Origin of the sequence: Aurantiacibacter sp. MUD61, assembly GCF_027912455.1 — a bacterium.
GTDB lineage: Bacteria > Pseudomonadota > Alphaproteobacteria > Sphingomonadales > Sphingomonadaceae > Alteraurantiacibacter.
In genome coordinates, this window is record NZ_CP115446.1 from 1,305,220 (window position 1) to 1,359,300 (window position 54,081).

Annotated in this window: 62 protein-coding genes (2 of these 62 cut by a window edge); 31 read left to right on the forward strand and 31 right to left on the reverse strand. The window is 60.8% G+C overall.

The window, feature by feature from the left end; all coding sequences use genetic code 11:
* Nucleotides 1-610, reverse strand: the 5' portion of a protein-coding gene (locus O2N64_RS06250; RefSeq protein ID WP_271079418.1) for a class I mannose-6-phosphate isomerase. It extends 197 nt beyond the left edge of the window; the window shows 610 of its 807 coding nt (coding positions 1-610); it begins with the start codon at nt 608-610; its stop codon lies off the left edge, out of view.
* A gap of 149 nt (nt 611-759) precedes the next feature.
* Here O2N64_RS06250 and O2N64_RS06255 point away from each other — a divergent pair, with 149 nt between their 5' ends.
* Nucleotides 760-1,758, forward strand: coding sequence for a hypothetical protein (locus O2N64_RS06255; RefSeq protein ID WP_271079419.1), 999 nt, complete (start codon nt 760-762; stop codon nt 1,756-1,758).
* Here O2N64_RS06255 and O2N64_RS06260 read toward each other — a convergent pair.
* Genes O2N64_RS06260 through O2N64_RS06280 form a run of 5 tightly spaced genes read right to left on the reverse strand, consistent with a single transcriptional unit; the run spans nt 1,755 to nt 4,128 of the window.
* Entirely contained in the window at nt 1,755-2,681 is a 927-nt protein-coding gene (locus O2N64_RS06260; protein ID WP_271079420.1) for an alpha/beta fold hydrolase, read from the reverse strand. The two genes, O2N64_RS06255 and O2N64_RS06260, sit on opposite strands and share 4 nt — an antisense overlap.
* 25 nt (nt 2,682-2,706) lie before the next feature.
* On the reverse strand, nt 2,707-2,919 hold the full coding sequence (locus O2N64_RS06265) for a helix-turn-helix transcriptional regulator (RefSeq protein WP_197919776.1): 213 nt from the start codon (nt 2,917-2,919) through the stop codon (nt 2,707-2,709).
* Complete coding sequence (locus O2N64_RS06270) at nt 2,916-3,515, reverse strand: hypothetical protein (protein WP_271079421.1); 600 nt, start codon at nt 3,513-3,515, stop codon at nt 2,916-2,918. Before O2N64_RS06270 ends, O2N64_RS06265 begins: the two co-directional genes overlap by 4 nt.
* Entirely contained in the window at nt 3,512-3,937 is a 426-nt protein-coding gene (locus O2N64_RS06275; protein WP_271079422.1) for a hypothetical protein, read from the reverse strand. Before O2N64_RS06275 ends, O2N64_RS06270 begins: the two co-directional genes overlap by 4 nt.
* The gene (locus tag O2N64_RS06280) at nt 3,934-4,128 is read right to left on the reverse strand and encodes a hypothetical protein (protein ID WP_271079423.1); all 195 of its coding nucleotides are present in this window, start codon (nt 4,126-4,128) and stop codon (nt 3,934-3,936) included. The genes O2N64_RS06275 and O2N64_RS06280 overlap by 4 nt, the downstream gene beginning before the upstream one ends.
* A gap of 387 nt (nt 4,129-4,515) precedes the next feature.
* Between O2N64_RS06280 and ftsH the strand changes: the two genes are divergently transcribed.
* The 3 genes from ftsH to O2N64_RS06295 all read left to right on the forward strand — a co-directional run bounded on the left by ftsH (nt 4,516) and on the right by O2N64_RS06295 (nt 7,205).
* Entirely contained in the window at nt 4,516-6,462 is a 1,947-nt protein-coding gene (gene ftsH / locus O2N64_RS06285) for an ATP-dependent zinc metalloprotease FtsH (RefSeq protein ID WP_271079424.1), read from the forward strand.
* Nucleotides 6,463-6,599: 137 nt separating this feature from the next.
* Nucleotides 6,600-6,884 (forward strand): hypothetical protein, encoded by a 285-nt coding sequence (locus O2N64_RS06290; protein ID WP_271079425.1) that lies wholly within the window; start codon nt 6,600-6,602, stop codon nt 6,882-6,884.
* A gap of 87 nt (nt 6,885-6,971) precedes the next feature.
* Nucleotides 6,972-7,205, forward strand: coding sequence for a DUF3072 domain-containing protein (locus tag O2N64_RS06295; protein ID WP_271079426.1), 234 nt, complete (start codon nt 6,972-6,974; stop codon nt 7,203-7,205).
* A gap of 6 nt (nt 7,206-7,211) precedes the next feature.
* On the opposite strand, the gene O2N64_RS06300 is transcribed toward O2N64_RS06295, so the two are convergent.
* A complete protein-coding gene (locus O2N64_RS06300; protein WP_271079427.1) occupies nt 7,212-8,327 on the reverse strand; it encodes a DUF3667 domain-containing protein in 1,116 nt (371 codons plus the stop codon).
* A gap of 103 nt (nt 8,328-8,430) precedes the next feature.
* On the opposite strand from O2N64_RS06300, the gene O2N64_RS06305 reads away from it, so the two are divergent.
* Nucleotides 8,431-9,231, forward strand: coding sequence for a sterol desaturase family protein (locus O2N64_RS06305; protein WP_271079428.1), 801 nt, complete (start codon nt 8,431-8,433; stop codon nt 9,229-9,231).
* Nucleotides 9,232-9,292: 61 nt separating this feature from the next.
* Here the strand turns inward: O2N64_RS06305 and rpoZ are convergent, their stop codons facing one another.
* A complete protein-coding gene (gene rpoZ / locus O2N64_RS06310) occupies nt 9,293-9,637 on the reverse strand; it encodes a DNA-directed RNA polymerase subunit omega (protein ID WP_271079429.1) in 345 nt (114 codons plus the stop codon).
* Nucleotides 9,638-9,764: 127 nt separating this feature from the next.
* Between rpoZ and O2N64_RS06315 the strand changes: the two genes are divergently transcribed.
* The gene (locus O2N64_RS06315) at nt 9,765-10,931 is read left to right on the forward strand and encodes a phospholipase D-like domain-containing protein (protein WP_271079430.1); all 1,167 of its coding nucleotides are present in this window, start codon (nt 9,765-9,767) and stop codon (nt 10,929-10,931) included.
* Nucleotides 10,932-10,946: 15 nt separating this feature from the next.
* On the opposite strand, the gene O2N64_RS06320 is transcribed toward O2N64_RS06315, so the two are convergent.
* Together O2N64_RS06320 and O2N64_RS06325 are read right to left on the reverse strand one after the other, a co-directional pair.
* Nucleotides 10,947-11,765, reverse strand: coding sequence for a universal stress protein (locus O2N64_RS06320; RefSeq protein WP_271079431.1), 819 nt, complete (start codon nt 11,763-11,765; stop codon nt 10,947-10,949).
* 90 nt (nt 11,766-11,855) lie between these two features.
* Nucleotides 11,856-13,376 (reverse strand): replicative DNA helicase, encoded by a 1,521-nt coding sequence (locus tag O2N64_RS06325; protein ID WP_271079432.1) that lies wholly within the window; start codon nt 13,374-13,376, stop codon nt 11,856-11,858.
* A 152-nt stretch (nt 13,377-13,528) separates the two neighbouring features.
* Here O2N64_RS06325 and O2N64_RS06330 point away from each other — a divergent pair, with 152 nt between their 5' ends.
* Both O2N64_RS06330 and O2N64_RS06335 read left to right on the forward strand, forming a co-directional pair.
* Nucleotides 13,529-14,020, forward strand: a complete 492-nt coding sequence (locus O2N64_RS06330) for a UPF0262 family protein (protein ID WP_271079433.1) — start codon at nt 13,529-13,531, stop codon at nt 14,018-14,020.
* Between the two features lie 48 nt (nt 14,021-14,068).
* Nucleotides 14,069-14,767, forward strand: a complete 699-nt coding sequence (locus O2N64_RS06335) for a glycoside hydrolase family 25 protein (protein WP_271079434.1) — start codon at nt 14,069-14,071, stop codon at nt 14,765-14,767.
* A 6-nt stretch (nt 14,768-14,773) separates the two neighbouring features.
* Here the strand turns inward: O2N64_RS06335 and O2N64_RS06340 are convergent, their stop codons facing one another.
* Both O2N64_RS06340 and O2N64_RS06345 read right to left on the reverse strand, forming a co-directional pair.
* The gene (locus O2N64_RS06340; protein ID WP_271079435.1) at nt 14,774-15,919 is read right to left on the reverse strand and encodes a M14 family metallopeptidase; all 1,146 of its coding nucleotides are present in this window, start codon (nt 15,917-15,919) and stop codon (nt 14,774-14,776) included.
* Nucleotides 15,920-15,930: 11 nt separating this feature from the next.
* Nucleotides 15,931-16,533 (reverse strand): DUF4136 domain-containing protein, encoded by a 603-nt coding sequence (locus O2N64_RS06345; RefSeq protein WP_271079436.1) that lies wholly within the window; start codon nt 16,531-16,533, stop codon nt 15,931-15,933.
* Between the two features lie 109 nt (nt 16,534-16,642).
* On the opposite strand from O2N64_RS06345, the gene galE reads away from it, so the two are divergent.
* The 3 genes from galE to O2N64_RS06360 all read left to right on the forward strand — a co-directional run bounded on the left by galE (nt 16,643) and on the right by O2N64_RS06360 (nt 18,682).
* On the forward strand, nt 16,643-17,662 hold the full coding sequence (gene galE / locus O2N64_RS06350; RefSeq protein WP_271079437.1) for a UDP-glucose 4-epimerase GalE: 1,020 nt from the start codon (nt 16,643-16,645) through the stop codon (nt 17,660-17,662).
* A 201-nt stretch (nt 17,663-17,863) separates the two neighbouring features.
* Nucleotides 17,864-17,989, forward strand: coding sequence for a type B 50S ribosomal protein L36 (ykgO, locus tag O2N64_RS06355; protein ID WP_007165381.1), 126 nt, complete (start codon nt 17,864-17,866; stop codon nt 17,987-17,989).
* A gap of 72 nt (nt 17,990-18,061) precedes the next feature.
* Complete coding sequence (locus O2N64_RS06360) at nt 18,062-18,682, forward strand: HAD family hydrolase (RefSeq protein ID WP_271079438.1); 621 nt, start codon at nt 18,062-18,064, stop codon at nt 18,680-18,682.
* A 92-nt stretch (nt 18,683-18,774) separates the two neighbouring features.
* Here the strand turns inward: O2N64_RS06360 and O2N64_RS06365 are convergent, their stop codons facing one another.
* Nucleotides 18,775-19,089, reverse strand: coding sequence for a CC_3452 family protein (locus O2N64_RS06365; protein WP_271079439.1), 315 nt, complete (start codon nt 19,087-19,089; stop codon nt 18,775-18,777).
* A 154-nt stretch (nt 19,090-19,243) separates the two neighbouring features.
* On the opposite strand from O2N64_RS06365, the gene O2N64_RS06370 reads away from it, so the two are divergent.
* Together O2N64_RS06370 and O2N64_RS06375 are read left to right on the forward strand one after the other, a co-directional pair.
* Nucleotides 19,244-19,741 carry a winged helix-turn-helix transcriptional regulator gene (locus O2N64_RS06370; RefSeq protein WP_271079440.1) on the forward strand — a complete coding sequence of 166 codons (498 nt, stop codon included), beginning with the start codon at nt 19,244-19,246 and terminating at the stop codon, nt 19,739-19,741.
* Nucleotides 19,710-20,015, forward strand: a complete 306-nt coding sequence (locus O2N64_RS06375; RefSeq protein ID WP_271079441.1) for a hypothetical protein — start codon at nt 19,710-19,712, stop codon at nt 20,013-20,015. Before O2N64_RS06370 ends, O2N64_RS06375 begins: the two co-directional genes overlap by 32 nt.
* 33 nt (nt 20,016-20,048) lie before the next feature.
* Here the strand turns inward: O2N64_RS06375 and O2N64_RS06380 are convergent, their stop codons facing one another.
* Nucleotides 20,049-20,453 carry a hypothetical protein gene (locus tag O2N64_RS06380; protein WP_271079442.1) on the reverse strand — a complete coding sequence of 135 codons (405 nt, stop codon included), beginning with the start codon at nt 20,451-20,453 and terminating at the stop codon, nt 20,049-20,051.
* Nucleotides 20,454-20,489: 36 nt separating this feature from the next.
* Nucleotides 20,490-21,986, reverse strand: coding sequence for a YifB family Mg chelatase-like AAA ATPase (locus tag O2N64_RS06385; protein WP_271079443.1), 1,497 nt, complete (start codon nt 21,984-21,986; stop codon nt 20,490-20,492).
* A gap of 127 nt (nt 21,987-22,113) precedes the next feature.
* Here O2N64_RS06385 and O2N64_RS06390 point away from each other — a divergent pair, with 127 nt between their 5' ends.
* From O2N64_RS06390 to yihA, 6 genes are all read left to right on the forward strand, one after another.
* On the forward strand, nt 22,114-22,899 hold the full coding sequence (locus O2N64_RS06390; RefSeq protein WP_271079444.1) for an alpha/beta hydrolase: 786 nt from the start codon (nt 22,114-22,116) through the stop codon (nt 22,897-22,899).
* 69 nt (nt 22,900-22,968) lie between these two features.
* Nucleotides 22,969-23,103 carry a 50S ribosomal protein L34 gene (rpmH, locus tag O2N64_RS06395; RefSeq protein WP_160674864.1) on the forward strand — a complete coding sequence of 45 codons (135 nt, stop codon included), beginning with the start codon at nt 22,969-22,971 and terminating at the stop codon, nt 23,101-23,103.
* 335 nt (nt 23,104-23,438) lie between these two features.
* Nucleotides 23,439-23,819 carry a ribonuclease P protein component gene (gene rnpA / locus O2N64_RS06400; RefSeq protein WP_271079445.1) on the forward strand — a complete coding sequence of 127 codons (381 nt, stop codon included), beginning with the start codon at nt 23,439-23,441 and terminating at the stop codon, nt 23,817-23,819.
* A complete protein-coding gene (yidD, locus tag O2N64_RS06405) occupies nt 23,816-24,073 on the forward strand; it encodes a membrane protein insertion efficiency factor YidD (RefSeq protein ID WP_271079446.1) in 258 nt (85 codons plus the stop codon). Before rnpA ends, yidD begins: the two co-directional genes overlap by 4 nt.
* A gap of 6 nt (nt 24,074-24,079) precedes the next feature.
* Nucleotides 24,080-25,855 (forward strand): membrane protein insertase YidC, encoded by a 1,776-nt coding sequence (yidC, locus tag O2N64_RS06410; RefSeq protein ID WP_271079447.1) that lies wholly within the window; start codon nt 24,080-24,082, stop codon nt 25,853-25,855.
* Between the two features lie 27 nt (nt 25,856-25,882).
* Nucleotides 25,883-26,524 (forward strand): ribosome biogenesis GTP-binding protein YihA/YsxC, encoded by a 642-nt coding sequence (gene yihA, locus O2N64_RS06415; protein ID WP_271079448.1) that lies wholly within the window; start codon nt 25,883-25,885, stop codon nt 26,522-26,524.
* Between the two features lie 206 nt (nt 26,525-26,730).
* Here the strand turns inward: yihA and O2N64_RS06420 are convergent, their stop codons facing one another.
* Nucleotides 26,731-29,040, reverse strand: a complete 2,310-nt coding sequence (locus O2N64_RS06420; protein WP_271079449.1) for an EAL domain-containing protein — start codon at nt 29,038-29,040, stop codon at nt 26,731-26,733.
* 208 nt (nt 29,041-29,248) lie between these two features.
* Between O2N64_RS06420 and O2N64_RS06425 the strand changes: the two genes are divergently transcribed.
* The 4 genes from O2N64_RS06425 to O2N64_RS06440 are packed head-to-tail and all read left to right on the forward strand — an operon-like array spanning nt 29,249 to nt 32,807.
* Nucleotides 29,249-29,926: a glutathione S-transferase family protein gene (locus O2N64_RS06425; RefSeq protein ID WP_271079450.1), complete on the forward strand. Its 678-nt coding sequence runs from the start codon at nt 29,249-29,251 to the stop codon at nt 29,924-29,926.
* 32 nt (nt 29,927-29,958) lie between these two features.
* Entirely contained in the window at nt 29,959-31,065 is a 1,107-nt protein-coding gene (dapE, locus tag O2N64_RS06430; protein ID WP_271079609.1) for a succinyl-diaminopimelate desuccinylase, read from the forward strand.
* 16 nt (nt 31,066-31,081) lie between these two features.
* A complete protein-coding gene (locus O2N64_RS06435) occupies nt 31,082-32,338 on the forward strand; it encodes a dicarboxylate/amino acid:cation symporter (RefSeq protein WP_271079451.1) in 1,257 nt (418 codons plus the stop codon).
* 55 nt (nt 32,339-32,393) lie between these two features.
* Nucleotides 32,394-32,807: a YybH family protein gene (locus O2N64_RS06440; RefSeq protein WP_271079452.1), complete on the forward strand. Its 414-nt coding sequence runs from the start codon at nt 32,394-32,396 to the stop codon at nt 32,805-32,807.
* On the opposite strand, the gene nth is transcribed toward O2N64_RS06440, so the two are convergent.
* The 4 genes from nth to dapB are packed head-to-tail and all read right to left on the reverse strand — an operon-like array spanning nt 32,804 to nt 35,978.
* A complete protein-coding gene (nth, locus tag O2N64_RS06445) occupies nt 32,804-33,454 on the reverse strand; it encodes an endonuclease III (RefSeq protein ID WP_271079453.1) in 651 nt (216 codons plus the stop codon). The genes O2N64_RS06440 and nth overlap by 4 nt on opposite strands.
* Before the next feature lie 10 nt (nt 33,455-33,464).
* The gene (locus tag O2N64_RS06450) at nt 33,465-33,983 is read right to left on the reverse strand and encodes a hypothetical protein (RefSeq protein WP_271079454.1); all 519 of its coding nucleotides are present in this window, start codon (nt 33,981-33,983) and stop codon (nt 33,465-33,467) included.
* Between the two features lie 60 nt (nt 33,984-34,043).
* Nucleotides 34,044-35,222, reverse strand: a complete 1,179-nt coding sequence (locus tag O2N64_RS06455; protein WP_271079455.1) for a M48 family metallopeptidase — start codon at nt 35,220-35,222, stop codon at nt 34,044-34,046.
* Between the two features lie 27 nt (nt 35,223-35,249).
* Nucleotides 35,250-35,978, reverse strand: coding sequence for a 4-hydroxy-tetrahydrodipicolinate reductase (gene dapB, locus O2N64_RS06460; RefSeq protein ID WP_271079456.1), 729 nt, complete (start codon nt 35,976-35,978; stop codon nt 35,250-35,252).
* A gap of 35 nt (nt 35,979-36,013) precedes the next feature.
* Here dapB and O2N64_RS06465 point away from each other — a divergent pair, with 35 nt between their 5' ends.
* Nucleotides 36,014-36,724, forward strand: a complete 711-nt coding sequence (locus O2N64_RS06465) for an NAD-dependent deacylase (RefSeq protein WP_271079457.1) — start codon at nt 36,014-36,016, stop codon at nt 36,722-36,724.
* A 30-nt stretch (nt 36,725-36,754) separates the two neighbouring features.
* Here the strand turns inward: O2N64_RS06465 and O2N64_RS06470 are convergent, their stop codons facing one another.
* The 6 genes from O2N64_RS06470 to mutM all read right to left on the reverse strand — a co-directional run bounded on the left by O2N64_RS06470 (nt 36,755) and on the right by mutM (nt 41,856).
* Nucleotides 36,755-37,222, reverse strand: a complete 468-nt coding sequence (locus O2N64_RS06470; protein ID WP_271079458.1) for a hypothetical protein — start codon at nt 37,220-37,222, stop codon at nt 36,755-36,757.
* Nucleotides 37,223-37,342: 120 nt separating this feature from the next.
* A complete protein-coding gene (locus tag O2N64_RS06475) occupies nt 37,343-38,137 on the reverse strand; it encodes a HesA/MoeB/ThiF family protein (protein ID WP_271079459.1) in 795 nt (264 codons plus the stop codon).
* A gap of 118 nt (nt 38,138-38,255) precedes the next feature.
* Nucleotides 38,256-38,468: a hypothetical protein gene (locus O2N64_RS06480; RefSeq protein WP_271079460.1), complete on the reverse strand. Its 213-nt coding sequence runs from the start codon at nt 38,466-38,468 to the stop codon at nt 38,256-38,258.
* Nucleotides 38,469-38,725: 257 nt separating this feature from the next.
* On the reverse strand, nt 38,726-40,129 hold the full coding sequence (dnaA, locus tag O2N64_RS06485) for a chromosomal replication initiator protein DnaA (RefSeq protein WP_333781578.1): 1,404 nt from the start codon (nt 40,127-40,129) through the stop codon (nt 38,726-38,728).
* A gap of 521 nt (nt 40,130-40,650) precedes the next feature.
* Entirely contained in the window at nt 40,651-40,911 is a 261-nt protein-coding gene (rpsT, locus tag O2N64_RS06490; RefSeq protein ID WP_271079462.1) for a 30S ribosomal protein S20, read from the reverse strand.
* 129 nt (nt 40,912-41,040) lie between these two features.
* Nucleotides 41,041-41,856 carry a bifunctional DNA-formamidopyrimidine glycosylase/DNA-(apurinic or apyrimidinic site) lyase gene (gene mutM / locus O2N64_RS06495; RefSeq protein ID WP_271079463.1) on the reverse strand — a complete coding sequence of 272 codons (816 nt, stop codon included), beginning with the start codon at nt 41,854-41,856 and terminating at the stop codon, nt 41,041-41,043.
* Nucleotides 41,857-41,912: 56 nt separating this feature from the next.
* On the opposite strand from mutM, the gene O2N64_RS06500 reads away from it, so the two are divergent.
* The 6 genes from O2N64_RS06500 to dut are packed head-to-tail and all read left to right on the forward strand — an operon-like array spanning nt 41,913 to nt 48,696.
* A complete protein-coding gene (locus O2N64_RS06500; RefSeq protein ID WP_271079464.1) occupies nt 41,913-42,644 on the forward strand; it encodes a class I SAM-dependent methyltransferase in 732 nt (243 codons plus the stop codon).
* Between the two features lie 3 nt (nt 42,645-42,647).
* On the forward strand, nt 42,648-44,204 hold the full coding sequence (ubiB, locus tag O2N64_RS06505; protein WP_271079465.1) for a 2-polyprenylphenol 6-hydroxylase: 1,557 nt from the start codon (nt 42,648-42,650) through the stop codon (nt 44,202-44,204).
* A 53-nt stretch (nt 44,205-44,257) separates the two neighbouring features.
* The gene (locus O2N64_RS06510) at nt 44,258-45,322 is read left to right on the forward strand and encodes a hypothetical protein (protein WP_271079466.1); all 1,065 of its coding nucleotides are present in this window, start codon (nt 44,258-44,260) and stop codon (nt 45,320-45,322) included.
* A gap of 32 nt (nt 45,323-45,354) precedes the next feature.
* Nucleotides 45,355-46,467, forward strand: coding sequence for a hypothetical protein (locus O2N64_RS06515; RefSeq protein WP_271079467.1), 1,113 nt, complete (start codon nt 45,355-45,357; stop codon nt 46,465-46,467).
* Nucleotides 46,468-46,514: 47 nt separating this feature from the next.
* Nucleotides 46,515-48,245 (forward strand): bifunctional phosphopantothenoylcysteine decarboxylase/phosphopantothenate synthase, encoded by a 1,731-nt coding sequence (locus tag O2N64_RS06520; protein WP_271079468.1) that lies wholly within the window; start codon nt 46,515-46,517, stop codon nt 48,243-48,245.
* Nucleotides 48,238-48,696 (forward strand): dUTP diphosphatase, encoded by a 459-nt coding sequence (gene dut / locus O2N64_RS06525; RefSeq protein WP_271079469.1) that lies wholly within the window; start codon nt 48,238-48,240, stop codon nt 48,694-48,696. Before O2N64_RS06520 ends, dut begins: the two co-directional genes overlap by 8 nt.
* Here the strand turns inward: dut and O2N64_RS06530 are convergent.
* Nucleotides 48,693-49,250, reverse strand: a complete 558-nt coding sequence (locus O2N64_RS06530; protein WP_271079470.1) for a hypothetical protein — start codon at nt 49,248-49,250, stop codon at nt 48,693-48,695. The two genes, dut and O2N64_RS06530, sit on opposite strands and share 4 nt — an antisense overlap.
* Before the next feature lie 104 nt (nt 49,251-49,354).
* Here O2N64_RS06530 and O2N64_RS06535 point away from each other — a divergent pair, with 104 nt between their 5' ends.
* Entirely contained in the window at nt 49,355-50,401 is a 1,047-nt protein-coding gene (locus O2N64_RS06535; RefSeq protein ID WP_271079471.1) for a winged helix-turn-helix domain-containing protein, read from the forward strand.
* Between the two features lie 50 nt (nt 50,402-50,451).
* On the opposite strand, the gene O2N64_RS06540 is transcribed toward O2N64_RS06535, so the two are convergent.
* The 4 genes from O2N64_RS06540 to secB form a co-directional block, all read right to left on the reverse strand.
* On the reverse strand, nt 50,452-51,156 hold the full coding sequence (locus O2N64_RS06540; protein WP_271079472.1) for a DUF4136 domain-containing protein: 705 nt from the start codon (nt 51,154-51,156) through the stop codon (nt 50,452-50,454).
* A gap of 157 nt (nt 51,157-51,313) precedes the next feature.
* Nucleotides 51,314-52,333 carry a tryptophan--tRNA ligase gene (gene trpS, locus O2N64_RS06545; protein WP_271079473.1) on the reverse strand — a complete coding sequence of 340 codons (1,020 nt, stop codon included), beginning with the start codon at nt 52,331-52,333 and terminating at the stop codon, nt 51,314-51,316.
* A complete protein-coding gene (gene murJ, locus O2N64_RS06550) occupies nt 52,330-53,913 on the reverse strand; it encodes a murein biosynthesis integral membrane protein MurJ (RefSeq protein WP_271079474.1) in 1,584 nt (527 codons plus the stop codon). Before murJ ends, trpS begins: the two co-directional genes overlap by 4 nt.
* 30 nt (nt 53,914-53,943) lie before the next feature.
* A protein-coding gene (gene secB / locus O2N64_RS06555; protein ID WP_271079475.1) for a protein-export chaperone SecB crosses the window boundary here: on the reverse strand, nt 53,944-54,081 show its final stretch. 402 nt of this gene lie beyond the right edge of the window; only the last 138 of its 540 coding nucleotides appear in the window; its start codon lies off the right edge, out of view — the gene reads right to left on this strand; the stop codon is at nt 53,944-53,946.

The following is a 54,081-nucleotide window of genomic DNA, read 5'->3' on the forward strand; positions in this document are numbered from 1 at the left end:
CGAGCGTGAAGGCCGGGCCGGATACGAGATTGGCGTGGCCGGAGGCGGGCAGGGACTTGCGCAATTCGGCAGGGTAGGGCGAGCCTTCGGCCACGGCGACGCCGCGCTCCAGATGCAATTCCCGGTCGCGCCCGTAGTCATACAGGCGATAGGTAATATCGCTGGTTTGCTGCACTTCGATGATCGAGCAGCCCGGGCCGATGGCATGAACCGTATTGGCAGGGATGTAGAAGAAATCACCCGGCTGCACATCGTGCCAGACCATCAGGTCCTCGATACTGCCATCGCGCGCGGCGGCGCGCATTTCTTCGGCTGTCAGCTCGCGCTCGAAACCGATGCCCAGCGTTGCGCCGGGTTCGGCAGCGACAACCAGCCAGCATTCTTCCTTACCCGTGCGGCCAAGCCCTGCCGCCTCAGCCTGATCGGCATCCGGATGGCACTGGACCGAAAGCTTCTCGCTCGTGAAAAGATATTTCACCAGCAGCTCGGGCAGGTCGGCAGGCGGCTCAAACCAGATCTCGCCGATACGCTTGCCTTCGGGCGAGACGAACGGCGCGGGGAGTTCGTCCCGGCCCCATACTTTCTCAACCGTGCGCGTAGGCAGAACCATGGGTGACCTTGTGAATGAGTGAGCAGCGTCCATGCAAGGATCGCTTAACCATGAAATGTTGCCGTTTGCATAACGCTGCACACAATTCCAGTACGATAGTGGGCACAAGGCGTTTTGAATTCGTGCGATACCTGCCGTAAGCCACGCTCATGACCGATTTCACCGTCATTCAGGCCGATCCGCACTGGCTTCCCCATAGGCTCGATCTCGCCGGACAGCGCATGCTGTTTTTGCGGATAGAGAGGGACGCGCTGACGGAGAGTGGCTTTCTCGCCGATCTCCAGTCTGAGCGCGACGAAGATGCGCAGTGGCTGCCGCTCAATTCCGTGCGCAGCATGCAAGTGGAAACCGGCCCGCTGCATTTCATATTTCACACCGCTTTCTGCCGCTCGACCCTGCTGGCGCGGGCGATGAACATACCGGGCGTCAGCGTGGGCATGGCAGAGCCGGGCATACTCGCACAGCTGGCGGGTGCAGGCGACGCAGCGAAGGATCTGGTGAAGCCCGTGTGCGACCTGCTTTCCCGCCCGTGGGTTGCCGAGGGAGGAGAGCGTGAGGCGGTTTTCGTCAAGCCCACCAATCACGCCAACATGCTGATCCCCGCTCTGCTTGAAGCACGACCGGATGCGAAAGCCGTCTTGATGACCAACCCGCTGTCCACCTTCCTGCATTCAGTCGACAAGCGTGCGCTGATGGGCAGGCGCTGGGGGCGGCAGCTCTATCTCGAAGTCATGGGATATGCGGGCATGGACCTCGGCATGGATGCGCGCGAGCAGTTTTCGATGACCGATCTGCAGGCGGCAGGGCTCGCGTGGTTCCTGTCACAGCGGATGTACGCGATGCTGCAGGCAAGCTCGCAGGGTGAAAGACTGCGTGTGCTCGATGGAGATCGTTTCGCGCTCGACCGCGCCGATACGGTCGAGGCGGTGCTGGAACTGGCGGGCCTCTCCTACGATCCGCGAGAGATAGAGACCGTGGTCGATGGCCCTGTATTCCGCAAACACGCCAAATTGGGTGGTGAGTTCGACGAGAAGGCTCCGCCTGCATCGCCAGTCCTCAAGCAGGAAATCGGCCAGGTCCAGCAATGGCTCGGCATGATCGCAGAGCAGGCAGGTGTGCCAATTCCCGCCCGCCAAACGCTGTTCTAGTCGGCGAGGAAGTTGAGAACCGCTGCCTCGAATGCAGCAGGCTGGTCCACCATCACGAAATGGGCAGCAGGCGAGATCACTTCGAACTCCACCTCTGGCAACGCATCATACTGCTGAGTGTAGAAGGCGATTGTCGCCTCTTCAGTGCGAAATGCCGGATTGTGCGGGACGACGACGGTCGCGGGAGCGGTAATGGCGGCGATGTTCTGACGCATGTCGCTCACCATTAATTCGTACGCAAGCTGCGCTGTAACGCGCAGATCCGCACCGCTGGTAAGCTCCCGCAACCGCGGCAAATTGGACTGATCGATCGTGTAGCCTGAAAGCAGCGCGTCATTGGCACCTTCGGGCATGTCGCGCCCGTGCATGGAGAGCATCATGGCCCGCATTCCCACGGCCTGCGCTTCCACCTGCGCCATGTCTGGCTCTGTTCCCGGCGGCACCATGATGGCGGCGAACCACGGCAAGCTGTCGACGATCATGATGCGACCCGGCAGGCCGGGATGTTCCGCAGCGAGCGACATGGCGATGAATCCGCCCATCGAATGTCCAATAATGGCCGGGTTCTCGATCCCGCCCGCTCCGATATAACGCGCTAGTTCGGCGATCAGGCCTTCGAGGATCGGACCTTCCCCATTTACGCCAGCATCCTCACCAAAGCCGCGCACTTGCAGCAGATGAACGCGATGACCCTCCAGCGCGCCGAGATGTGGTCGCCAAACTTCGCGCGTGGTCGAGAGGCCGGGGATGAGGATCACATCCGGCCCCTCTCCGACGACCTCGACGCTGAAGCGCGTCGGCTCAAATGCCTCCTGCGCCTTGGCGGGCAGCGCCAGGAGAGCGCCGAAACCGAGCAAAATGATGCTCAGCGAGAAGGCAAGAAGATGGCGTGCTCGCAGAGGCGAGATTCCAAAAAACATCATTCAATTTACCCTTTGTCTCGAGCGCTTATTCCGCCGCCTGTTCGCCCACATCGCGAAGGAAAATCTCCTCGATCGCCAGCTGGAAAACGTCGGCGATCTTGAAGGCGAGGGGGAGCGAGGGATCGTATTTGCCTGTCTCGATCGCATTCACGCTCTGGCGGCTGACTTCGAGCCGGTCGGCAAGGTCCTGCTGGCTCCATTGCCGCTCTGCCCGCAGGACGCGGAGGCGATTGTTCACGAGGCGTCTCCGCCACCGATTGGCTGGGCAATCATGCCGATGCCAAGACCGATCGCCCAAGTCGGGAAAACCCACCACGCCCACACATGCGGCACGAGGCCAAAGGTTTCGAGAAAGCCCCATCCGGTGCCGAGCACCAGCACCAGGCCGAGCCCGACCAGTGACGCATTCACCGCGCGCAATCTGAGGTACTCGTCCGTCTCTTCCTGAAGGTAGCGGAACATCGTCCAGATCATGCCGAACACGGGAAACATCGGCAGTATGGCGAGAACCCACATTCCGGGCGATCCGTCTGCCAACTCGCCAGCAATCGTGCCTGAAACAAGCATGACAACCATATAGGCCAGAGAAAAGCCGAGGAAGCGCTGGTTATAGCTGCGCATGGCTTTGGACACGGCACCTTTCTGTTCCTGCGCTTTCGACGCTGCACGGACCATGGGGATCAGCAGGATCATATTGAGGCCAATCAGGATTGCCGGGGTCGGATGCTCCAAGGCTCCGGTGCCTGCAAGCACGGCGATCAACGCCATGTTTACCGCAAACAATCCGCCCCACAGACCGGGCTTCGGGTTCTTTTGAACAGCATCGGTCATCATGCACACTCTCCATAGGTGCCCATGGTGATCTTGTTGTAGATCGCCCCCACGCCGAGGCCGAAGCACCAGATGGTCGGCCACCAGAAGGCGCGAACATGCGGCACGGGCATATAGGTTTCGAGGAAGCCCCAGACCGCTGCGGCTGTCAGCGCAAGGCCGGTCGCGACAAGCACCTGGCGGATGTAGAGCATGCGGAAAAACTCATCACGCTCTTCCACGATCAGGCGCACGAAGATCCAGAAGACGGCAGCGAAGGAAAGGCCGGGCAGGGCAGCCAGCACATAGGCCCGCCACCCTGACATGCCCTGATCCTCGATCAGGATTTCTGCTGCAAACAGCGAACCGAGATAGATCACCATCGCGACTGCGATACGGATCAGATAGCGAAGTTTTTCAGGCTTTCCGAGGCGAGAGAGACTCATGGTTTTTCTCCCGTTCTGGAGATCGGGCAGGGCAGGCAGCTACGCCGCTGGCCGATGGTTGCCCATGCGAGCACGGGCAGCATGAAGAACATGGACTTGAACGTCTCGTTCTCTACCGGGCCGAAGGCACCGATCAGCGCAAATGCGATGATGGCAGCGCCCCACAAAAGCGATTTCTGAATGTAGCTCATGTCAAGCTCCCTTGAATTGATGTAAAGGACCCTAGACATCGAGTCGACTTTTGTCAAGCGACCTTGTCAAAAGGATTGGGGTGCTTGACGTGTTGATGTGATTTGCCGGATGGCGAGGGCGATTTTGGCTTTCCTACAGTGGTGCTCTTTTCGCAGGTGGGTGGCATGCCAGTGCGCCCGTTCCAAATTGCCTCGAAACCCCGCTTTTCTGCCGCTTTGCCCCATCAGGAGATTTTGTCTCTTGAACACTGTCACACCTGTCACACCCCTCGCGAGAGCGATCCCGCTCACAGTGATCGGAAATCCCGCCCCAAAAGCGGTATCGCCGTTATCTTGTCATTCACTGCGGCAAGCCTACATTGTCAGGACGAAAGGATGCCAACGAGCATGGATGAGAATCGCGAACCCGAGAACCAGCCTAACCCCTGGATGAAGAGCCTCTTCGTATGGGGCGGTATCTTTCTGGCCCTGCTGCTGACCGTTTCGATGTTCAGCGGAGACCGCGAAGCACCGGGCACGCAGATCCCCTATTCGGACTTCAAGGAACGCGTTGCGGAAGGCAGCGTCACCGAAGTGCGCATCTCGCCTGACCTGATTGCCGGTACCCTGGGCAATGAGCAGAACTTCACCACCGTTCCGGTGGCGAACGATCCGCGCCTGATGGAGCAGCTGGAAGCAGCTGACGTGCAAGTCACCGCAGCTCCGGCAGAGCAGATGAGCCTGTTCTGGGTCGTGCTGATCAACTCGCTGCCATTCCTCCTCATCCTCGGCATCGCCTTCTTCGCGCTGCGCCAGGTGCAGAAGGGCGGCGGCGCAGGCGGCGCAATGGGCTTCGGCAAGTCCAAGGCCAAGCTGCTCACCGAAAAGCAGGGCCGCGTGACGTTTGAAGACGTCGCCGGCATCGATGAAGCGCGCGAAGAGCTGCAGGAAATCGTCGAGTTCCTGAAGGACCCGCAGCGCTTCTCCAAGCTCGGCGGACAGATCCCTAAGGGCGCATTGCTGGTCGGCTCGCCCGGTACTGGTAAGACGCTGCTCGCCCGCGCCATTGCAGGCGAAGCGCGTGTGCCGTTCTTCACCATTTCGGGCTCCGACTTCGTCGAGATGTTCGTGGGTGTGGGCGCAAGCCGCGTACGCGACATGTTCGAACAGGCGAAGAAGAATGCGCCCTGTATCGTCTTCATCGACGAAATCGACGCCGTGGGTCGCCACCGCGGTAATGGCATCGGCAACTCGAATGATGAGCGCGAGCAGACTCTTAACCAGCTGCTGGTCGAGATGGATGGCTTCGAAGCCAATGAAGGCATCATCATCATCGCCGCCACCAACCGTCCCGACGTGCTCGACCCCGCGCTGCTGCGCCCGGGCCGTTTCGATCGCCAGGTCGTGGTGCCGGTTCCCGATATCGATGGCCGCGAGAAGATCCTCGCCGTGCACATGAAGAAGGTGCCGCTGGCGCCCGATGTGAACCCGCGCACCATTGCACGCGGTACGCCGGGCTTCTCGGGTGCTGACCTCGCAAACCTCGTCAACGAGGCTGCCTTGCTCGCGGCGCGTCGTAATAAGCGCCTCGTCGCCATGCAGGAGTTCGAGGACGCCAAGGACAAGGTGATGATGGGCACCGAGCGCAAGTCCATGGTGATGACCGAGGACGAGAAGAAGATGACCGCCTATCACGAGGCTGGCCACGCGCTCGTCTCTCTGAACGAGCCGGCGTCCGATCCGATCCACAAGGCGACCATCATCCCGCGCGGCCGCGCGCTGGGCATGGTCATGCGCCTGCCGGAGCGGGACAACTACTCCTATCACCGTGACAAGATGCACGCGAACCTGGCGGTCGCCATGGGTGGCCGTGTCGCCGAAGAGATCATCTTCGGCCATGACAAGGTCTCGAGCGGTGCATCGGGCGACATCCAGTATGCCACCGATCTGGCCAAGAACATGGTCACCAAATGGGGCATGTCCGACAAGCTCGGCCCGCTGATGTACGAGCAGAGCCAGGAAGGCTATCTCGGCATGGGGCAGTCGAGCCGCACGATGGCTGGTGCAGACACCAACAAGCTGATCGATGCGGAGATCAAGGAGCTGGTCGAAAGCGGTCTCAAGCGCGCCACCGACGTGCTGACCGAACAGGAGGACAAGCTCCACCTGCTCGCCCAGGCGCTGCTCGAATACGAAACGCTGACGGGTGACGAGATCACCCAGCTGATGGAAAACGGCAAGATCGACCGGCCCGATGCGCCGAGCGGCCCTGTCATCCAGCAGCCGACGCACGGCTCGTCCATCCCCAAGGCGGGCAAGCGCTTTGGCGGCGGCGAGGCGCCCGAAGGCGCGTAAAGCGCTTTCCTACAGCTTTTGAACACGCGAAGGGCGGTGCAGCGATGCGCCGCCCTTCTCGCATGGGCGATCGGTCTCGGAACCGCTCACGGCCCTCGCCGGTTTACATGGCAAAGACACTTTCCGGAGTACCACCAATGAAAACCGCAATCGTAACGACCCTCCTTACCGCATCAGTCGCCAGTTTCGGGCTCGCCGCATGTTCCGAACAGACCGAGGCAGACGCGGAGCGCACAGCGGAAATGGCAGCCGAAGATACGGCCGCCAATGCCGAGGTTGCCGGCGAAGTCATCGAAGAGGGCGCGATCGACGCTTCCGAAGCTGTTGCTGAAGGCGCGTCCGATCTCGCCGAGAACTTGCGTGAAGGCGATGAGGAAGAACCCGGTCCGGCACCGATTACCGGCGACGATCTCAACGAGTAATCGCCAACTGCCAGCAGAAGTGCCTGCGGGCGGCCCTTGGTTGGAACAAACGGTGAACTGAGGGGTTACTGGGGAAAGGAGTAAGACATGACTGCACCAACCCCCAATGAAACGCCCAAGAGCGATCCTGTATCGAATGCCGAAAAGGCACCCGAAAACTGGACGACGGGCGATGAGCGCATGACCGGCGCACAGGCGAGCTATCTGAAGACGCTGAGCGAAGAAGCAGGAACCCCGGAAGCGTATGACACTGAATTGACCAAGGCCGAAGCTTCAAAGCGGATCGACGAATTGCAGGATGCGACCGGGCGCGGCAGCTGAGCGCGCTTAATAGGCCCCGATCATCAGCAGCAATTGCACGAACAGCGCGATCACAATCCAGATAAAGCCACTCAGCACAATCAGTCGCCAGAACGCGCTGAACCGGCTGAGCTCATAGGTATAGCGGAGCTGTTTGTAGAGGTGGAACGGCGGGATGAAGATCATCGGCAGCAGCCAGACCGCCGGATTGAAACCCGCCACACCGAGCATCGAGACGACGACGAACAGCAGCGTAACGAAGCTGAGCGAATAGGTGATGAAAATCGCGTGATCGTAGGCTTTGAAACGCCGCTTCCAGAAAAACAGCAACCAGACGAAGGGTATCGAGATCGGAATCAGCAGCCAGCTGAACTTGTAGGCATTGGCCTGCAATTTGTAGAGCATGAGTCCCGGGTTCTCTCGCCATTTGTCACCAAGCGATTCCAGGAATCCGTCATGCGTTTCCACCGTAGGAGCTGTCGTCTCGGCATCTTGGGCGTTTCGCGTCGTACCCGCCTCGCGATAGCCTCGCTCGAAGCTTTCGATCAGGCTCTCTTCACCGTCATCGGTTTCGGGCTCGGTCTGGCCCATGAAGGTACGTAGCAGCGCCAGCTCGGATTCGATCCGATCGCGCTCGGACTGGTCCAGCGTTTCATCGGCGAGCTGCTCTTCCAGCTGAGTGATTTCAGCGGCTGTGGATTCGCGCACCCGTTCTTCGACCACATCGCCCGCCGGCACGTCCGTAGGGGTCGAAATGCCGGTCAGCTGAAACACTGCGAACATAAGGAAGACGGTGAACAGGAACAGCGCCATCGGCGAGACGAAGCGGGCTCGTTGTCCCTCGATATAGCGCCGCGTCAGCTGGCCCGGTTTGAAAATGAGAAGCGGCAGGGTCCGCCAGAATTTGCCTTCGAAATGCAGCGCGCCGTGCACCAGCTCATGCAGAAACGCGCCGATCGTGCGGTGGACGTGTCCGCGCTGTCCGCAAGCATGGCAATAGGCACCGGTAAGCGCGGTGCCGCAATTCTTGCATTCTTCAGGCTGTTCGGGGTGCGGCGGCTTGGCTCCGGAATCCGGCTCGAGCGCGCGCGAGAACAGGCCGCCTTCGACCGCGCTGCCGATACCGCCCAGAATGTCGCTCATGCCGCAAGCCCCCGTCCTTGGTCATCGCTTACTATAGGCGGCGCGTAGCAAGACACAATCGGGCTACCTTGTGAAACCTATCGCGACAAACCAAATAGCACCCATGCCCGATACGGACAGCATTTCGCCCACTATCGGCCTCGCCATCATGGCAGGCGCTTTCGCCGTATTCGCGCTGATCGAGTGGCTGCTGCCGGTGCGAGAGGCCAGGCAATCGCAGCCGCGCCGCTGGTTTACCAATATTGCGCTCTTCGCTCTCGATACGCTGGCGATCCGGCTGATCTTCCCGCTCGCCATGGTTGGCGGCGCGCTATGGGCGGCAAAAGCGGGCTGGGGCCTCTTCAACCTTTTCGCGGCGCCATACTGGCTCGCCTTTGTGGTGACGCTGCTGGTGCTCGACCTCGCGCTATACCTGCAACATTGGGCAACGCACCGCGTACCGCTGCTCTGGCGACTGCACCGCGTGCATCACAGCGACCGCGATTTCGATGTGACCACGGCTGCGCGCTTTCATCCGGTCGAGATCGTGCTGTCCATGCTTTGGAAACTGGGAGTCGTTATTGCCCTCGGCGCACCGGCACTGGCGGTATTCGTGTTCGAGGTCGGCTTTGCCGTCGCCACGCTGTTCACCCACGCCAATTTCGCGCTGCCCGGACGCTGGGATAGCAGAACCCGTACACTGCTGGTCACACCGAGCATGCATCGCATCCACCATTCGGACCGCGAAAAGGAAACAAACAGCAATTACGGTACCGTCCTCACGCTGTGGGACAGGCTGTTCGGCACCTACGTTTCCAGCGCGGCGAAGGGACAGCGCGATATGACCATCGGGCTGAAGGAATGGGAAGGTGAGCAGACCGCCCGCCTCGGTTTCAGCCTCTGGCTACCCTTTACACGCCGCTAAAAACAAAAAAGGCCGCAACCCGAAGGTGCGGCCCTTTTGCAGTTCGTATGATCTGGAAAGATCAGCCGTCGTAATCGGCACCGATCGACGTCGAACGGGTCGGGGCTGCGGCGGAGAGGCGCATGGCCTCTGCCGACTGGCTCAGCGAACCGACATCATCGGCTTCGTCTTCATCATCCGGCAGGATTTGCTGCAGCGACTGCACCAGCGATTCTTGCAGATGCTTGGGCTTCACAGTCTGCTCGGCGATTTCGCGCAGAGCCACAACCGGGTTCTTGTCACGGTCGCGATCGAGAGTGATTTCCGCACCGCCCGAAATCTCGCGCGCACGCTGTGCGGCCAGCAGGACGAGGTCAAAACGATTAGGAACTTTGTCGACGCAATCTTCGACTGTAACGCGCGCCATGGGCACTCCGATATTCTGGTGTTGTCGGAAAGGGCTTCAGATAGGCGGTGAGGGAACAAGGGTCAAGGTCTTTGCGTAGAGGCAACGGTGGCCCAGTCCCCGCCACGAGCCCTTCAAGGACCACCGCATGTATACAGAGCCCGATGCCAGCGCCCACGACTTCCCCGAACCCTTCACGGTAGAGGCGCAGGGCCACAGCTTCACTTTCATGCCCGATGGCGTGCATCGATACGCAGCGCTGCTCGCCTGCATCAACGATGCGAAAAACAAGCTCGAAGTGTTCTATTACATGTTTCAGGATGATCCAGCAGGCCGCCCGGTGCGCGATGCGCTGGTTGCGGCGGCAGAGCGCGGGGTGGATGTCAAGCTGGTGGTTGATCGTTTTGGCACCGATGCGGACGAGGAGTTCTTCCAGCCTATCGTCGATGCCGGTGGCAGCTTCTGTTTCTTCAATCCCAAGACCACGCGCCGCTATCTGATCCGCAATCATCAAAAGATGTGCATCGCCGATGAAGAGATGGCGATCGTCGGCGGTTTCAACATTTCGGAGAATTACTTCAAGCCGCCCGAGGAAAACGGCTGGACCGATCTCGGCGTGATTATGCGCGGCCCCTGCGTCGAAAAGCTGCGCGAATGGTACAAACTCGTGCGCGACTGGGCGAAGAACGACAAGGCGCAGTACCGCGCGGTGCGCGACATGGTGCGCGAGTGGGAGCCTGGCGACGGCAAAGTCCGGCTGCTGGTCGGCGGGCCGACGCGCGTTCCCAGCAACTGGGAATATTTCATCAAGCGCGATTTCAACGATGGCAAGAAATTGCACATGGTGATGGCTTATTTCTCGCCGCCGCGTAGCTATCGCCGCTTGCTACGCAAATTTGCCCAGCGCGGTGATGTCAATCTGGTCATGGCGGCAAAATCGGACAATTCGGCCACAATTGCGGCCGCCCGCGCAACTTATTCCAAATTGCTGAAGGCAGGGGCAAAGATTTACGAATTCCAGCCCAGCAAGCTGCATATGAAGCTATTGGTGGTAGATGATGTGACCTATTTCGGTAGCTCCAATTTCGATCACCGCTCGATCCGGCTGAACCTTGAAATGATGTTCCGGGTGGAAGATCAGGAACTGGCTGACCGGATGCGCGAATTCATCGGCTCAATGCAGGACGCATCGGAACACATTACGCCCGAGCTTCACCGCGAGCGATCCAATCCGTGGGAGCGCTTCAAACGCTGGATCGGCTGGAGCCTCGTTTCGATTGTCGATTACACGGTCACCCGCCGGCTCAACCCTTGATCGACCGTGCCCGCGCTAACTTGTCACGCGCGGGCCGATAATCACGGTGTCGGCATGGCTGGAGGTCAGCAGGCTGTTGGCCTGACTGCCAATAGTGGCATGGCGGAAGCCGGTTTCTCCGTGCGAGCCGAGTACGACCAAGTCCACGCCCTCACGCACAATCAACGTATTCATCGCGCTGCCAAGCATGCCGTTTTCGACATGTGTCGTGATGCGGCCCTGCAATTCTTCGGGCAGCGCTTTCACAAACTCGGCCATTTTTTCGCGCGCATAATTGCCGATTTCGTCGGTGACATAGGCGGCATTGTTCCAGGCGGCGAAGGGGACATGGAAAGCATGAAGCAAATGCAATTTTGCCTGCGGGAACGTGTCTGCCGCCCAGCGTGCAGCCCTTTGGGCGAATTCGGAGAAATCGGTGGCGATGGCGATCGTTTGGTAGGGCTGCTGCGGCCGCTTCTTCACCACCAATACCGGCAGATCCGTGCGGCGGATGGTGCTGTCGACCGCGGTGCCAAGGAAATAATCGCCGATTGAATTGTGCCTTGCGACGCCCAGCACGATGAGGCCTGCGTTCTTCTCATCGGCGAAATCGGCGATAGCCTGCGGCGGGTTTCCGCCTTTGTAGGCCAGCTGCACGTTCTTGGCACCGCGCGGCAAGACCTCACGCAATTGCGCGTCGAGATCGTGATTGTCCTCTGTGGGATATGGCGGCAGGTCGCGCGCATGAAAGACGATAACCTCGTGGCCAAGCTGCTCTCCCAGCGCAATGGCGCGGTCGATCGCGCGGTCTGCGCGTGGTCCGAAATCGGTTCCAGCGATGATGGGGCCTGACATGACAAATCTCCTCCTGTGATGAGTCGACTATGCCCTGCCGAGGCTATCAGCGATTTGATCTGGCGCAAAATCGCGCGCTTTTCACATCGATCATTCGAACCCGTAGTCCGAATAATCTTTCATATTGGGCGAGGTGAACTTGGTGAACTCGGCCTGGAAATGTAGCGGGACATTGCCGGTGGAGCCGTGGCGCTGCTTGGCGACGATCAGCGTGGCGCGATTGGCGAGCTCTTCCATGCGGCTGGCCCAGACCGAGTATTTCTCCTTGTCCGCTTCCGAACTGGTTTCGGTCGGCACATCGGGGCGCAGCGCCTCGTGGTAATATTCGGCGCGGAAAATGAACCACACCATATCGGCGTCCTGCTCGATCGAGCCCGATTCGCGCAGGTCGGACAGCATCGGTCGCTTGTCCTCGCGCTGCTCCACCGCACGGCTGAGCTGGGAAAGTGCGATCACCGGAACCTGCAATTCCTTGGCGAGGGTCTTGAGGCCGCGGCTGATTTCGGAAATCTCGTTCACGCGGTTGTCATTCGCGCGGCCGGAGCCTTGGAGCAACTGAAGATAGTCGATCACGATCAAGCCGATGTCGTGCTTGCGCTTCAGACGCCGAGCCCGGGCGCGAAGGCCTGAAATAGTTAGCGCAGGCGTGTCATCGATATAGAGTGGCAGCTCGGCAAGGCGCTGCGCGGCAAAGGAAAGCTGCTGAAATTCATCGCGCGACAGCTTACCCATGCGCAGCGCTTCGGAAGAAATCTCCGCCTGCTCGGCGAGGATACGCGTCGCGAGCTGGTCTGCGCTCATTTCGAGGCTGAAAAAAGCTGTCGGGGCTCCGTAATTGTGCGGCCCGCCATCGCGCATCCAGTTGAGATGTTCCTCGGCGCAATTAAACGCGATATTGGTGGCGAGCGAGGTCTTGCCCATGCCGGGACGCCCGGCAAGGATCACGAGGTCCGAATTGTGCAGACCGGCGGTCTTGCTGTCCAAGGATGCGAGGCCGCTGGTCTTGCCGGACAGGCCGCCGCCCGAGCTCATGGCGGCTTCGACCATGCGGATCGCTTCCATCGAAGCAGCGCGGAAATTGGTTTCGGCCTTTTCGCTCGTTGCGCCTTCGGCCACCTGGAACAGGCGTGCCTCAGCGCCCTCGATCTGCTTCATCGGCTCAACCTCTTGCGAGGTATCGAGCGCGCTTTCGACCAGATCGCGGCCGACGCTCACCAGTTCCCTGAGCAGCGCCAGATCGTAAATCTGCTGCGCCATTTCGCGCGGGGCGAGCAGGCCCTGCCCGTCCGCAGTCAGCTGCGCCAGGTATGCGGTGCCGCCAAGTTCGGCGAGGCCTTCGTCATCCTGGAAATAGGGTTTGAGCGTCACCGGAGTGACGACCATCTGCTTTTCAACGCCGATCAGGATGCGATCGAAGATTCGCTGGTGGATCGGCGCGAAGAAGTGCTTGGGCTGAATTTCAACCGGCAGCTCTTCCAGCACCCGGTTATCGATCAGGACAGCGCCGATAAACGCAGCCTCTGCCTCGAGATTGGCGGGAAGCGTGCGGCCCTTGGGCTCGCCATCTGCTGGTTTCGCATCGGCTTTGATGAGGAGATCTTGGTCTGACATTATGGGAGCCTTCATGCGGTGCGCGCGCCGTGCAGGCAAGCCATGGTGCCCTGCAAATGTGCACCACCCCCTGTGGAAAGCGGGGACGATTGTGCACCGCATCCTTTTCGCAATTGCAATGTAGGGCGCGGGTGGGCCAAGAGAACGCTGTTATGGCGCAGGACGAAGACGACCGGATTGATCGCATCACGCTTGATGAAGCGACTGTCATCGCGCGCAATGACGATATCGAAAAAGAGCGCGAAGTGGCGCTGCGCGATCTGGTGGAGGACAATCTCTTCCGCCCGCTGCGCGCCAAGGAGGCCGGCCATTCCGGACCGTGGCTGGTGCATCTTGCAATTATAGATGGGATGCTGGCGCTGCATTTGTCGGACCGCGCAGGCGAATCTGCGGGCACGATCGGTCTTGGCCTTGCGCGCCTTCGCCGTGTGGTTCGTGATTACTTCGCGATTTGCGACAGCTATTACAAAGCGCTGCGCCGCGCCTCTGCGCAGGAAATCGAGACTATCGATATGGCGCGCCGTGCCATACATGATCGCGGCACGCGGCAATTGCTCGATTCGCTGGAAAGCAAAGTCGAAACCGACTTCGAGACTGCGCGCCGCCTTTTTACATTAATTTGCGTGCTGCATATCAAAGCCTGAGGCTAGGGTGCACGAGCGCATCAGGCACGAAACGAGCAGGGTCGCCCCATGGGCAAGAAAAAGAAATCCGCAGTGCGCTTCTGGATTGAAGCCCTGCTGTTCATCGTGCTCGTCGCGGTGGGCGCGGGGCTGTGGTGGTACAGCAAAAACTGGGCGCCGCCTCGTGCTGAATTCCCCATACAAGGCGTGGTCATGGGCGAGGCGGAAGGCATCGTCGACATCTCCGCCCTGCGCACCGCGCGCGCCGATTTCGTTTATCTCGAGGCCAGCAGCGGCGCAGAAGGTCGCGACCAGAATTTCGGCCGCAATCTTGCGGCGCTCAGCGAGACGGAGATTCCACACGGCGCGGTCCACACTTACGATCCGTGCATTCCGGCAGAGCAGCAAGCCGCCAATTTCGTGACTATCGTGCCGCGCGATGCATCACTGATGCCGCCTGCCATTTATCTCGACAAACAGCCGAGCGAATGCGGCGATCCGGTGCTGGAGGCCGCGCTCGAAAGCGAGCTGACGACTTTCATCAACCAGGTCGAAGGGCATGCCGGACAGCCGGTGGTGCTGAAGATCAGCGAGGATTTCGCCCGCCAGTATCAGATCGCCACCCGCATTGAGCGGAACCTCTGGCTTGATCGCGACTGGCTGCAGCCTGACTATGCAGGCAGGCCTTGGACGCTGTGGACTTCCAATTCTGCGCTTACCAATCCAGCGAACGGCGAGCCGATGCGCTGGGTGGTGGTGCAGAACTGATCGGGCTCAGCCTTCCTCGCCGTCAAACCATTCGACCATCGCCGCAAGGCAATCGCGCGCCAGCAGCTTGCAGCGCTCGGGGCTCCAGCCCTGGGCTTGGTCGGGCCAGTCGTCATTGTCCTTGAACGGCATTTCCAATGTCATTGCAGTCGCATTGTAGCGTTCTGCCACCTGGTTGGTGCTGACGGTCATATTGGCGGTGCCGGGCTTTGACTTCGGATAGCCTTTCGCAGTCTGGAAATCGGGGCAGCGGCGATCGAGGATTCGCTGGTAGCGATAGAATCGCTCACAGAAATCGTCGGTCCAGCTGGGTATGCCTTCATAGCCTGCAAGGAAGACTGCGGCGATGGCTTCATCGCCGTGCACGTCCATTGCGAAATCAACACCGCTTTCATCCATAGCATTGCGGATGGCGAGCACTTCCGGGGAGCGATCGGTCGAGGGTTCGGCCCACTCACGATTGAGGTTCACGCCTTCTGCATTGGTGCGCAGATGGCCGCGTGCGCTGCCATCGGGATTGCAGTTGGGTACCACGTGGATGCGGCATTTGGCGCGCAGGGCCCGGCCAACGACGTCGGCGGGATCGGTGAGCACTTCGAGCGCACCTTCCATCCACCATTCGGCCTGCGTTTCGCCGGGATGCTGGCGACCGTAGATCCAGAGCTGCTTGTCGCCATCACCCATTTCGAGGCAGTCGATCGAGCGCCCGTCAAAGGTCTCACCCAGACGGCGATAGGTCACGCCTTCCGCGCTCGCCGCCTCGGCGACGAGATCGTGGTGACGCTCCATCGAATAGGGTGCGAAATAGGCGAAATAGGCCATGTCCGATGCGGGCGTATAGCGCACCGTCATCGTGCCATTGCCGCTATTTGCGTCGTATTCGGTATCCGCGCGGCCCCAGAAGTCGCGGTCTTCCGACACGCAGGCGCGGTATCCGGGCCAGCCTTCGGGATAGGCAGTATTCTTCAGGTCCTCGAAAACCAGCGTCAGTTCGCGGCCCGCGGCGCCCGAAACGCGGAAGTGGAACCACTGCGCGAACTCGCTCTTGCGGTCTTGCGGAATGCGCAGGCGTGCGGTGGCGCCATCAATGGAAACGATCTCGACATTGCCGCTGTCGAAAGCGGCATCGATGGCAATATCAGTATCTGACATGAATTCTCTTTTTACTCGATTTCGATGGTTTCGCCGGAATTGCCGGGGAAACCTGCAAAAAGCGCGTCCGCCATTCGGGCAGCGGCTGCTGCATCTTCGGCATAATCACTATTGCTGGTTGCGACCATAGTTGCGCGGCCTTCCCACAGATTCGTAGTCATTTCGTTACCCTGCAGCGCAACAAAAATCTCACGCTCGATCCGTTCCGGCGGCGGGCCGGACAGGCTGCCGAGGTTGATGCCCACACCGACGCCGACGCCGCTGCCATATGTGCCGGTCGATCCGCCGGCACCCACGCTGACCGGAGACCTGCGGCCTTCCTCTGCGCCGACAAAGATTTCGACCGAAAGCATCGCCGTCTGATTGCCGTCATCCATGACTACGCGGTAGCCAAGCTCTTCGAGCTCCTGCCGGATGGCCTCGGCATAGATTTCATATTCTAGTGATGCGGTATCGGTGCCGGGCGCAGCGACCACTTCCACTGTTCCCTGCCCGAGGAAGGCTGGTGTATCTCCGACAAATCGCGTCACTTGCACGGGCGAAACATAGGCTGGCGCAGCACATCCGGTGGCTAGCGCGCATGCGGCGAGAAGGAAGAGGGGGGCTTTCATCATACGGGTTATAATGCACCAGAACGGGAAAGTGCACCAGAACGCGGTTCTGGCCCATGATCGGTGCCCCAGTCATTATCCGTTAGGCCATTTCTGTTAAGGCGCTGATCCCATGACGACGACAAAAATTCCCGTTCTGGTGACCGGCGGTGCCGGCTATATCGGCAGCCATGCCGTGCTGGCTTTGCGTGATCGTGGCTGGCCGGTTGCAGTGATCGACAATCTCACCACCGGCTTTCGCTTCGCCGTGCCCGATGATGTGCCTTTCTATGAGGGCGATATCGCCGACGCCGATCTGCTTGCGCGGATTTTCGAGGAGCAGGGCACGCGCGCGATCATGCATTTTGCGGGCTCCATCGTGGTGCCGGAAAGCGTATCAGACCCGCTCAAATATTATCGCAACAATACGGTGAACAGCCGGGCCTTGCTGGAGGCTGCCGTCGGGGCAGGCGTGCCGCATTTCATCTTCTCCAGCACGGCGGCAACATATGGCATCCCCGATGTCTCACCGGTGACCGAAAATACGCCGACCGTGCCGATCAATCCCTATGGCTGGTCCAAGCTGATGACGGAGCAGATGCTCGCCGATACGGCTTTCGCGCATGACATGAACTATTGTGCGCTGCGCTATTTCAATGTGGCCGGTGCCGATCCGCAGGCGCGCAGCGGGCAGTCGACAGCGGGTGCAACGCATCTCATCAAAGTGGCGGTTGAGGCGGCGCTCGGCCAGCGTGAGAGCGTTGCGGTGTTCGGCACCGATTATGACACTCCCGACGGAACCGGCGTGCGCGACTATATCCATGTCAGCGATCTCGCTGCTGCCCACGTTTTGGCGCTGGAAGAATTGATGGCGAAGCCGGATACTTCGCTGACGATGAATTGCGGTTATGGCCGCGGCTTCTCCGTGCTCGAAGTGCTGGACGCGGTGGACCGGGTGACCAACCTCAAGATCGAGCGCGTGATGCAGCCGCGGCGCGCAGGCGATTCCGACTCGCTCGTTTCCGACCCAAGCCGCATCAAGAGGACGCTCCCGTGGGAGCCGCAGCATGACGATCTCGATGAAATCATCGGCCACGCCCTCGCATGGGAGCGAAAGCTCGGCGATATCAGGGGAAATTCGGGCGGCGACTAGCCGACCGCAAGGGCAAACGCCCGCCCGCAGGTGCCGCGCAGCGAAGCGGAGCGAGTGGCACCGAGGAGCTCCGGCGGATGCTGGAGCGTGAAACAAGCAGGCTGCAAGCTTGACTCAGTAAGTTCCTCCCCTTATCGGCGCGGCTTGAATTTCCGGCATCGGGGACTATCTCCGGTGCCGTAATATTTTCGGGAAAAGACCATGAAGATCCGTAACAGCCTCAAGTCGCTGAAGAACCGTCACCGTGACTGCCGCGTGATTCGTCGTCGCGGTCGCACCTATGTGATCAACAAGACCAACCGTCGTTTCAAGGCCCGCCAGGGCTAACCGGCGCCGTGCCGCCAGCTTTGCGCGGCACAGGTCTTTTGCAAAGCCTCCGCCATTGCGGGGGCTTTTTGCATGTCTGAGATCCGTCTGCCTTCTGCCGTCGTCTGGGACGTTGGACGTGTGCTGATCCAGTGGGATCTGCGCTGCCTGTTCGCGAAGATGATCGACGATCCCGTAGAGGTTGAGTGGTTCGTCTCCAATGTTGTGACCGAGCGCTGGCATCACCAGCAGGATGAGGGCCGCCCTCTATCCGAGATGGTGCCCGAAAGAATCGCGCAATATCCGCAATATGCAGAACACATTCGCGCCTATGCGACGCGTTTCAACGAGACGATCCCAGGTCCTGTTCCCGGCACGCATGATCTGGTCGCGCAGTTGGATGCGCAGGGCGTTCGGCAATTCGGGCTGACCAATTTCGGTGACGACTTCTGGCCGCTCTTCCGCCCGACGCAGACCGTGTTCGACGTGTTTGAAGATGTGGTGGTCTCCGGCACGGAGAAAGTCGCCAAGCCCGATCCGGCGATCTACGCGCTCGCAGAAGAGCGTTTCGGCCTGCCTCCGTCAGCTCTTTTCTTCATCGATGACAAGGCGGAAAATATCGCCGCTGCCAAAGCGCGCGGATGGCATGGGCATGTGTTCGAGGACGCTGCAAGGCTCGAAGCGGACCTTACCGCTCACGGCCTGCTCGGCTGATCTGTCCCAAAAAAGTGCCCCGACAGCCGCGAAGGCGCCGGGGCAATGGAGTGCCGCCCAGATGGAGAGGGGGCGGCGGGACCGGTGGCGGCTCAGCCGTTGCAGCGAGCGAGCAATTCATCCGAAATCAGTTCACCGCGAACTTTGAAGCTGGCGATCTGGCCAACTTCGCGCCGCAGCTGCGTGCACACGCGCAGCGGCCGGTGCCCGCTGCGGGGGCCGGTGCAGCTTTCGCCATCGCATCGGAACACGACGCCGCCGGCAATCGGGGTGGTCTCGTCAGTAGGTTCGGTCAGCGTCGCTTCGAAATAGTGTCCCGTGCTGCTCGTCGCCTGAGTGGCGGCGGGCGCGGCGAGAGCAGCGAGTGGGAGAAGTGTTGAGAGTGCGATCGTGGCGAAGCGGTTCATGGGAGGCTCCTTTGACAGGCAGTTCAGTTGCAACTAACAACCAGTTGCGACTCGCTACCTATCTAGGTAAGTTTCGATTAGCAACCCTTATTTGCGAAAGTTTTTGGCATTCTCGCAATTCCCTGTAGGAGGGTCACGGGACTGAGATGATTATATGGGCATAAGAGAACCACTGAGCGAACTGGGCTGCGGCCTCTCGCATGCACTTGAAGTGATGGGAGAACGCTGGTCGTTCCTCATCCTGCGCGCCGCGTTCAACGGCCTGTATCACTTCGAAGAATTTTCGCAGGAACTGGGCATTGCCCGCAACATCCTGTCCAATCGCCTCGTCAAAATGGTCGAACACGGTGTGCTCGAACGCACGCCGTGTGAAAGCGATCGCCGCAAGGTGGAATACCGCCTGACGGAAAAGGGTCTCGCCCTGCTCCCCGCCATGCTCGCGCTCCGCCAGTGGGGTGAGAAATACGCAGATATCTGCAACCCGAACCTGGTACTGGTCGATTGCCGCGACGGGCAGCCGGTGCAAACCATCGGCATCCATGCGCATGACGGCCGCGCACTGGGGTGGCACGAACTCGGCTGGCAGACCCCCGACAAAATCGGCACTCCGGTGGAGCGGCATGAGGGATACTACACCAAGGAAGACGCCTGACGGGCGCTACATCATCGTCGATGGACGTTTGTGGCGCGCGAGCAATCCTGCCCTGTCCGAAGAACGCCGCCAACACCTGGTCAACGAGCTGATGGACGCCCGCCGCGCCGTGCGCGATGCGAAAGGCGATCCGGACAAAGTCAAAGCCGCCCGCGCCAAAGTGCACGAGGCCAAAGTGGCCTTGGGCGAACGCGGCCCCGTGTGGTGGGACGACGGCGCGCCCGACTACAATCGCAAGCTGGTGAAGAACACGCCTTATGGGGACGGATATTAGCGGCATATTAGATGACCCTGTTGAGCTAGCTAATCAGAGATGCCGCTCACGATTCTGTGCTGCGGGATCGAAGGTCCACATTCGATAGCCGAGAAATATCAGTGCCGCGATTAAACCGGCGACTGCCGCGTAAGCGATTGCAGCTGGCGGTTGCATCTCAGCTTTCAGCAGCCAGAGGAATACTACAGACGCAATCGCCACCAAGAGGCTCGGTAGACTCATTCCTGCGAACCACCGGAGTTTCCCGGCTTTCTCGGCAATGCAAATCAAGACATTTGGAACAAGCGTCAAGACAATCCAAGGACTGCTAAATTCGCTTACGCCCATCCCACCCAGCAGAAACCAAGCAGCTGCATTGATCAGAAAAAGCGCACCCACCTTGGGGCTATTTTCAATTTCTAGATTGAGATGATGATGGGCCCGTTCGAAGATTTTCATACCTCTATTCGCTTTCCGCTAATATGAAACAAACCGCTAAGCCCGCGGCGGCTGTCTGCGATAACTCAGCGCCTCAGCGATATGCACGCGGCCCACGCGTTCGGCGCCGGCCAGATCGGCGATCGTGCGGGCGACGCGGAGCATTCTTGTGTAGCCGCGGGCGGAAAGGCGCATCGCTTCGGCGGCCTGCATCAGCAAAGTGCGGCCTGCGTCATCCGGTCCGGCGTATTGCTCCAGCGCGTCGCCTTCCAATTCGGCGTTGCTGCGTACGCCGCGCGCGGTTTGCACCCGGCGCGCTGCCGCCACGCGGCTGGCCACTTCGGCGCTGCCTTCTGCAGCCGGGGGCAGGGCAAGGTCCGCAGCGGAGACAGGATCTACCTCGACATGCATATCGATCCGGTCGAGCATCGGGCCGGAGACTTTGCTCTGGTAATCGGCGGCGCAGCGCGGGGCGCGTGAGCAGGCGAGCGCGGGATCGCCAAGATGGCCGCAGCGGCAGGGGTTCATCGCCGCGATCAACTGCACCCGCGCCGGAAAAGACACATGCGCATTGGCGCGCGCCACATCGACCTTGCCCGTCTCCAAGGGCTGGCGCAGCGAATCGAGCACCGCACGCTGGAATTCGGGAAGCTCGTCGAGGAACAGCACACCCAGATGCGCGAGGCTGACTTCGCCCGGCTTCACTTTCAGCCCGCCGCCGGTCAACGCAGCCATGCTTGCTGAATGATGCGGAGCGCGGAATGGCCGCTCCCGGCTGATGCGCCCGCCCTCCAGCGTGCCCGCGACCGAGGCGACCATGCTCACTTCCAGCGCCTCTGTCGGGGAAAGCGGCGGCAGGATGCCGGGCAGGCATGACGCGAGCAGCGATTTGCCCGCACCCGGAGGTCCATTCATCAAAAGATTATGTCCGCCAGCAGCCGCGATCTCGAGAGCGCGCTTGGCGGTTTCCTGCCCTTTAACCTGTTTCAGATCCGGCCCCGGTGCGGCTTCCTCCACTTCTCCCGGCTGCGGTTCGGCGAGCTGGGCCGTTCCGCGCAAATGATTGAGCAGGCTGGTGAGATCGGGCGCGGCGCATACGCGAATATCGCTCGCCCAGCGCGCCTCGGGTCCTTGGTCCGCGGGGCAGATCAGCCCCGACTCCTGCTCGCTTGCATGGAGCGCTGCGAGCAACACGCCGGGCGAAGCTGCGATGCGGCCATCGAGCGCGAGCTCTCCTACGGCGAGCCACTCGCTCATCGCTTCTGCGTCCACCACGCCCATGGCCGCTAGCAGCGCGAGCGCGATGGGCAGATCGTAATGCGAGCCTTCCTTGGGGAGGTCCGCAGGTGACAAGTTTACCGTGATCCGTTTGGGCGGCAGCGAGAGACCCATGGCAGAGAGCGCGGCGCGCACCCGCTCCTTGCTTTCACCAACTGCCTTGTCGGCCAGCCCGACGATATTGAACTTCGGCATGCCCGGCGCGAGCGAGCACTGTACTTCCACGCTGCGCGCCTCGAGCCCCAGATAGGCAACCGTGCTGACCATTGAAACCAATGTATTTTTCCCCCTTGTTCTATGGTGATAGCGGAGAACGCCGCGCTGTCGAGGGGAGGTGTCGTTAATTTAATAGCAACCCCGTCTCTTTGGGATTGCGCAGCATCGGCCTGCCACTTTGGCTGGCATGTTCCGGCATTTGTCCATCCTTGCAGCACTTATCGCTCCGCTATGCGCTGTGCCTGCAGCCGCGCAGCAGGGCGAGGTCGTGGTGGTTATCGAGGAATGGGTCGAGGTGCGCGGTGCCTCCCGTTACGTGTCGCCCGAGCACGAGGCGGCGGATCGCGATGCGCTGGCCGCCTTCGGACCCTTCCGCGTCATCGATGATCGCACGGCCGCGCTGGTCGATATCACCGACGGCCGCTCGCCTTCCCAATTTGCCGCCATGTTGTCGGCATTTCCGCAGATCGCGGTGCTCGAATTTATCGAAGCTCCGGGTACGCATAACGATCTCGCCAATCTGCGCGTCGGGCGCATGATACGCGAGCATGGCATTGTGACCCGTGCGCCAGAGGGCGGCTCCGTACGCTCGGGCGCGGTCGAACTGTTTCTTGCCGGTGTCTCCCGCGAAATCGCCGCCGGTTCGAGCTTTGCCGTCCACGGATGGCTCGACGATTACGGGATGGGTGCCGAAGATTATCCAGCTGGTGCTCCCGAGCATCGCCGCTATCTCGATTACTATTCCGAAATGGGCATGGATGAGGCGTCTGCGCGGGCATTTTACGCCATGACCAATTCAGTGCCCTTCGAGGATGCGCTGTGGCTGACCGGCGCGGAAATGCAAAACTGGATGAGCGAATCGCCAGAAGCTGCTAAGCAAGCCGCAGATGGTGCGCAGGACATGCCAATCATCGAGGCGGAAGAGGTAATTCCTCGGCTCGCCTATCTTGACTTGGACCCCGTCCTCCAGTAAGCGCGCCACCAATGTTTGCGGCCGCCCCCGTTTGGCGGCCCTTTTTGTTCATATTTGAAGGTATTTGCCATGAAGCGCACTTTCCAGCCGAGCAACCTTGTGCGCGCTCGTCGCCACGGTTTCTTCGCCCGCAAGGCCACCCCGGGTGGCCGCAAGGTCCTGCGCGCGCGCCGTCGTCGCGGTCGCAAGAACCTCTGCGCGTAATTTTCTTTGCGAACCCGCATCCGCGGGTTGGTCCTCGCTAGGCGCGCAGGCAAGCTGCGCCCGCGACGTTTACCCTGAGCGACTGCCGCAGGCAGGCAGTCGAAGGGGGCGGCCAATTCGGCCTTGCGGGCTCCTCTCGGAGCCCGTTTTTGCGTTTATAGAATAGGGTTTAGTTCGGGCGCGAAGCGACCGACCGAGCGCACGCCGCGACCCGCAGGTGCCGCGCAGCGGGAACGAAGTCCCCGCGGAGCGAATAGCACTGAGGACGAAGCCGCGGATGCGGCTTCGCAATAAAAGACTCCCCCAAACGTGCTGCACTACCTAGATAACACACCATGACCCCGACGGTCCTCACCAAACGCGCGGATTTTCTCGCGGCGAATCGCGGGCTGCGCGTTGCGCGGCCGGGTTTCGTGCTGCTTGCTCGACCTAATGGCGGCGAGGGTGTGCGCTACGGAATTACCGTCACGAAGAAGATAGGCAATGCGGTGGTGCGCAATCGCATGAAGCGGCGCTTTCGTGAATTGCTGCGTGCCGCACTGCCGGAGCATGGTCTGCCCGATCACGATCACGTGCTGATTGGCCGAGATGGTGGGGTGGAGTGCGATTTTGCGCAGCTTGGCGTGGAGCTGGAAGCCGCTCTCACCCGCGCTCGCGAAGGCAAAGGGGACCCGCCACGCCGCCCACGCAAGGGCAGCAGGAGGCCGCGCCGGTGAAGCGCGTTTTGATCCTCATCGCGCGCTTCTGGCAAGTGGGGCCAAGCCGCATTCTGCCGCCCACCTGCCGCTTCCAGCCCAGTTGCAGCGCCTATGCGATCGAGGCTCTCGAAAAACATGGTGCAATCAGGGGTGGATGGATGGCGCTCAAGCGTATAATGCGCTGCCATCCCTGGGGAGGGCATGGTCACGATCCGGTCCCACCGGCGCGCGCCGCCGCCACGCTCCCCGACACAGATAATCGCGACGGATAATTCATCTTGGACAATCAGCGTAATCTCATTCTCGCCGTAGTGCTGAGCGCGGTCCTGCTTTTTGGCTGGGACTTCGTCATGCGGACCTATTATCCGGAGCCGGAAGAAACGCCCGCCAATATGGCCGGGCGCGAAGACACGCAGATTGGCCGCGCCGATGGCAGTGTCGATGTGGCCGGGTCTGGCGAGGATGTCAGCGCCGAACAAGAAGTCGATCTCGACACCGCGCTCGCCAGCACGGAACGCGTCGTTATCGACGCGCCGGAGATTCACGGATCGATCAATCCGGTAGGTGCGCGGGTCGATGACATCGATCTCAAGACGCACCGTGAAACGGTGGATGCGGATAGTGACAATGTGCGCATGTTCTCGCCTGCCGGCACCAGCGCGCAGCATTATGCCGCGTTTCGCTGGGATGGAGATGGCGTTTCATTGCCTGGGCCTGAGACCGTCTGGAGCGTGGCCGACGGCGATCAGCTGACGCAGGAGACGCCTGTCACCCTGTCATGGGACAATGGTGCGGGCCTCACTTTCCTGCTGCGCTATGAAATCGACGAGCACTACATGCTTACCGTCACGCAGGCCGTGCGCAATGCGGGTGAATCCTCTGTCGCCTTGCGCCCCTTCGCCACCGTGACGCGCACAAGTGAGACCGCCAGCGCCAGCACTTGGAACGTCCATTCCGGTCCCATCGCGGCCACCGGAGAGGGCGTCGATTTCGATTGGGACTACGATGAAGTCCTTGAGGAAGGGCCGATCAATTTCGGCGGCGATACCGACTGGGTCGGCTTTACCGATATCTACTGGCTCTCGGCGCTTATCGCGCAGGAAGGCGAAGCGACCAGCGGCTATGTCCGCTCGCTCGGCAACAACCTTTATCGCTCCGAACTTCTGTATGATGCGGTGAACGTGCCCGCCGGCGAAACCGTATCGCGCACCACACGCCTTTTCGCGGGCGCCAAGGAAAGCGGAGTGCTCGATGAGTATGAGGCGCAGGGTGTTGAGCGCTTCGGCCTCGCTATCGACTGGGGCTGGTTCCGCTGGATCGCCTGGCCGATGTGGCAGGTGCTGATCTTCCTGTTCGGCCTCGTTGGCAATTTCGGCATAGCAATTATCTGCCTGACGCTGATCATCCGCATGATCCTTTTCCCGATCGCGCAGAAGCAGTTCCATTCCATGGCGCAGATGCGCGCGGTACAGCCGAAGATGAAAGCGCTGCAGGAACGCTACAAGGACGACAAGGCAGAGCTGCAGCAGCAGATGGCGAAGCTCTACAAGGATGAGAAGGTCAATCCGCTCGCGGGCTGCCTGCCGATTTTCATCCAGATCCCGATCTTTTTCGCACTGTACAAGGTGCTGCTGCTGGCGATCGAGATGCGCCATCAGCCTTTCACCTATATCGAAGACCTTTCGGCGCGCGATCCGGCAACGATCCTGAACATGTTCGGCCTGCTCGATTTTACCCCGCCGGGCTTCCTGGCGATCGGCGTGCTGGCGGTGTTGCTGGGCTTCACCATGTGGCTGCAGTTCAAGCTGAACCCGGCGGCAATGGACCCGATGCAGCAGCAGATCTTCATGATCATGCCGTGGGTGCTGATGTTCGTGATGGCGCCATTTGCAGCGGGCCTGCTGCTTTACTGGATCAGCAACAACATCCTGACGCTCGCCCAGCAGAAATATCTCTATTCGCGCAATCCGCAGCTAAAGGCGCAGATGGAGAAGGAACGCGAAGAAAAGGCCCGTGAGGCCGAGCGCAAAAAGGCGGAACAGGCGGAGGGGTAATCCCTTCGCCGGTTCGGAGACATCGCAATGACCGAGGAAGAAGAGCAGTTGGCAGAGGAAGCGCGGCGCCTGTTTTCAGGCCGTGTTGAATTCCTGCTGTCTGCACCGCAGCTTAAATTCCTGCCTGAGCCGGATTATCCGGAGATCGCCTTTTGCGGCCGGTCCAATGTCGGCAAAAGCTCGCTCATCAATGCGCTGACCGGGCGCAAGGCCATCGCGCGCGCATCGGTAACACCGGGACGCACGCAGGAGCTCAATTTCTTCGAAGTGGGAGAGCCAACGCAGTTCCGCCTCGTCGACATGCCGGGCTATGGCTTTGCCAAGGCACCGGTGAAAGTCGTCGCGAAATGGAAGAACCTCGTCAAAACCTTCCTGCGCGGCCGGGTGCCGCTGAAGCGGACGATGGTACTGGTGGACAGTCGCCATGGCTTGAAGGATTCAGACCGCGAGATGATGAAAATGCTCGATGAGGCCGCGGTCGGATATCGCGTCGTGCTGACCAAGGCGGACAAGATCAAGGCCAGCGCATTGGAAGCGGTGACCGCGAAGACCGAAGCTGAAGCGCGCAAGCACGTGGCGGCTTTCCCGCAAATTCATGTCACTAGTGCGGAAAAGGGCATGGGCCTCGATGAACTGCGCGCTGCGCTGCTGCGTGATGTGCGGCTTTAAGGGCCGAATTTGTTCGCGAGATTGCTTCTAAAGCGAACACAAAAAAGGGCGCCAGCGGCGCCCTTATTCGTATCTATAAAATCTCTTGGCTGAGGTTAGCCGCGCTGACCGCCACGACCAAAGAGCCAATCCCAAATGCTTCTACCCATGGGTTTTCTCCTGTTTGAACAGGATGAAACTGCATTAACCAAAGGTATTTGTAAAGTTTAAACTATGTTTTCCAGAAGCGTTTTTGGGTTATCCTTTTGAAATTTAATGATTTTATCGAAATCGACGGGCCGGGAAATGCCAAATCCCTGCGCCACGAGGCACCCGGAATCACGCAAAAGGGTTAACGTTCCGCTGTCTTCAACCCCTTCAGCAACAACGATGATTCGCAAATCCTTGCCCATCTGAAGGATGGAGCGAACGATGCCTTCGGCCTTGGCGCTGGTGGTCATTTGCGAGACAAAAAGCCGGTCGATTTTCAGCTCTGAAAACGGCAAGCGCAGCAGCGCTTCGAGGCTGGCCGCACCCACACCAAAGTCGTCCATCGAAATCTTTGGCCCGAGCTTGTGCAAGCTGTTCAGCACCTCGGCCGCGCGATCGATATTCGAAATACGATAGGTTTCGGTGATCTCCAGCGTCAGGCGACGCGGATCGAAACCTGTCTTGTCCAACACGTTGGATACCATGGTGACGATTTGGTTTTCGTGCACCAGCGTGGCCGAAATGTTGACTGCAATCGGCAGGTTGAGGCCTTTGTCTTCAAACGCATTGCCAGCCTTGCAGGCCTCCTCAAGGACAAAGCGCGTGAGCTGGGTCATCCGTCCTGCAGTCTCGCACTGGCGGATGAAATTGTCTGGCGGGATGTGGCCTTTTACCGGGTCTTTCCAGCGCACGAGTGCCTCGACGCCGATAATTTCGCCGGTCTGCACCATCACCTTGGGTTGGAAGGCGAGATAGATTTCGCCGTTTGAGAGCGCAGCATCGATGCGGGCTTGTAGCGAGATATTCCAGATCAGATCATCGTCCGATGCGGTATCGGCGATCGCTATCGGCTCATAAGTCTCATTGGTTTTTTCGGCGACTTCGACCGCTGATGCCAGTCGCCGTGCGACATTGGGGCTGGGTGAAATATCGACGCCGAAGGAAATTCCGACATCGACTTGCTGGTCTGACACAAGCAATGGAGCAGAGAAAAGGGCGCGCAAGCCTTCCAAATGCTCACGCAACAGGGCCGGATCCTTCTCATGCATGACCCATGCGATCAGGTGTCCCTGGCCAAGATAGATCGTAGCATCCTGCGTTGCCGCCTTCAGCCGGTTGGTAATGCGCAGCATATATTCGGCGTGCAGGTCTTTTGGCAGTGATCGGCGCACCTGCTCAAACCGGTGAATCTTGGCGACAATGATAGCGGGTACGGTCTCCGATACGTCTTTGTCGGTTTCCAGCGCCGCAAAGCTCGGCAGATTGGTTTCGAGATCGACCAGAGCGAAGGATTCTTTCCAGACGGTCCGCAGTCGGAAAATCGCGAAAATTGCCGCGAAAGCGAGAGCATCGGCAAATCCCATCCGCCAGCCGAGCACGGCAGCAAACGCGATGAAACCAAAGAGCGTAACAAGCAGCGATGCATACAAGGCCCGCCGGACCGTTCTTTCTGTTACCAAGCCGGCTATCAACACCAATAGCGCAAGAACGCCCGCGGCATAAATGCCAGGGACGAACCTTGTAACGCCTGCCTTCAGCGATTCTGCGGCAAACACATGGGTCAGAACGGATGGAATATCCCTCACGCCCGGAATGCTGAAGCCTTCGACCTGCGAAGCTTCAATGATGACTACCGTCCCGGCGAAGCGCGAAAGGTCGGCATCGGCTGGGCGAGCCTCTCTAAAGCTCATTGAAGGGATTGTGCTCAAGTCGAAGGAATAGTTGATTGGGAAATGGTTTGTTTCCTGTGGCTCAACACCGGCGGCCTTCATCGCGATTGAAGGACGCGGGCCTTCCGGTGTATCGACAAGTAATTCACCCTCCCAGTCAAACCCGAGAAAATTGAAGAATTTGTCGGAGGCCACTTCGGGAACGCCCTCTGCGATTTGGGCGACCGATTGCTTGGTTTCGAGTTGCAAAGAAACCGATTCAAAAACGCGCTGCGCAAGGTATGCTTCGCCGCTGAAATTGCGAAGCGAATTGTTCAGCGCTAAGTCCGCTTCGTTGGAAGTTGCTTGGGAGAACACCCCATCTACGTAGATTTCTGTCGCACCGGCTTCGTCGAGGCGATTGATCAAATCTGCCAATTGTATGCGGCGTTCTGGGAAATTGGGATCGGTGAGGTCGCTTTCCGTCCAGATGTAAGCAACCTCTCCAGAAGCTTCCTCGGAAATCGATAGATGCTGCGCGACCCAAATCGTCTGATCGACGGGGCTAAACAGTCCCATTACAGCGCACAGGCACGCAATCAGCCCTGCCCAAAGAGCATGCTTAAGGCGTTCAATACGCCGGGCTTTCGCCCTTCCTGTCGGTTTTGTGCCGACCACTCATACCCCTCATTTGAACGGGACTTGCCCGAAGGTCAGTGGCTGTCATGGCAGAGGATGGTTAACAAACCGGGAAGGCATTTTACATTTTGTGCGATAACCACGTCGGCCAAACCGGTTGAAACCGTGTTTTGGGCGGGCTTTCGTTCAGCCTCGACAGCGCCAATCTTAACCGTTAGGCCTCGCTGAAACGGGGAAAGAGCACTGCATGAAGCTGATTATCGGCAATAAGAACTATTCCAGCTGGTCGCTGCGCGGCTGGCTGGCGGCCAAGCAAAGCGGCCTCAATTTTGAAGAACTGATCGTGCACATCGCCGGGGAGGAATGGGAGGCGACAAAGTCGCAGCAAGGCGAATTCCAGCCCTCCAACGGCAAGGTGCCAGTGCTGTGGGATGGCGATGTCGTCGTTTGGGACAGCCTCGCCATCATGGAATATCTTGGCGACAAGGTCGGGCGCGATCGCTTCTGGCCCAAGGACGACGAAGCGCGCGGCATGGCGCGGGCGATGGTGGCGGAAATGCATTCCTCCTATCAATCGCTGCGCCGCAATTGCCCGATGAACATCCGCGCGAAAGTCGCGGTTGAGCTCAGCGATGAGACGAAGTCCGATATCGTGCGCATCCTCGGCCTGTGGGCAGAGGCGCGGGCGCGCTTCGGCAAAGGCGGGCCGTTCCTGTTCGGCACTTTCAGCGCGGCGGATATCTTCTACGCGCCCATCGTCAGCCGCTTCGTCACCTACGGCATCACCGTCCCGGGCTTTGCGCAGGCCTATATGCAGGCGGTGTGGGAACATGACTGGATGCAGCAATGGATCGATGCCGCGCTGTCCGAGGAATGGACCATTTCCCAATTCGAAATCGGTGATGCGCGGGAGAACGGCGCGTGAGCAAGGATCCGCTGGCCAATGCCCAGCACCTGATGGCCTGCGAAAGCGTGACGCCTGCGCGTGGCCCCGTCTTCGCCATGATGGAGGAAATGCTTCAGGCTATCGGCTTCGATGTGCATCGCTTCACCCGCGGAGAAGGACCAGAAGGTTCGGATGAGGAAGCGGTAGAGAATCTCTTTGCTATCCGTCGCGCACCAGCGGATTCGAAGCATTTCGCCTTTGCCGGTCATCTCGATGTGGTGCCGCCGGGCGAGGGCTGGTCGAGCGATGCCTTTGAACCCGAAATTCGCGGGGAGCTGCTCCATGGGCGCGGTGCGGTGGATATGAAAGGCGCGATTGCCTGCATGGTCTCCGCGGCAGCCGAAGTGCCGCAGGATGCAGGGACAATCAGTTTTATCATCACAGGCGATGAGGAGGGACCAGCGCTCCACGGCACACGCGCGCTGATCGACTATATGCGCGAAGCGGGCCAGACACCCGACCTGATCCTTGTCGGCGAACCCACCAGCGTAAACCGGCTCGGCGACATGATGAAGATCGGTCGACGCGGTTCGGTCAATATCTGGATCGAAGTCGATGGCACGCAGGGCCACGTCGCCTATCCGCACCTTGCCGATAATCCGCTGCCCAAGCTGGTCGCGATCCTCGCCGAACTGGATGCTCTGGTGCTTGATGAGGGGACCGACTGGTTCCAGCCGAGCAATCTCGAAATTACCGAGATCAACGTGCCCAACAAGGCGCATAACGTGATCCCCGGCAAGGCCAGCGCACGCATTTCGATCCGTTTCAACGACCAGCATACGGGCGCGTCGCTTTCCGAGAAGGTGACAGCGATTGCCGAGAAGCACGGCGGCACTGCACGCCCGATCATCAGCGGAGAGCCATTTCTCACTCCGCCGGGTGAATTTTCCGACATGATCGCAAAAGCGGTAGTAGCAGAAACGGGCGTCGATCCGGAACGCTCCACCACCGGCGGCACTTCCGATGCGCGTTTCCTGAAGGACATCGCGCCGGTTATCGAATTCGGGCTGGTCAACGCGACCATGCATAAGACGGACGAGGCAGTGGCCATCGCCGATCTTCATGCGCTAAGCCGCATTTATACGACCATCGCCTGCGAGGCGCTCAAGGCGAGCTAGGGAAGGGACGCATCACATGAAATTCTGGTTCGCAATTCCGCTTTGGCAGCGCGTGATCGCGGCGCTGATCCTGGGGATCGTCGTCGGCTATTTCTGGGGCGAGGATGCGACTAGCATCAAATGGATCGGCGACTTCTTTATCGCTTCGATCCGCATGCTGGTGGTGCCGCTGATCTTCTTCAGCCTGGTGGCAGGTGTCGCCGCCATCGGCGATCTTCGCAAGCTCGGCTCCGTTGGTGGGCGGGCGATCCTCTTGTTCATTGTCACCGGCCAAATCGCCGTGTGGCTGGGCCTTGGTCTCGGTACAGTGCTCGCCCCCGGTTCGGGCGTCGATGCGAGCGGCATGGATCTCGACCAGACGCGCCTCGAAAGCGCGCAGGCCGCACAGGAAAACGCCAAGACCTTCACCGACATGATCGTTGAGATCGTCCCCGCCAGCCCGGTGCAGGTGATGGCTGATGTGAATGTGTTGCCGCTTATCGTATTCTCGCTGCTAATCGGCATCGGCATCCTCATGGCGAAGGAAGAAGGCAAGCCGGTCCAGAAGGTGTTCGATTCCGGCGCGATCATCATGCAGAAGGTCACGATGGTGGTGATGGAACTCACCCCCTTTGGTGTGTTTGCACTGATGGCGTGGGTCGCGGGAACGCTCGGCCTCGATGCGCTGGCGGCGCTCGCGCAGCTGGTCGTGCTCAATTACGTGGGCTGTCTGCTGATCATCCTCGTCATCTATTCGGCGATGATCAAATTCCTCGCAAAGCTGCCGGTGATCGACTTCTTCCGCGGCATCGTGGATGCGATTGCGGTCAGCTATTCCACCGCCAGCTCCAACGCGACGCTGCCGGTCACGCTGCGCTGTGCGGAGCGTAACCTCGGCGTGTCGAACTCGGTCGCGGCCTTCGTGATCTCGCTCGGCGCAACGATCAATATGAACGGCACCGCCATGTATCTGGGCCTCGCGACGCTGTTTGGCGCGCAGGTGTTCGGCGTGGATTTGAGCTGGGGCCAGTATTTCCTCATCTCGATCCTGGCGACGCTGGGCGCAATCGGCGCAGCGGGTATTCCGGGCGCAGGTCTCATCATGATGGCGCTGGTGTTCGGCGCAGTCGGCGTGCCGCTGGAAACCATCGCACTGGTCGCTGGCGTGGACCGGATCATGGACATGATGCGAACCACCACCAACGTCTCCGGCGATGCTGCCGTGGCAACGACCGTGGCGAGCATGACCGGCGATCTCGATCGCGCGGAAATGATCAGCGCGGACGATGTTTAGGACAGCTCTACTACCGGTGATATTCGTCGCGCTAGCCGGGTGCGCGCCGCTGAACATGCCTGTCGACAATCCGTCAGACCTGGCTGTGGCGGGTGTTCCTGAACCGCAGGAAATCATGGATCAGTGGCTTGCTGCGCACAACGCAAATGATGCGGCTAGATTGGCATCATTATATGAGCCAGACGGCCGCCACTCGACAAACCTCACCTATCGAGGCCGAAACGAGCTAGAGGCTATGTTTGCCCGCAGCGTCTCGGATGTCGACGAATTCGAGGCACTAGACCGGCGGTTCGTGTTACAAGGCGAGTATGCTTTCGAGACCGGAATCGCCGTTCAGCGGGGCAGTGTTGATGGACAACGAATCGAGGTTCGCGGCGACTATATGATGCTGTTCGCTAGGCAAGCGGACGGGACATGGCTCATCCGTCACCTCGTTGCGGGCAATCCGCAAATGACCCGGATCAACTAACGCCCCTTAGGCTTCTCCAGAACCTTCTTCCGGAAGCTGCACAGATCGACCAGATCGCAGCGCCAGCATTCGGGTGTGCGCGCCTTGCACACATAGCGGCCGTGGAGAATCAGCCAGTGGTGGGCGTGCAGGCGGAAGGGCTGGGGCACGCGTTTTTCAAGCTTGGCTTCGACCTGTTCCGGCGTTTTGCCTTTCGCCAGACCCGTCCGGTTGCCGACGCGCAATATGTGGGTGTCGACGGCAAAGGTCTCCTGCTTGAACCAGCAATTGAGCACGACATTGGCCGTCTTGCGGCCCACGCCAGGCAGGCGGACGAGGTCTTCGCGCGTGTCGGGCACTTCCCCGCCATATTCGTCCACCAGCAGCTGGCTCAGGGCGATCACGTTCTTTGCCTTGGAGTTGAACAGGCCGATGGTCTTGATGTGATCGGTAAGCGCGTCGATCCCCAGATCGAGCATTTGCTGCGGGGTCTCGACCTTCGCGAAAAGCGAACGCGTCGCCTTGTTCACACCCACATCGGTTGCTTGTGCCGATAGCGCCACGGCGACGACAAGCTGGTAGCAATTGCCATATTCCAGCTCGGTCTCCGGCTCCGGATTGTGCTCGGCCAGCCGGCGGAAGAATTCAAAAATCTGGTCTTTGGTCATGGAGTATCCATTAGCGCAGCCAGCGCGACATGCCCGGAAAAGATTCAATGCCCTGCGCCATCGCCGTGCGAAGATCGGCTGTCATCCCGTAATAGCCGAGCATCGGCGCGCCGATATAGTGGCCGGTGGCAAAGGCGGTGCGCAATCTGGCGCTGTCATCACGGTAGCCACCGTCATGAAACAACTGTTCAAGCGTGACGCAGCATTGGCGGGCGGCGGCGAAGGACCAGGCAATGGCCATCATCTCGTCGGTCGGATCCGCCTCGATCGGGCCAAGGCTGGTGCGCTTGTCAGGATCGGCCACTGCGATATGCCCGCCTTCATGCAGCAGATCACTCGGCCAGACAGGCGTATCTGGATCAATCAGTAGCCTACCTTCGTAAATGGCGAGCCCATCGAGCAGCTGCGCCTCTTTCTCGCCTAGCAGGTCGACCTCAATGCCAACGTCCGCGAGGAAACGCAGACAGCGCCGGGCGACATCCTCACCCCCTCCCTCTTCGCGCCATGAGCAGTTTTCAGCAGCAACCATGCGCCTGACAAAACCATTTTCGCGCGGGCTTGCCAATCGTTTCGCGTCGTTGAGCTAGAGTTACTCCGCGCCGCCGTTGTCGGCTTGTGGATTGGCAGCTTTCCATTCCATTGCGCGGCGCACGCGGTTTTCGACCGTGGGGTGGGTGTAGAAGATCGCCTCTTCAATGGGGCCTGCGAGCGGATAGCGATATTCTGCCGTCTTGATCAGCGCGCCCGACAGGGCATCGGGGAGGCCGACATTTTCGAGCGAATAGGCATCCGCTTCACGCTCCCCGATGCGCGTCATCGCATTGGTGACGGGCGTTGCCAGCAGGAAGTAGAAGCCGAAAACGAAAGCGAGGACCGGCAGACCGCGAGGATCGGAGAGGGCCGCATCGGTGCCGAATTTGCGCGCGAACCAGCCATAGGTGCGGTCGGTCAGGAAGAAGACCAGCACTGCCAGGACACTGATCACGATTAGCGTGCGCCAGATATGGCCGAGGACGTAATGGCCGATCTCATGCCCGGTCACCGCCTTCACTTCATCAAGCGAGGCCTGATCCATCGCCACATCGGAAATCGCGATGCGCGCAGAGCCGCCCACGCCCGAAACGTTGGCCGTGAAATTGTTCGACTGGCGCGAGCCATCGAACATGAACACACGATCTTCGGGCACGCCTGCATCGGCGGCGAGTTCCAGCACGGCGTCGCGTACTTCGCCCTCGGGGATGTACTCATACTGGTTGAAGATCGGCTCGATCACGACGGGTGACAGCAACAGCAGGAAAGAAGTGGCGCCCGCCACCAGCGCGCCGCTCCACGCCCACCAGAACCGTCCCGCCTTGCGGATGAGGAAATAGAGGCCGGTCAGGAAAAGCCCGCCAAGCACGGCGCCAATCACCGTGCCGATGGCGCCCTGGCTGATGAAGTCCGCGAGTGGCTGGCTGGTGCGGCCATATTGCGTCTCGCGCCACCAATCCTCGTAAATGCCGAAAGGCAGCGTGAGGAGTGAACTCACGAAGACGTAGACCACGGCAATCGAGAAAGTGCGCAGGAAAAAACCGCGCGCGACCAGCTTCTCCGCGACTTTGTCCAGCACGCCGCTGCGCACGATGACCCAGGTGATGAAGGCAGAAACCAGCAGTCCTGCCAGAAGCAGCCAGTGATTGCCCGTGGTGTAATCGCGAGCGAGGGCCAGCTCCTCGGCGCTCAGCGTGTCGATATAGGCCTGTGTGGCAGCTGCCGGAACCAATGCCATGTGAATTCCCCTCCCCAAAATCGGGTATCAGAGATCAAGCACATCCTTCATCGTATAGCGTCCCGCTTCTCGTCCAATGAGCCATGCCGCTCCACGAACGGCACCGCGGGCGAAGATGCTACGGTTTTCGGCGCTGTGGGAGAGGGTGATGCGCTCTTCCTCGCCGGCAAGGATCACCGAATGCTCTCCGGCCACCGTACCGCCGCGAAGGGCTGCAAAGCCGATTGCCCCTTTCGCGCGCGCGCCCGTATGCCCGTCGCGCCCGCTTTCGGTTGTCTCGCTCAGTGTGATGCCGCGCGCATCCGCAGCCGCTTGGCCAAGCAGCAGCGCCGTGCCCGATGGCGCGTCGACTTTCATGCGGTGATGCATTTCGAGGACTTCGACGTCCCAGTCATCGCCAAGCCTTGCGGCGGCTTCATGCACCAGATGGGCGAGCAGGGTCACGCCCAGCGACGTGTTGCCGGTCTGGAGCACGGGAATATGCTTTGCCGCCTCGTCGATTGCTGCATGATGTTCGTGCGCCAGCCCCGTGGTGCCGATCAGGAGCGGAATGCCCGCTGCGCTCGCGGCATCGAGATTCGCCTGCAGCGCGGCGGGGGAGGAGAAGTCGACCAGCGCATCGCTGCGTTTGGCCAGTTCCGCAACGTCGCCATCTTTGTCCGCGCCGCCCGCGCACTCATGCTCGCCTGCGTCCAGTACCGCTGCGATGGCCTGCCCCATGCGCCCCTGGCTGCCGATGATTCCGATACGTGCCATTGCCACTCCTATGTGTGACATGCTTCATGCAGCGCATGAGCAGCATCCGCAACATCGTGATCCTGACAGGCGCAGGGATTTCCGCCGAAAGCGGTCTCAAGACGTTCCGCGCAGAAGACGGTCTTTGGGAAAACCATCCCGTGGAACAGGTCGCCACGCCGGAGGGATTCGCCCGCGATCCCGATCTCGTCCAGCGCTTCTATGACGAACGGCGCGCCAATGTGCTCGCCGCGCAGCCCAACGCCGCGCACGAATCCCTCGGGCGGCTCGAGGCGGAGTTCGATGGCGAAGTGCTCCTCGTCACCCAGAATATCGACGATCTGCACGAACGCGGCGGGGCGCGAAACACGCTCCATATGCATGGCGAAGTGCTCTCGGCATGGTGCCGCGCTTGCGATGTCCGGCACAAGTGGGAAGGGACATTGCGCGACGGACCGGATTGCCCCGCCTGCGGAAAAGCGAGCATGCGCCCTGACATCGTCTGGTTCGGTGAAATGCCGTATCAGATGGATCGCATCTTCGCCGCGATCGCGCAGGCCGACCTGTTCGTCAGCATTGGCACCAGCGGCGCCGTCTATCCGGCGGCAGGCTTCGTGCAAGAGGCGAACCGCGCAGGAGCGCGCACGCTGGAACTCAATCTGGAACGCAGCGCCGGATCGCACTTCTTCGACGAAACAAGGCTCGGCCCGGCGAGCGAGCTGGTCCCGGAATGGGTGGAGGAGCTATTGGCGGACAGCCCCACTTGAGCTGCCCGCCAATCGCTTGCGTCGTAGCTGTTATTCGGCGCCCAGCATGTTGATTTCGCGCAGCAAATACACGCCCTGTATTTCGCGAATTTCATTATACAGATTGATCACGGTTTCATTCGCTTGGTCCATATTGGCCTCACCCCAAGCTGCCATGAACTCGTCATAACGTTCGCGCGAAGGCTGCATGTTCTCGCCCGGAAAGGTGATAACCAGCATCAGGTGAAAGGATCCGCCAGAAGGCGCCATATTGGAGTAGATCCCGTAATCGACGATGTGGCCAAGTTCTTTCGCCACTTCGTTGCCCGCAACCCATGTAGAGTTCAGGCCTTCGAGATAGGTTTCCAATTGCCCGGGCTCGATGCGGACGGTGGTCAGCTCGACCACATTCTCCGAATATTCGTAATCCTCGTACTCACGCACCTGTGCCGCAGCCGGCGCACTGATTGCGGTCACCGCGAGCGCAGCAGCCATAGTAGCAAGAGTTAGTTTTTTCATATTTCCCCCCATAGGTTCGGACGCGCGTAATCGCGCAGGATTAACCAATGGGCGAGCGACCCTCCCCCTCACGAAGGTCGCCTAATGGTGGACACTTTATGAAGTTCGAGCGCGTTTGAGTCAATCGCGGTGGCTTGGATTGCACCCCCTGCACTCCGGATCCTTGGCAATCGTGATAGGCCGCATGCCGGGTTTCATCCCGTCCATCAGCTGTAGTGTACCCCAGGCGGGATCGCCCATGTTCGCAGCCTTGCTCACCAGAATGCGCACGGCCTGCATCGCAGCGAACGTACCGACCCAGCCGACCATTGCTCCGAGCACGCCGTCTTCGGCGCAGGTGTCGCAATCCTCCGCATCAAAGGCATCTCCGACGAAGCAACGGTAGCAGGGCTCACCTTCAAGGTGCCCCTGGAAGGCTGCGACCTGACCCTGAAAGCGGCCCACGGCGGCGGAGAGCAGCGGGATTTTCGCGTGGACGCATGTGTCGGATACGGCGAGGCGGGTGGCGAAATTGTCCGTTCCGTCAATGACAAGATCGGCGTCGCCGAACAGCCTCTCCGCATTTTCTGCGACTATGCGCTGGTCGTGAATCTCGACGCTCAGCTTGTCATCGAAATTGGCCAGCCACCGGCGTGCCGAAACGGCTTTGCCATGGCCTATATCGCGCGTTGTATAGATGGTCTGGCGTTGGAGGTTGCTCGCCTCCACATCGCCATCATCGACCAGAGTGAAGCGCCCCACGCCTGCTCCTGCAAGATATTGCAGTACTGGAGCACCGATGCCGCCGAGCCCGATGAGCGCGACATGGCTGCGCGACAAGGCCATCTGCCCCGCGCCGCCCAGTTCGGGCAGGACGATATGCCGCGCGAAGCGATCGATCCGTTCTTGCGACAGGGGGTGGGGTGGTTCGTCCATGCGCGCCTGTTGGCATTGGCGGGGCGCAGTGTCGACACTTTTGCTCAAGCCCGTCTGGAAGACGCGCACAAAAAAGCCGGCACTGTGGCCGGCCTTTCTGGATAAGTTTCGCGCTTGCCTAGACGGGCGCTTTATCAAGCCGCTGCTCGTCTTGGCGTAGGCGCGGCTTTTCCTCCCGCTCCTCTTCGAGGCGCTGCTCCTGCAGGCGCTCTTCCGGGTGGATGTCGTTATTCTCCGGCAGCTTGCGCTTCATCTTGCGATACTGCTGCACGCCCACGGCGGCACCTGCGCCAAGCGTCATGAGGGAAAGTGCAATAAGTGGACCAGCCATGTTAAATCTCCTGTAGTTATCGATTTAATCGATCAGGAGGTGCCTCGTTCCGAACCCAGCATCGCTATCACGACCAAGCGTTGCCGGAACGCGGCAGGGCACATTATCCAAGCAAAAACCGAGTCTTAAGTCTGTATCCAACCCAGCGGACGCGCATGTGCGCAAGGCTGTGCATAGCCCTGTGCAAATGCCGTCGATTTGCGGTGGATAGGCTGTGGTCCGGCGACGCAGGCAGGCCGCGCCGCCGGTAACCGGTCTCAGCTTTCGAGCTGGCGCAGCAGGCTGCGCACATCGCCGTCCATATCGGCATCACGCTCGCGCAGGTCCTCGATCAGGCGCACGGCGTGGATCACGGTCGAGTGATCGCGGCCACCGAATTTGCGACCGATTTCAGGATAGCTGCGCGGCGTTAGCACCTTGGCGAGATACATGGCCACCTGGCGCGGACGCACCACGGCGCGTGCACGGCGCTTGCTGCTCATTTCGCTGCGGTCGATGCGGTAGAATTGGCATACGGTGCGCTGGATCTCGTCAATCGTGATGCGGCGGCGATTGGCCGAAAGGATATCGGTCAGCTGCTCTTCGGCGAGCTGGAGCGACACTTCCTGCCCCGTCAGCTGTGCGTAAGCGATCAGCTTGTTGAGGCCGCCAACCAGTTCACGCACATTGCGCGACACAGTGCGGGCGAGGAAATCGATCACATCGGCGGGCACTTCGAGCGGCGCGAAACGCGTGAGCTTGGATTCAAGGATCGCGCGGCGCAGTTCGATATCGGCAGGCTGGATGTCGGCGACAAGGCCCATCGACAGGCGGCTGAGCAGGCGCGGTTCGACACCGTCGAGCGCCTGCGGCGCGCGATCGGCGGCGAACACCAGTCGCTTGCCTTCGGCGAGCAGCGCATCGATCGTGTAGAGCAATTCTTCCTGCGCGGCGGCCTTGCCGATGATGAACTGGATGTCGTCCACCAGCAGCAGGTCAAACGCGCGCAGGCGGCCTTTGAACTCGATCATCTCGTTCGACTTCAGCGCCTGGACGAATTCCACCATGAAGCGTTCTGCGCTGCAGTAGAAGATGCGGGCGCGGGGGAAGGCCTGCAGGTAGCTGTGGCCGATGGCGTGCAACAGGTGAGTCTTGCCCTGGCCTGTCGCGGCCTTGAGGTAGAGCGGGCTGAACTGCGGCTTCTCGGCCTTGGACATGCGCTCTGCGGCATTCTTGGCGAGCACATTGGTGCTGCCGGTCACGAAAGCGGCAAAGGTCTGGCTCGGGTCGAGGCCGACCGAGCTGGTGAAGCCGTCATCGCCGATCGATTCCATCGCCAGCGTCGCGTCATTGGCGGCGCGGTGGCCAAAGCCGTCATCCCCGCGCAGATCGAAATCGGCGATCTTGCGGCGGCCAGGATGCACTTCGACCTTTACGTGACGAACTTCGCCGCGGGCGATCTTCCAAGCGAGTGACAAGCGGTCGTGATAGCGATCGCGCACCCAATTGGCGGAAAATTCGGTCGGCAGGAAAAGCTGCAGCGTGCCGCTTTCCTTGTCGATCTTGCCCAGCTGGATCGGCTTGATCCATTGGGTGAAAAGCTGGTGACCAAGATCCTTGCGTAGGCCCTGGCTGATATCTGCCCAATCGGCGGCCAGGTCTACTGCTTCGTGATCTTCCATATTGTCCTCAACCGCTGTTTTTTTGGTGGCTCCAGAACGCCCGCTGTGCGGCCCCATTCTTATCATCTTGTGAACCCCGTCCCAATTATCGTGCGCCTTTGAAGGCTGCCCCTCTCATCGACGACACAGGCACAACTTCCCCAACCTGAAACCCGAGTATGGGAGCTTCAGAACCTTTGTCGTCGATAACTAAATATTTGCCGGCTGCGGTGCGATGCGCCGCGTCCAGAACCCTGTTATGAACGTCTCACGCCGGGGGGCAAGAGTGTGGTGACAAATTTATTAAAATATAGGTTCTTGACTCGCCTGTAAGCCGCAGCCTTCCGTTCAAGTCGCTGATTTCCCACAATAGTTATGTGACAGTCTCGCGAATCGCGGGAATCCCTAGATTTCTTGGAAGCGCTCTCGGGCAAGTTCGCAGGCGCAAAAAAAGAGGCCCGGGAAAACCCCGAGCCTCGTTCTGATTTCGTTCCGTTCTGACGAGCCGACTGCGCGCGAATCGCAGCCGCCGTGTCAGCGAATCAGAGAGCGGCGACGCGCTTCGAAAGCCGGCTCATTTTACGAGCGGCCGTGTTCTTGTGCATCACGCCGCGCGCAACACCGCGAGCGATTTCCGGCTGCGCAGCGCGCAGTGCTTCTTCAGCCGACTTCTTGTCGCCTTCGGAAACGGCCACTTCGACCTTTTTCACGAAGCCACGGATGCGGCTCTTGCGGGCACCGTTGATCTCGGCGCGGGTATTGTTGCGACGAATGCGCTTCTTGGCTTGCGGCGTATTGGCCATGTATAAATCCTGTATCTCAGCCGTCCGCGAACGGCCGGTCCATTGTCTCGTTAGAATCGGTAAAAGGGCGCAAAAAGCGCCGCATCGGCGGGGCATTTAGTGTCGCGAAGCGCTCAGGTCAAGGATTCGCTACGTTTGGCATTTCGGACAATACCACGTGCTGCGCCCGCCCTGCACGACCCGCCTGATAATTCCGCCGTCCCCGCGCACGCAGGGCTCGCCTTCGCGTCCGTATACCTGAAAGCGCGTGGCGAAGTAGCCGAGTTCTCCATCGGGGCGGGCGTAGTCGCGCAAGGTGGAGCCGCCATCGGTAATCGATTGGGTGAGCACATCCCTGATCGCGGGCACCAGCTTTTCCAATGCCGGCCGGAACACACGTCCGCCAGCCTTGCGCGGATTGATACCGGCGCGAAACAGCGCCTCGCACACATATATATTGCCGAGCCCTGCTACCACGTGCTGATCGAGCAGCAGCAGCTTGATCGCCTGTTTCCGGCCGCTGATCGCTGCGCGCAGATGCTCGACCGTCAGATCATCGCTCAGCGGCTCCGGGCCCATAGCTGCAAAGGCGGGCCATTGCTGGAGCGCTGGCGTGTCGACGAGATCGACATAGCCGAACCGTCTCGGATCATTGAGTGCGAAGCGATTGCGCGCGGTCTCTATAACAAGGTGATCGTGCTTCTCATCGGCTTCGGGATCGATCCGCCATCGTCCGCTCATGCCGAGATGAAAGATAAGCGTGCTGTCCCGGTCCGTATGAATAAGGCCGTATTTGGCGCGGCGTCCAAGGCTGCTCACTCTCGCGCCGGTGAGCGATTGAACCAGTCCTTGCGGGAAGGGAAAGCGCATGTCCGGACGATTGAGTTGGACGCGCGTGATCCGCTCGCCATCCATAAAACGCGCCAATCCGCGCACGGTTGTCTCGACTTCTGGCAATTCCGGCATGGCTACAGCCTTTAACACCCTTTGCGCGGGGCACAATTGCCCCTAAGTGAGCGGCCATGAGTGAAAAGGTATCCTTCGGCTACGAAGACGTGGCGCCCGATGAGAAGACTGCGCGCGTGGGCGGGGTCTTTTCCAATGTCGCGGCCAAATATGACATCATGAACGATGCCATGTCGGGCGGGATGCATCGGCTTTGGAAGGACAAATTCGTCAGCCGCGTGAAACCGCAGCCGGGCGAGGCGATTCTCGATATGGCCGGCGGCACGGGTGATATTGCCTTCCGCATGGCAGATCGCGGCGCAGATGTGGTGGTTGCCGACATCAATCAGGACATGCTTGATGTCGGGATCGAACGGGCGATGGATCGCGGGATCGATGGCTTGTCGTGGTCCTGTCAGAACGCCGAAGAGCTCACCTATCCCGATCGCCAGTTTGATGCCTACACCATCGTTTTCGGCATTCGGAACGTCACCTATATCGAAAAGGCGCTGGCCGAAGCACACCGCGTGCTGAAATTTGGCGGACGCTTCTTCTGCATGGAATTCAGCAACACCGAATGGAGCGGCTTCAAGGAAGTCTACGATCTCTATTCTCACAGGCTGATGCCGCAGATCGGCAAGGCGATCGCCAATGACGAGGACAGCTATCGCTACCTTGCCGAAAGCATCCGCCGCTTTCCCAAGCCGCCCGAATTCGAAGCGATGATCCAGCGAGCCGGTTTCGCGCATACGAAGGTTGAGAGCATTCTTGGCGGCGCGGTAAATATCCATTCCGGGTGGAAGATTTAACGCGTGACGCGGCCTTCGACCCATATCTGGCGGCTTCTCAAATGGGGCCGGACGCTGGCGCGGCATGGCGCGCTGCGGGGGATCGAGCGCGATCCCAACACGCCTGCCCCTGTCAAACGCTTGGTGCGGATCGCCCGTTTCGGCACCATCCAGCCGCGTGAACCCGACTATGCCGGAGCATTCCGTGCTGTAGGGCCGGCGGCGATCAAGCTCGGGCAATCCCTGGCGACGCGCCCCGATCTTGTGGGCGATGAAGCGGCGCATAATCTGCTCAGCCTGCAGGACAATCTGCCGCCCGTTCCCTTTGCAGAGATCAAGCGCCATATTGAAGCGAGCTTTGAACGGCCGCTCGAAGAACTCTTCAGCCATGTCGATCCTGATCCCGTAGGTGCCGCCAGCATCGCGCAGGTGCACAAGGGCATCACGACCGAAGGCCGCGAAGTCGCGATCAAGGTGCTGCGCCCCGGCATTCGTGAGAAATTCGCCGAGGACCTCGCGACCTATGAATGGGCCGCTGCGCATCTCGAGGCGCTTGGCGGAGAAGCATCGCGCCTTCGCCCGCGCCTGACCATTGCCAATTTCAAACGCTGGACCAATCGCGAGCTCGACTTGCGGCGCGAGGCGGCTTCGGCTTCGGAACTAGCCGAGGCGATGCGCGGGATCGAGCGCTATCATATTCCCGACATCGACTGGGATCGCACCAATGGCCGGGTGATGACCATCGAGTGGGTCGACGGGATCAAGATTTCCAATCGCGACGCGCTGGTTGCGGCGGGCCACGATCTGCCTGAACTCGCCAATCGGCTGGTGCTCGCTTTCCTGACGCAGGCGATTGCGGGCGGTTTCTTCCACGCCGACATGCACCAGGGCAATCTGTTCGTGAAGGATGATGGCACCATCGTTGCCATCGACTTCGGGATCATGGGGCGCATCGATACGCAGGCACGGCAGTGGCTGGCGGAAATTCTCTACGGCCTCATCACAGGCGATTACAAACGCGTCGCCGAAATCCATTTCGAGGCGCAATATGTGCCGAGCTATCACGATGTCGGCGAATTCGCGACCGCGCTGCGCGCCGTGGGTGAACCGATGCGCGGCAAACCGGTGAGCGAGCTTTCGGTCGGGCAGATGCTCGACGGGCTGTTCGCCATTACGCGCGATTTCGACATGCAGACACAGCCGCACTTGCTGCTGCTGCAAAAGACCATGGTGATGGTCGAAGGTATCGCCACCCAGCTCGATCCTGCAATCAACATGTGGGAGACGTCTGCACCCTATGTCCGCAGCTGGATGCGTGACGAGCTTGGGCCGGAAGCGGCGATTGCCGATCGCATTCGCCACGATACCGAGACATTGCTGCGGGTGCCGCAGCTCATCCGCCGGCTGGAAGAGAAATTCCCGCCCAAGGGCGGCGCGCCCGAACAGCCGCCGCTCGACGACGTGGAGCTCATCTGGGATCGCCGCGAAAGACAGGGTCGCGGCTGGCTCGGCTATATAATGGCGGCGCTTGTGGGAGGCGCCTTGGTGTTCGGGGGCATTGAAACAGGGTGGCTAGGCTAAGATCACGGTCCAAGCCGTGGGACAGGTTTGCGCATTGGGCGCCGGGTGCGGCCATGCTGGCGCTCGCGCTGGTGGCTGCCGTGCTGCTCGCTGCAGCGATTACCGCGCAGGACACGCAGGCAGGGCTGGATGTGACCGCCCCTGCCGATGCGGGCCCTGTCGAGCTGGTGGAAGAGCGCGCCGAGGATGTGCAGAGCGCAATACCCCGCGATACCGATCTCCAACTTTATGACCGGATTGCCGAGCGCGTTGCTGCCGGTGAGAATTATTACGAAGTAGCGGTCGAGGAACAGCGCGCTCGCGACTTTCCGGTGCGCCCGGGGCTGGCAGTGCGCCTGCCAACGCTCGCGCATATTACTGCACTGGTCGGGCAGGGCGGGCTGATTGTTCTCGCCATAATCCTTGGGGTCTCGACCGTTACGGCCTGGCATTTCCGCCTGCGCGACGTGCAGGGCGGGCCGGGGCGTCTTCGCTATCTCCTTCTCCTGCTGGTGATCGGATCGGTCAGCGGATTGAAGCCGCAATATCTTGCCCTGCACGAAGTGTGGGCAGGCATGCTGATTGCGCTTTCGATCGGGCTCTACCGGCCTGAGCGATGGATTTGGGCAGTGCTCGCCGCAGCGCTGGCGGTATTCATCCGCGAACTGGCCTTGCCTTTCGTCCTGCTGATGGGCGCGATCGCGCTGATGCGCGGAAAGCGGGCGGAGGCGGCGACATGGGGAGCGCTGGTGCTGGTGTTCGGCGCGGCGCTGACCATGCACCTTCTCGCGGTCGGAGCCGTCACTTCCGAGGCAGATCCCGCATCGCCCGGCTGGCTGTCCCTTCGCGGTCTGGGCGGGTGGACGGCCAATATCGTGCTTTCCAGTCCGCTCTACCTGTTGCCGCCTGTTATCGCTGCACCGCTCGCGCTCCTGCCGCTGCTCGGCTGGGCGGGCTGGCGCAGCTGGTTCGGGCTGACCGGTTTCCTCCTGTGCCTCGGCTATGGTGTGCTGTTCATGATCGCGGGGCGTGACAACAATTTCTACTGGGCGCTGATCGTCATGCCGGTGTGGTTCGTCGGCCTCGCCATGGTGCCGCGTGCGCTTTCCAGCCTGTGGAATTCGGCGCGTGGACATTGAGGCGGCGCGCTTCCCGGTTCAAAGTCAGGATTATGAGTGTTTTACGCGATCCGATTGGCTGGTGGGACGGACTGGACCGCCCCCTGCGCCATTTGCCGCGCGCTGCCGCGGCTGCGCTGCTCCTACTGCTCGCCTTTGCGATGGCCTGGGCGGCGTGGAGCGCCTATCCGGTCGCAGCGCCCGAGAACGATGCGGCTGAAGCGCAGGCCGATCTCGACGAAGGTGACGGCGATATCGCGCTTTACCAGCGTATTTCGGAACGGGTAATCGCCGGCGAGAATTACTACGCCGCCGCCCTCGCAGAGCAGCGCGCGAATGGTTACCCCACAGTCCCCTTCGTGACCGTGCGCCAGCCGACGCTCGCGATGCTGCACCGCTGGATCGGCGTGGAAATGCTCGGCTACATCCTGTTTGCCGCGCTGCCCGCGATCATTCTCCTGCTCGTCAGCAAGCTGAAGGATCGCACCCGGCTGCCCGAATGGGTTTGCGCGGCGCTGTTCACCGTGCTCGGAGGCGTCGGGCTGATGATACCGCAATCGGCGATGATCCATGAAATTGCGGCGGGCGCTTGCCTAGGCCTTGCGCTCGTGACCTATACGCCGGAACGCTGGTGGATCGCCCTGGTCTTTGCCGCCCTCGCTCTGGCCCTCCGCGAGCTTTCCCTGCCCTTCGTCCTCCTCTGGCTGGCCTTCGCTCTCGCCGGTCGGCGCTGGAAGGAGGCGGCGGGCGTTACAGCGGTGCTTGCCCTCTTCGCGATCGGCATGTTCGCCCATTACCTCGGTGTCGAGGCGGCGCGGTTGCCGGGCGATCCCGTGTCTCCCGGCTGGGATGCGATGGCGGGGCCGATGCTGTCGCTTGGCGCCCTGTCGAAGCTCGCCGCCATCCCCTTCGTGCCCAAATGGCTGGAAATCGCGCTGATGATCCTGCCGCTCGTCGGCTGGTTGGCACTGGGCGGACGGCTGGGGCTCTTCGCCACGCTCTGGTTTGCAGGCTTTCTCACCGCAGTCGCCCTGTTCGCCCGGCCGGAGAATTTTTACTGGGTGCAATTGACCCTGCCGGTCTACCTTGCGGGCCTGGCATTTGCGCCCCGCGCGCTCGCCGATCTTTTCGCCGCCACGCGGACACAAAAACCAACACTATCTTAACCATCATTTGCGAAGGCGCACGCTTGGACTAATAGTGGACAGGCAAAGTGCTCCAGCAGCGCATCAACAAGGACGGAGAACAGGACATCTCGACCAATCCCCGCATCCTGCTTGTCGTGGGTGGTGGTATTGCCGCTTACAAGAGTTGCGAACTGGTCCGCCTCATCAAGAAGGGCGGGGCCGATGTGTCCTGCGTGCTGACCGAAGGCGGGGCGCAATTCGTCACGCCGATGTCGCTCGCCGCGCTTTCCGGCAATCAGGTTTTCACCACGCTGTGGGACCTGAAGAACGAGGCCGAGATCGGCCATATCCAGTTGTCGCGCGAAGCCGACCTTGTGGTCGTATGTCCCGCCACGGCAGACCTGCTCGCCAAGATGGCGGCAGGCATTGCAGACGATCTCGCGACCACGATGCTGCTCGCCACCAATACGCCGGTCCTGACCGTGCCTGCCATGAATGTAAAAATGTGGCAGCATGAAGCGACCGTGCGCAATGTGCAGACCCTGCGCGATAGCGGCGTCAATGTGATGGAACCCGACATGGGCAGCATGGCCTGCGGTGAATTCGGCCCCGGCCGCCTGCCAGAGCCTGAGGCTGTGTTCCTCGAAATCGCCGATGCGCTCGGCCTTGATGCAGCCGCTGCCAGCACCGATATCGCTGCCTACCTCGCCCGTCGGAATGACGTTGAGCTCGGCGAAGAGGACGAAGGCGAAGATGGCGGCATGGGCCTTGGCGGCCTGCTCGGCAATATCATCCCGCGTGCAGCGGCGAAGGAACAGGACGAATTCGACGACGACGAATTCGCCGATATGGAATTGCCCGAAGGCATCGTGCCTGGCCCCGAATTGCCTGAGCCCGACTTGTCCGGCGCGGAGCATCTCTTCGCGAAGAAAGGCAAGGCCAGCGCCGCCCCGCCGACAGACCGCGAGGCAATCAATCACGAAGTCAACGCCCGCCAGCAGGCCCCGCAGCCCTTCGAAGGCGAAGATGCCGCAGCACCCGTCGGCCCTATGGCTCGCGGCCCTGCCAATCCGGTGGATGCACCGTCCGAAAGCGGGCTTGGTCCGGCATTCGATGCTTTCGATCCGCTCGAAGGCCAGCCTGCATTCGACGAAGACCCCGAGAAGCGCCCGCTCTACGGCAAGCATGTGCTTGTCACCGCCGGGCCCACGCATGAACCGATCGATCCGGTGCGCTATCTCGCCAATCGGTCGAGCGGCAAACAGGGCTATGCGATCGCCGCCGCCGCCGCTGCTGCCGGCGCGAAGGTCACACTCGTCTCTGGCCCTGTAAACCTGCGCACGCCGCTGGGCGTAGACCGGATCGATGTCGGCAGCGCGCAGGACATGGCCGATGCGGTGAAGAAAGCGCTGCCCGCCGATGTCGCAATCATGGTCGCTGCCGTCGCCGACTGGCGCCCGCGCGACTACATCGAGAAGAAGATCAAGAAACGCGGCGCCGCACCGCCCGCACTGATCCTCGCTGAAAACCCCGATATTCTCGCAGGCGTCGCCGCCAGCACGGATCGGCCCGAATTGCTGATCGGCTTTGCGGCGGAAACCGACGATGTCGTCGAAAATGCCCGCAAGAAGCGCAAGAGCAAGGGCGTCGACTGGATCGTCGCCAATGATGTCTCCGAAGATGTGATGGGCGGGGATGACAACCAGATCCACCTTGTGCGTGAAGGCAAGGTCGAGCACTGGGATGAAATGACCAAGCAGGACGTAGCGATGAAGCTCGTCACCCAGATTGCCGAGAGACTGACTGAGGATGCCTGATAAAGTACCGGTGCAGATCAAGCGCCTGCCGCACGGCCACGGCCTCGATTTTCCCGTTTACGCAACGCTCGGTGCTGCTGGCATGGATGTGGTCGCCGCCGAAAGCCTGACGCTCCGCCGCGGACAGCGCCGCGCGGTTGCGACCGGCTTCGCGATTGCCATTCCCGATGGATATGAAGTGCAGGTTCGCCCCCGCTCCGGCCTTGCGCTGAAGCACGGCATCACTCTGCCCAACACGCCCGGTACGATCGATTCCGATTACCGCGGCGAGCTGAAGATCATCATGATCAATCTCGGCGATGATGACTTCCCCATCGAGCGCGGAGACCGGATCGCGCAATTGGTGCTGGCCCCAGTCACACTGGCGGCATGGGAAGAAGTCGAAGAATTGAGCGTGACCGCGCGCGGCAAGGGCGGCTTCGGCTCAACAGGTGGCCACGGGAAGCTTTAGGCTGCCATCCTCGCCGCGCGGTCGAAAAACCACGAGGCACCGCCCCAGATAAGCGCAAATACGGCGAGCACGCCCCATTCGACAGCGTGGCCGGGCATCGTAAGCATGCCCACGAACCCCATGACGATCTGCGAGACGGCAATCACCGCGGTAACGACCTGCATCGGCCTCACCCGGAGCCGGGTCACGGCGGCTGCTGCAACCGCGCCGAGCGCGAGCACCGTGAAGCCGAAATTCACCGGCTCACCCTCGTCCCCGATGATGCCCACGGCGCCATTCGCCCACAGCGTCAGGAACACCGCCAGCGCGGTAACGACGATTGCGACCCGGGCCGGTGTGCGCCGCGCGCCATGAACGGCGAATTCGACTGCGCCGCCAAGAAACGACAGTAGGACGGCTGCGAAGACGAAATCACTGCCCGTCCACCCGACTTCCGTCGTGAATTGCATGGCAATGGCGGGCAGCATCAGCAGCGCCAACAGGCTGCCCCAGCCAGCTATGCGCCAGCCATTGAGGAATTTGCGGGGGCGGAAGTTGTGGACAGACTTGGTCATGGGAAAAAGACTTTCATGGCAGTTGCGATGCCATTTCCCTGCACTGGCCTGCGCCTGAGCGGCATGAGCAATTTGTGAGGAATGGCTGAAAACCTTCCCGAACCGTGTCGATAACCCTAGAAGTCTGGCTGATGGACGCAGATCCCAATATAGCAAGTTTCGGCCGCTTCACGCTCGATCGCAGCAACCGTCAGCTCATGTATGATGGGGCGCCAGTGGAGTTGGGCAGCCGCTATTTCGATGCGCTCGCGCTGCTGGTGGAACGACGCGGCGAGCTTGTCACCAAGGACGAGTTCATGGACCGCGTCTGGCGCGGGATACCCGTCACCGATGAAGCGCTGACCCAATGCATCCGCTCGCTGCGCAAGGCGTTGGGAGACGAGGCCGGTGCACCGCGCTTCATCCAGACAGTGCCGAAACACGGCTATCGCTTCGTGGCCACGATCGCGGAGGAGGGGGAAAGCGAAACTGTTGTGGCAGCTCCGGCTCAGCCCGCGTCCCGACTGGCCGGGACATGCACAGTGGGCGGGCTGGTGGCAGGTTTGCTCGGCGGCTTCGCTTATGGCGTGCTGGCAGGCACGGGCGGTGCGGCAGGCAGCCTCATGCTCGCAGCCATGATTGGTGCGCTCGGCACGCTGGCGGGTGCGGCGCTGGGCTTGGCGATGGCAGCGATGCTGGCGTGGCGCAAAACGGCGGATCCGATGCTGGTGATGGCGGGAGCGGTCGGCGGCCTACTCGCGGGGCTTGTCGGCAATATGCTCGCCTATCAGGGGGTGGGCCTGCTGACCGGAAGAAGCCTTGGCGATGTGACAGGCCCGCTGGAGGGTCTACTGATCGGCAGCGCTACCGGCTTTCTCGCATGGCTCGCGCTGGGCGGGAGAGCCCGCGGGCTTGTGCTGGGCTGCGCGGTTCTCTCGGGTATCGCCACCGGTATTCTCATACGACTGACAAACGGTACGTTGCTCGCCGGGTCGCTGCTCAGCCTGCAATTGGAAATGCCGCGTATGCAGCTCGATCTGGCGCGACTTGGCCTGAGACTGGGTGACGCCGGATGGGCAATTCCTGCGCATCTGTGGGCCACCGTAATCGAAGCGACCGTATTCGTCGTCGCGATGGCCTTCGCCGCCCTGTCTGCGCGCCACCGGCAATAAAAAGGGCCCCGCGATGGAGGCCCTTGTTCTACTCGATAAAGTCGTTCCGATCAGTCGCCGCGGCGCTCTGCGCGATCTTCCGGAGCAATCGAAATGCGTACCGTTTCGCCCGAATTGCCGGGGAAGTCGGTAAACATCGCCTCCACCAGATTCGGCACGAGATATTGCAGGCGATTGGACTGCGACAAGGCCTGGGCATTGCCTTCGAACAGGCGCTCCCCCGTGGCAGCATCGTCGATCTTCAGGTCGATGCCGCTGGTGTAGACCGTGTAGCTGACGACGTCATTGCCAAAGAATGGATCGTGCCAGCCGTAACCCCAACGACGGGTGGGCACGTAGGCAATGCGTACGCGGCCCTGCCGATCACGATACGCGACGCGGCGACCGTAAGTGCGCCATGGGCTGTAGAACGGATCATTGCGGAAGCCGGTCGAGCGGACACGCTCACGGCCATTGTCTACGCCATAGTCGAAGCGGACCAGCAGGGTGGCGTCTTCGGCAGAAGCGGCTTGCGAATAGCCAAGCGCGGCCATTTCTTCTTCGACTTCGTCGGCATAGAGCGAGAATTCGAGGCCGCCCGCGAGAGCCGGATCATCGGCGACGACGTAGAAGCTCTGCCCTTGCGGTGCCGGAAGCTGGCTTTCGAAGCGCGATACGTCGGCGCGGAAAGGTGATGCGCAGGCTGCGAGCGCCAGCGCGAGGGCAGGCACAGCTGCCAGTTTCAGATTGCGCATGCGCGCCTTTGTATGGGTCATAATAAACCTCTTGCAGTCCCTTGCGCTACCCGAGCGAAGCCCGACTCAGCGCCCAATAATGTCTACGATGACCCGGTGTTTATCAAGGGCGGGCTGAATACGCCTTGAACCAGCGCATTGACAAATGTTTACAATTCAGAGATTTGCAGGGTTCCGCTTAGCCGCGCACCAGGCCGAGCGCCTTGTATGCGGCATCGAGCGTAGGCGCCGCAGCTTCGCGGGCCTGTGATGCGCCGCGCGCCAGAATGGCGTCCAACGCCTCGCGATCTTCCTTCAGCTCGACAAAGCGATCGCGGATCGGGCCGAGCGTGCTCACCAGCAGTTCCGCCATGGCCGGCTTGAACTTGCCGAAGCCTTCGCCGCCAAATTGATCGAGCACAGCCTGCGGGCTGGAGCCTTCCAGCGCGGCGTAAATGCTGACGAGGTTGAGCGCTTCTGGGCGATCGGCGAGGCCCGCCACTTCGCTTGGCAGCGGCTCGGGATCGGTCTTCGCCTTCTTGATCTTCTGGGCCATGGTGTCGGCATCGTCTGTCAGACTGATGCGGCTCATATCCGACGGATCGGACTTGCTCATCTTCTTCGAGCCATCACGCAGGGACATGATCCGCGCAGCCTCTTCAGGGATGTAGGGATCGGGCAGTGTGAAGACGGGCGCGTCTTCCGAGGCGAAATCATTGTTGAACTTCTGCGCAATGTCGCGCGCCAGTTCCAGATGCTGCTTCTGGTCTTCGCCCACGGGAACGTGGGTCGTCTGGTACAGCAGCACATCGGCGGCTTGCAGCACGGGATAGCCGAACAGCGCGACCGACTGGCCTTCGCGGTTCTTGCCAGCCTTGTCCTTCCACTGCGTCATGCGGTTGAGCCAGCCCATGCGCGCCGTGCCCATCAGCAGCCATTGCAGTTCTGCATGCTGCGGCACCTGCGCCTGGTTGAAGAGCACCGACTTCGCAGGATCCAGCCCGCAGGCGACCAGTGTGGCGACCATTTCCAGCGTGCTTGCATGCAGTTCAGCCGGGTCATGCGGCATGGAGATCGCATGCAGGTCAGCCAGGAAGATGAAGCATTTGCCGCCATTCGCATGCGCTTCATCCTGCAATTTCACGTAATTGCGGATCGCACCGAGATAATTGCCGAGATGCGGCTTGCCGGTGGGCTGGATTCCGGAAACGACGATCATGATGCTTCGGGCACTCTCTTCTTTGTGTAGGCTTTCAACCGATCCCGGCTGACCGCGCCGATGGCAAAGGCCACGGCGAAATAAACGATGCCGGCGCAGCCGACGAGCGCGCCTACTGCCACGAGACGGGCAAAGAGGCCAGCCGCGTAATAATCGGCGAGATAGTCCTGTGCGTAATAGAGCGCGACGCCCATGGCGGCGGCGGCGATCAACTGACGTGCCACGCGGCCGATCAGGGACCAGTCCGCCCGGTAATATCCGCGTAAGCGAAGCACGGTGTAAAGGATCGTTGCATTCAGCCACGCGCCGATGGCAGAGGCCGCCGCTACTCCTTCCACGCCGAAGCGCTGCAGGAAGGCGACGTTGAACCCGATGAACACAGCCAGCGCGGCGAAGGCGGCATAGACCGGCGTCTTCGTGTCCGACCGGGCGTAGAAGCTCGGCACCAGCACTTTCACCAGCACGTAAGCGGGCAGGCCGAGCACAAGGATCGCGAGGATACTGCCCGACATGGCGGCATCTTCCATGGTGAAGCGTCCGCCCTGGAAGATGATGGTGATGAAAGCCTCTGCACAAATCGCCAGCGCCACGGCCGCCGGGATCGTCAGCAACATGCCCAGCTCGATGGCGTTCGACTGGATGCGCGCTGCGCCAGCGCCATCATTCGCGCCGATGAACTTGGAAAGGCTCGGCAGGATCGCGGTCGACAAGGCAATGCCGATGATGCCCAGCGGCAGCTGGTTCAGCCGGTCGGCATAGTTCATCCAGCTCACCGTGCTGCCATCCAACTGGTTGAGGAAATAGACCTGCAGCAGCGTATTGATCTGATAGGCGCCGCCCCCGATGGCTGCGGGCAGCGCGATGATGCCAAGGCGCTTCACCTCCGGCGTCAGGCGCGGCCGGGTGATCCAGCGCGGGCGAAAGCCCTCGACATGCGCCCAATACACCAGCCAACCGAGCTGCAACACGCCCGCCGCAGGCACCGCCCAGGCGACGATATAGCCCATCGCTTCCACGCCCAGCCCGGTCGTCTCGACATAAAGCAGCGTGCCGATCAGCACGAGGTTGAGGATGATCGGAAAACTCGCCCCGGGGCCGAAGCGGCTCACCGAATTGAGCATGCCGGTGAGCAGCGTCACCACGCTGACCAGCAGGATATAGGGGAACATGATCCGTGCGAAATCGACCGAATAGTCGAACTTGCCCGGGTCGATCGGCTTGTCTGAGAGGAGCCAGATCACCCCCGGCATGGCGATTTCGAAAATGGCAGTGAGGAGGATCAGTGCGGGCACGAAGACGCTGATCACGTCCTGCGAGAAGCTGCGCGCGGCGTCCAGATCCTGCGCGCCGCCTTCGCCCGAATGCAGACGCTTGGAGAACATCGGCACGAAAGCCGCCGAGAACGCGCCCTCCGCGAACAGGCGGCGGAATACGTTGGGAATGATCAGCGCCTGGAACCAGGCATCGGTCACCTCATTGGCGCCGAGGACACGCGAGAAAATCATCTCGCGCGCCATCCCGGCGACCCGGCTGACCATCGTCAGCGAGCCGATCGTGCCGACATTCTTGAGCAGGCTCATTGCTCGCTGGCCCGCTTCATCTGTGGGGGCTTAGCCTTCGCCGCCGGGCGCGGGAGCCTGACCGGCCGCCGCTTCCTGCGCGCGCTTCTGCTGCAGCTGCTGCACATACAGGCCGTTGAAATCGATCGGATCGAGCATCAGCGGGGTGAAGCCTGCATCGCGCACGGC

What these genes read in the sequence shown, in the direction of transcription:
- O2N64_RS06315 (WP_271079430.1), top strand. Translation starts at nt 9,765, where the DNA reads ATGTATACAGAGCCCGATGCCAGCGCCCACGACTTCCCCGAACCCTTC.
- O2N64_RS06280 (WP_271079423.1), bottom strand. Translation starts at nt 4,128, where the DNA reads ATGAGCTACATTCAGAAATCGCTTTTGTGGGGCGCTGCCATCATCGCA.
- O2N64_RS06270 (WP_271079421.1), bottom strand. Translation starts at nt 3,515, where the DNA reads ATGATGACCGATGCTGTTCAAAAGAACCCGAAGCCCGGTCTGTGGGGC.
- murJ (WP_271079474.1), bottom strand. Translation starts at nt 53,913, where the DNA reads ATGAGCCTGCTCAAGAATGTCGGCACGATCGGCTCGCTGACGATGGTC.
- trpS (WP_271079473.1), bottom strand. Translation starts at nt 52,333, where the DNA reads ATGATCGTCGTTTCCGGAATCCAGCCCACCGGCAAGCCGCATCTCGGC.
- nth (WP_271079453.1), bottom strand. Translation starts at nt 33,454, where the DNA reads ATGACCAAAGACCAGATTTTTGAATTCTTCCGCCGGCTGGCCGAGCAC.
- mutM (WP_271079463.1), bottom strand. Translation starts at nt 41,856, where the DNA reads ATGCCGGAATTGCCAGAAGTCGAGACAACCGTGCGCGGATTGGCGCGT.
- O2N64_RS06325 (WP_271079432.1), bottom strand. Translation starts at nt 13,376, where the DNA reads ATGTCAGACCAAGATCTCCTCATCAAAGCCGATGCGAAACCAGCAGAT.
- O2N64_RS06500 (WP_271079464.1), top strand. Translation starts at nt 41,913, where the DNA reads ATGAGTGAAAAGGTATCCTTCGGCTACGAAGACGTGGCGCCCGATGAG.
- dapE (WP_271079609.1), top strand. Translation starts at nt 29,959, where the DNA reads ATGGCCTGCGAAAGCGTGACGCCTGCGCGTGGCCCCGTCTTCGCCATG.
- O2N64_RS06530 (WP_271079470.1), bottom strand. Translation starts at nt 49,250, where the DNA reads ATGACCAAGTCTGTCCACAACTTCCGCCCCCGCAAATTCCTCAATGGC.
- O2N64_RS06450 (WP_271079454.1), bottom strand. Translation starts at nt 33,983, where the DNA reads ATGGTTGCTGCTGAAAACTGCTCATGGCGCGAAGAGGGAGGGGGTGAG.
- O2N64_RS06330 (WP_271079433.1), top strand. Translation starts at nt 13,529, where the DNA reads ATGGCGCAGGACGAAGACGACCGGATTGATCGCATCACGCTTGATGAA.
- dut (WP_271079469.1), top strand. Translation starts at nt 48,238, where the DNA reads ATGCCTGATAAAGTACCGGTGCAGATCAAGCGCCTGCCGCACGGCCAC.
- O2N64_RS06345 (WP_271079436.1), bottom strand. Translation starts at nt 16,533, where the DNA reads ATGATGAAAGCCCCCCTCTTCCTTCTCGCCGCATGCGCGCTAGCCACC.
- ykgO (WP_007165381.1), top strand. Translation starts at nt 17,864, where the DNA reads ATGAAGATCCGTAACAGCCTCAAGTCGCTGAAGAACCGTCACCGTGAC.
- O2N64_RS06255 (WP_271079419.1), top strand. Translation starts at nt 760, where the DNA reads ATGACCGATTTCACCGTCATTCAGGCCGATCCGCACTGGCTTCCCCAT.
- O2N64_RS06470 (WP_271079458.1), bottom strand. Translation starts at nt 37,222, where the DNA reads ATGAAAAAACTAACTCTTGCTACTATGGCTGCTGCGCTCGCGGTGACC.
- O2N64_RS06365 (WP_271079439.1), bottom strand. Translation starts at nt 19,089, where the DNA reads ATGAACCGCTTCGCCACGATCGCACTCTCAACACTTCTCCCACTCGCT.
- ftsH (WP_271079424.1), top strand. Translation starts at nt 4,516, where the DNA reads ATGGATGAGAATCGCGAACCCGAGAACCAGCCTAACCCCTGGATGAAG.
- rnpA (WP_271079445.1), top strand. Translation starts at nt 23,439, where the DNA reads ATGACCCCGACGGTCCTCACCAAACGCGCGGATTTTCTCGCGGCGAAT.
- O2N64_RS06300 (WP_271079427.1), bottom strand. Translation starts at nt 8,327, where the DNA reads ATGAGCGACATTCTGGGCGGTATCGGCAGCGCGGTCGAAGGCGGCCTG.
- O2N64_RS06480 (WP_271079460.1), bottom strand. Translation starts at nt 38,468, where the DNA reads ATGGCTGGTCCACTTATTGCACTTTCCCTCATGACGCTTGGCGCAGGT.
- O2N64_RS06540 (WP_271079472.1), bottom strand. Translation starts at nt 51,156, where the DNA reads ATGACCCATACAAAGGCGCGCATGCGCAATCTGAAACTGGCAGCTGTG.
- rpoZ (WP_271079429.1), bottom strand. Translation starts at nt 9,637, where the DNA reads ATGGCGCGCGTTACAGTCGAAGATTGCGTCGACAAAGTTCCTAATCGT.
- O2N64_RS06370 (WP_271079440.1), top strand. Translation starts at nt 19,244, where the DNA reads ATGGGCATAAGAGAACCACTGAGCGAACTGGGCTGCGGCCTCTCGCAT.
- O2N64_RS06515 (WP_271079467.1), top strand. Translation starts at nt 45,355, where the DNA reads ATGAGTGTTTTACGCGATCCGATTGGCTGGTGGGACGGACTGGACCGC.
- O2N64_RS06290 (WP_271079425.1), top strand. Translation starts at nt 6,600, where the DNA reads ATGAAAACCGCAATCGTAACGACCCTCCTTACCGCATCAGTCGCCAGT.
- O2N64_RS06425 (WP_271079450.1), top strand. Translation starts at nt 29,249, where the DNA reads ATGAAGCTGATTATCGGCAATAAGAACTATTCCAGCTGGTCGCTGCGC.
- yihA (WP_271079448.1), top strand. Translation starts at nt 25,883, where the DNA reads ATGACCGAGGAAGAAGAGCAGTTGGCAGAGGAAGCGCGGCGCCTGTTT.
- O2N64_RS06360 (WP_271079438.1), top strand. Translation starts at nt 18,062, where the DNA reads ATGTCTGAGATCCGTCTGCCTTCTGCCGTCGTCTGGGACGTTGGACGT.
- dnaA (WP_333781578.1), bottom strand. Translation starts at nt 40,129, where the DNA reads ATGGAAGATCACGAAGCAGTAGACCTGGCCGCCGATTGGGCAGATATC.
- O2N64_RS06390 (WP_271079444.1), top strand. Translation starts at nt 22,114, where the DNA reads ATGTTCCGGCATTTGTCCATCCTTGCAGCACTTATCGCTCCGCTATGC.
- galE (WP_271079437.1), top strand. Translation starts at nt 16,643, where the DNA reads ATGACGACGACAAAAATTCCCGTTCTGGTGACCGGCGGTGCCGGCTAT.
- O2N64_RS06475 (WP_271079459.1), bottom strand. Translation starts at nt 38,137, where the DNA reads ATGGACGAACCACCCCACCCCCTGTCGCAAGAACGGATCGATCGCTTC.
- O2N64_RS06435 (WP_271079451.1), top strand. Translation starts at nt 31,082, where the DNA reads ATGAAATTCTGGTTCGCAATTCCGCTTTGGCAGCGCGTGATCGCGGCG.
- O2N64_RS06465 (WP_271079457.1), top strand. Translation starts at nt 36,014, where the DNA reads ATGAGCAGCATCCGCAACATCGTGATCCTGACAGGCGCAGGGATTTCC.
- O2N64_RS06320 (WP_271079431.1), bottom strand. Translation starts at nt 11,765, where the DNA reads ATGTCAGGCCCCATCATCGCTGGAACCGATTTCGGACCACGCGCAGAC.
- O2N64_RS06455 (WP_271079455.1), bottom strand. Translation starts at nt 35,222, where the DNA reads ATGGCATTGGTTCCGGCAGCTGCCACACAGGCCTATATCGACACGCTG.
- O2N64_RS06375 (WP_271079441.1), top strand. Translation starts at nt 19,710, where the DNA reads ATGAGGGATACTACACCAAGGAAGACGCCTGACGGGCGCTACATCATC.
- O2N64_RS06260 (WP_271079420.1), bottom strand. Translation starts at nt 2,681, where the DNA reads ATGATGTTTTTTGGAATCTCGCCTCTGCGAGCACGCCATCTTCTTGCC.
- rpmH (WP_160674864.1), top strand. Translation starts at nt 22,969, where the DNA reads ATGAAGCGCACTTTCCAGCCGAGCAACCTTGTGCGCGCTCGTCGCCAC.
- O2N64_RS06335 (WP_271079434.1), top strand. Translation starts at nt 14,069, where the DNA reads ATGGGCAAGAAAAAGAAATCCGCAGTGCGCTTCTGGATTGAAGCCCTG.
- O2N64_RS06295 (WP_271079426.1), top strand. Translation starts at nt 6,972, where the DNA reads ATGACTGCACCAACCCCCAATGAAACGCCCAAGAGCGATCCTGTATCG.
- O2N64_RS06510 (WP_271079466.1), top strand. Translation starts at nt 44,258, where the DNA reads ATGCTGGCGCTCGCGCTGGTGGCTGCCGTGCTGCTCGCTGCAGCGATT.
- O2N64_RS06440 (WP_271079452.1), top strand. Translation starts at nt 32,394, where the DNA reads ATGCCTGTCGACAATCCGTCAGACCTGGCTGTGGCGGGTGTTCCTGAA.
- O2N64_RS06380 (WP_271079442.1), bottom strand. Translation starts at nt 20,453, where the DNA reads ATGAAAATCTTCGAACGGGCCCATCATCATCTCAATCTAGAAATTGAA.
- dapB (WP_271079456.1), bottom strand. Translation starts at nt 35,978, where the DNA reads ATGGCACGTATCGGAATCATCGGCAGCCAGGGGCGCATGGGGCAGGCC.
- rpsT (WP_271079462.1), bottom strand. Translation starts at nt 40,911, where the DNA reads ATGGCCAATACGCCGCAAGCCAAGAAGCGCATTCGTCGCAACAATACC.
- O2N64_RS06305 (WP_271079428.1), top strand. Translation starts at nt 8,431, where the DNA reads ATGCCCGATACGGACAGCATTTCGCCCACTATCGGCCTCGCCATCATG.
- O2N64_RS06340 (WP_271079435.1), bottom strand. Translation starts at nt 15,919, where the DNA reads ATGTCAGATACTGATATTGCCATCGATGCCGCTTTCGACAGCGGCAAT.
- O2N64_RS06275 (WP_271079422.1), bottom strand. Translation starts at nt 3,937, where the DNA reads ATGAGTCTCTCTCGCCTCGGAAAGCCTGAAAAACTTCGCTATCTGATC.